The following is a 40,999-nucleotide window of genomic DNA, read 5'->3' on the forward strand; positions in this document are numbered from 1 at the left end:
GCGCCCCGCGCTCCACCCACCGGTACAACTCGTCCAGCCGCACGGCGTGCTCCCCCCAGTCCCCCAGCGGAAACGCCCCCCCGGACAGATCGCCCCGCCGGATCCCCGCCGCGCCCCCCGCCGCTTCCACACCCGGTCCGCGAGATACCAGGACGCCGTCTCCAGCGCCCCGCGCTCCACCCACCGGTACAGCTCGTCCAGCCGCACGGCGGGCTCGCCCCAGTCCCCGAGCGGAAACGCCCGCCCGGTCAGATCGCCCGGCCGCAGCCCGGCCGCGCCCTCGCCCCGGCCGTCCTGAGGCGGACCCTCGGGCTGCATCTCCGGCTGACCCACCCGGCACTCCCTACCCTGATCCCGACCGAACCCTGATCCCGACCGATCACGTTCTGTGACACGGCACGCGTCACACCGTGACGCCTGGTGCTGATGCGCCGCATCCTTCCTACCGCCCAATGGGTGGCGAAGGCGTAGCTTTCGTCTCTTTTCCGCCCGGAAGAGTCCCTTGATCAGGTATAGGATTCCCGGCCCACTCACTCGAAAGAGTGCTGGGGCGATGCCTGCCGGGAGCACGTAGGCTCGTGCTGACGGGAACTCCGTACAGACCAAGGAGCTGATCGTGATCCCCGGTGGTGGCCAGCCCAACATGCAGCAGCTGCTGCAGCAGGCCCAGAAGATGCAACAGGACCTGGCGAACGCGCAGGAGGAACTCGCCAGGACCGAGGTCGACGGCCAGGCAGGCGGCGGCTTGGTACGGGCCACCGTCACCGGCGCCGGCGAGCTCCGCGCGCTGAAGATCGACCCGAAGGCGGTGGACCCGGACGACACCGAGACCCTCGCCGACCTGGTCGTGGCGGCCGTACAGGCGGCCAACGAGAACGCGCAGACCCTCCAGCAGCAGAAGCTCGGCCCGCTGGCCCAGGGCCTCGGAGGCGGCAGTGGCATCCCCGGTCTGCCGTTCTAGCGGCCTCCACCGGCGCCGCCGGTCACACCCGGTAACCCCGGGTTGCACCAAACCGGTGCCCGACCTGCCTTTCTAAGACGGGCACCGGCCAACTACCGTACGTACAGAAGGAACCCAGGAAGGACGGGCAGTCCGTTGTACGAAGGCGTGGTCCAGGACCTCATCGACGAACTGGGGCGGCTGCCCGGCGTCGGTCCCAAGAGCGCGCAGCGGATCGCCTTCCACATCCTCCAGGCGGAACCGACGGACGTACGGCGTCTCGCGCAGTGCCTGATGGAGGTCAAGGCGAAGGTCCGCTTCTGCGCGACCTGCGGCAACGTCGCACAGGAGGAGCTGTGCAACATCTGCCGTGACCCACGCCGCGATCTCTCGGTGATCTGCGTGGTCGAGGAACCGAAGGACGTCGTGGCGATCGAGCGCACGCGCGAGTTCCGGGGCAAGTACCACGTCCTGGGCGGCGCGATCAGCCCGATCGAGGGAGTCGGCCCCGACGACCTGCGCATAAGGGAACTCCTGGCGCGTCTCGCGGACGGCACGGTCACCGAGCTGATCCTCGCCACGGACCCGAATCTCGAAGGCGAGGCGACGGCCACGTACCTCGCCCGCATGATCAAGCCCATGGGCCTCAAGGTCACCCGCCTGGCCAGCGGCCTCCCGGTGGGTGGCGACCTGGAATACGCGGACGAGGTGACCCTCGGCCGTGCCTTCGAGGGGAGACGACTCCTAGATGTCTGACGCCACGCTGCACGCGACAGCCCAGCAACCCGACGACTTCGCGGTCCAGATCGCGGACCAGGTCGAGAGCTTCCTGGTGGCCGTCACGGAGGTCGCGAAGGGCGACGAGCCGGACTCGGCGGTCCCCTTCCTCCTCCTGGAGGTCTCCCAGCTCCTCCTGGCCGGCGGCCGCCTCGGCGCCCACGAGGACATCCTCCCCGACGAGCGCTACGAACCGGACCTGGGCCCGGAAGCCGACGTGGACGACCTGCGCGAGAACCTCGCCCGCCTTCTCGAACCCATCGACGTCTACTCCGAGGTCTTCGACCCCTACGAGCCCCGCAAGGCCCCGGTCCCGGCCCGTATCTCCGACGACCTCACCGACGTCATCACCGACCTCCGTCACGGCATGGCCCACTACAAGGCCGGCCGCACCACGGAGGCCATGTGGTGGTGGCAGTTCTCCTACTTCTCCAACTGGGGCTCCACGGCGTCGGCGACGCTGCGCGCGCTGCAGTCGGTGGTGGCGCATGTGCGGCTCAACCAGCCCCTGGAGGAGCTGGACGGCCTCGACACCGACCAGGCAATGGGCGACGACACGCTGGAGTTCGAGGCGGGCCGCGTGATGGCGGAGGAGATCGGCGGACCGCTGGGCCTGCACCAGCCCCAGTAACCCGCCGTCAGCCCCGCTACCAGCCGTCAGTACCCGCTACCCGCAGTCGCCGCCCGGGTCCGAGGGCGTCGGCTGCGGAACCGGAGTCTCCTCAACGGGTGCGGGATCCACGGGAGTCGGGGTGACGGGATCCGGCTCGGGCGTGGTCTCGGGCAACGGCACCACCGGGGTTTCGGGCTCCGGGGTTTCCGTAACTGGCGCCTCGGGGGCGGGAGTCTCGGTGACGGGAGTCTCCGTTACGGGAGTCTCGGGTTCCGGGGCTTCCGTGTGGGGGGTTTCCGTCTCCGGTGCCTCGGTGGCAGGGGTTTCGGGTTCCGGGGTTTCGGCGGCCGGAGTCTCCGTTACGGGAGTCTCGGTGACGGGAGTTTCAGTGACGGGAGTTTCAGTGACGGGAGTCTCGGGTTCCGGGGCTTCCGTCTGAGGGGTCTCCGTTTCCGGGACCTCGGCGGCCGGGGGCACTACGGCGACCGGGGTTTCGGCTTCCGGGGCCTCGCCGTCCGGAGCCTCTGCCTGCGGGAGCTCGGTCTCAGGGGCCCCGCCCCCGGCCGTCTCGCGCTCCTCCCCTTCCCCTTGCTCTGCCCCCTGTTGGGCCCCTGAAGGCGCCGACTCCGCGTTCTCCGCGTTCCCCGTGCCTCCCGTCGGCTCATCGGCCGCCCGCAGCAGGACCGAGGTGCCACGGGTCGAACCGACGCCGTCGGCCGTTCCGGCGGATGTGCCGCGGTCCTCGGTCGCTTCCGCGGCCGGGCCCTGCGGCGGTTGAGCCACCGGCACCTTCGCCACCGGAGCCTCGGCCACCGGCACCTTCTCCGACGGAACCGGAACCGAAGAGGGGTCGAGTGCGCCGAGCGAGATGAGGATCGCAACGGCAAGACCCGTCACGGTCGCTCCGGCCCCGACCGCGGCCGGCACCTTCGAGCCACCGGTCACGGCATCGCGTACCCCGTGCAGCAGCCCGCCGCCCTGCCCGCCCGCCGTGACCGCGGCACCGGCGGACCCGGCGGCGAACGGCAGGAGGAACTTGCCCGCGCCGCCCAGCACGAACACGAGCAGCGCCGGACCGACGAGCGCGGGCAGCCGGTTGTTGGCGTGGACCAGGACCGCGAGCCGCCCGCGGCAGTCGTCGCACGCGTCCACGTGGCCGAGCAGGCGCTCGGACTGCCGCGACGTCGCGCTACCGCGCACATAGGCGGGCATACGCGCCCAGTGGACCTGACACGCGGGGTCGTCGGGAGCGCCGGTCTGCACCTGTAGGAAGGCCTGCCGCATGCCCTCGCGGGCCCGGTGCAGCAGCACCGCCGTCGCGCCCTGGTTGGACCCGATCTGCGAGCCGACCGCCGCCAGCGGCTGTCCCTCCGCCTCGGCCAGCCACAGCGCCTTCACCCAGCGCTCGGGCAACTGCCCCAGCACGCGCACCAGCAGGTCGACGGAGGACACCTGCTCGGCCGGGTCGGCAGGGTCGTCCCGGTGCGTGCCGCGCTCGACCTGCTCGGGGACCTGCGGATCCCGCGGGGTCTCGCGTACGGCGCTCCCGGCGGCGGTCGCGAGGTGTCGCACCGTCGTCATGAGATACGCGGGGACGTTGTCGATCTCGTGCCCGGCGGACAGCCGCCGCCACACGCGGAAGTGCGCCTCGGCGACGAGATCCTCGGCGGCCCAGGCGTTCTTGGTGAGCGAGCGTGCGTACGCGACGAGGCGGGGTTGCTGTTCCTCGTAGAGCCGGGCGTACGTGGCGGTGGCACCGTCGTTCATGCGAGGAGTTTGTAATCCGCATTCGTAAATGTCTCAACTAATTCCCAAAACGTGCCGCAGCTCACACTGTTCGACTCCGGAAACGGCGTAATCAGGGAGCCCTCCGCACGCTCTCAGAGGCATGAACATCACCCTGGAACAGCCTGTGGGCGCCAGCCTGGTCACCTCCGACGACCAGGAGCGCGCGGTACCGGCCACTCTCCGCTACACCTCCGCCGACCCTCTCGCCGTGCACCTCGACTTCCCGGCCCATGTCACGCTCGACGGCGAGGAAGTGACCTGGACCTTCGCCCGAGCGCTGCTGGAAGAGGGACTCGGCACCGCCGCCGGGATCGGCATCGTGCACATCCGGCCCTCGGGACAGTTCCGCACGGTCGTGGAGTTCCACTCGCCGCAGGGCGTCGCGATGATCCGGTTCGACACGCTCGTCCTGCGCCGCTTCCTGTTGCGCACGTACACCGTGGTCGAGCCGGGCAGCGAGGTCGTGGGCGTGGTCCTCGACCAGGGCCTCACGTCGCTGTTCGGCGCAAACTGATGAGCGCCGCGTGCAGTTGGGCACGGGCAAAAGCCCATGCCCGTCGTGACCGGGAAGCGGAAGCCGGCGGGGTACCGACTGAGCTGGTCACAGCCCCCACACCCCCTTTCCCAACGCCGTGACCCCGCCCGCCAACGCCAGCGACAGCACCAGCAAACGGGCTCGTTCCTCCGGCATCCGTCCCGCGAGCCCCCTGCCGATCACTCCGCCCACGGCCATCGCCGCGACGACGGCCACCCACCTCGGCGTACTCAGCTGCGGCACCCCGTTCGACGCCACGGAGAACGCGTTCACCACCACCCCGTAGAACTGTGCGTTGGGCACGAACTCGCTCACCGTCCAACCGGCGTTGACCGCGTACAGGGAAACCGGTGGCCCGCCCACCCCCGCCGCCGAGTTCATGAAGCCGCCCACGGCACCGGCCGCCAGAGCACCCCGCGTGCCTCGCAGCGCCGGCACGCGAGCGCCGCGCATCACCAACACCACGGCCGCCGTCACCAACCCGCCCATGACCAACAGCAGTACCGGCTCCGGCAGTTGACGTGTCAGCCACGTCCCCGCCGGCACCGTGCACGCCGCCGCCAGGCACAAGGGCACCATCGCGCCCGGCCGTACCCGCCGCCAGCCGCCCGCGAGCCCCACGACACTGATGGCCCCGGCGGCACAGTTGGCGAGGACGACCCCCTCGGCCGGTCCGATCAGCAGCACGAGCGCAGGAACGGCGACCAGGGCGAAGCCCATGCCGGTGAGCCACTGCACGGACGATCCGAGCAGCACGATCGCCGCCAGCAGTACGTCCCCCACCCACCCGCTCGTCGCCATGATCGGCATCATCTCCGGTGCGAAGCACCGGGCCAACCCTCTGCGCCTCGGCCGTCCCGGGCGCCATCATGGCCGTATGACAGGGCAGTTGAAGGCGCTGATGTGGACGGGGATCGGGCTCTGTGCCGCGGGAGCGGCGGGGCTCGTCGTGGGCGGTGTGCTGGACGTCGACGCGGCGGATCCGTGGGCGAGTGTGGCCGGGGGAGCGGCGGGGCTGGTGGGGCTGGCGCTCACCATTTACGCCCTGTTCTCGGGAGCCTCCGGAGCCTCCGGAGCCCCGGGGGCGTCGGTCACCGCGCGTGGTGCGCGGTCCGTCGCCGCGGGCGGGAACATCGGGGCGGTGGCCACGGGCGACGGAGCAGTCCTGCCCGCGCCGCCTGCGACACCCTCCGCCGCCCCCGGCGCTCCGCAGGCCCGGAACGTGACCGCCCCCGGCGAGCGTTCCATCGCCGCAGGCGGTGACATCGGCTCCGCGTCGACCGGCGACGGGCCGCCCATGGTGTAGCCGGCTACACCATCTCTTCGGGAGAGCACTCCCTCGTGGCGGCGGCCGGAAAACGGAATGGTTGAGGGCATAAGGTCAACCGGCCCGCAACGGCCCTCACCCCCAAGGACATCGCCATGAAGTCGCTGCTCTCCTCCAAGCCCGCCCTGTGGTTCCTCTTCCTGTTCAACCTCGCCGTCGCCGCGGTCGCGCCGTTCGCCGTGGACGGGGCGCAGGGTGTCATGACGGCCGTCGGGATGGGCGTAGTGTCCATGGGCGCCGGGGTGAGCCTGCTGCGGAGTCGGCAGAGCGCCGCGTAACCGCACCCCTACGGAACGTCAATTGGCAGAGTCCTGTCTCTGCCCTGTATCTCGGCTGCACGGGCCCTAACCAGCGGAAAGAGAGTCTGGAGTCACTCCACACCGCAGCGAACGCGGAGGGAGAAACCCCACCTCGCACTACCGCTGGAGACCACGATGACCCGTCGTTCCATAACCAAGCGCGCAGCCATCGTCGCCGCCACCGCCGCCGTCGCCGTCGGCACCATCACCGCCGGCGTCAGCCTGGCCGGCTCGGACTCGAAGCCGAGCAAGAAGCAGATCGCCGCCCTGTTCGACGGCTGGAACGCCGCCCTGCAGACCGGTGACTCGGACAAGGTGGCGGACCTGTACGCGAAGAACGCGGTCCTCCTGCCCACCGTCTCCAACCAGGTCCGCACCGACCGTGCCGAGATCGTCGACTACTTCAACCACTTCATGGAGAACAAGCCGGTCGGCAAGAAGATCGACACGATCGTGAACGTCCTCGACAGCAACTCCGCCATCGACACCGGCGTCTACGAGTTCACGCTCACCGACCACGACACCGGCGAGAAGCGCGTCGTCGAGGCGCGGTACACGTACGCGTACGAGAAGATCGACGGCGAGTGGCTGATCGTCAACCACCACTCCTCGGCGATGCCGGAGAGCTGAGCCTCACCGGTCGAGCCCTCACCGGTCGAGCCCTCACCGGTCGAGCCCTCACCGGTTCGCGGCCCGCAGCCGGATCTCCACGCACAGCCCGCCGCCGGGAGCGTCCCGGAGTGTCACGGTCCCGCCGTCGTCCGTCACCAACTGCTTGACGACGGCGAGGCCCAGCCCGGAGCCGGAGCGGCCGGTCAGGCCCTGGCCGCGCCAGAAGCGGTCGAAGGCGCGGGACTTCTCCGGGTCCGACATGCCGGGGCCCCCGTCGAGAACCGACAGCACCACTTCCTCGCCCTGGGACTCCATCCGTACGGTGATCGTGCCGCCGTCGGGTGAGACCTCCAGGGCGTTCGAGAGCACGTTGTCCAGCACCTGGTCCAGATGCCCGGGGCTGGTCAGCACCAGCAGCCGGCCGTCGATACTCCCCCTGAGCGCGACGGTGACTCCGCGCTCGTCGGCGGCCGGCCTCCACACCGCAAGACGCTCGTTCACGAGGTCGGGCAGGGACAGCGGCTCGGCGGCCGTCACCTTCGCCTCGGCCCGCGCCAGCACCAGCAGGCCGTTGACCAGGCGGCTCATCCGGACCACCTCGGCGGTCGCCTGCTCCACGTCCTCCCGTACGAACTCGTCGTCCACGCCGTCCGCGATGTTGTCCAGCGACAGCCTCAAGGCCGTGAGCGGCGTACGGAGTTGGTGGGATGCGTCCGCCACGAAGATGCGCTGCGAGGCGACCAGCGTGTCCAGGCGTTCCGCGCCCTGATTGAGGGTGCGGGCCAGCGTCTGGGTCTCCGGCGGGCCGGTCACCGGCGAACGAGCGGTCAGGTCGCCGTCGCTGAACTTGCTCGCCATGGCGTTGAGTTCGCGCAGCGGGCGGGTCAGTCGGCGGGCCACCACCGCGCCGATCAGTGCCGCCACACCGAGCACCGCCACCGCGAGGCCCGCCCGGAAGCCCCAGATCGTCCACAGCCTGCGGGTGAGGCCCGACGTCGAGTAGACGATCCGTACGGCGCCGACGGCCTGGCCGTCGTTCTTCGCGGGGACCGTGATCACCAGCTCGCGGCCCCAGATGAAGTCCGAGCCCCAGTCGGTGGTCGAGTGTCCCTCCTCCCGGGCCTTCGTCAGCGCCGCGTCCTGCCGGGGGCGGGGTAGGTCCGCCGCGCACCGGTCGGTGGCGGTGACCTGGACCTCGTCCTTCGTCTCGTCGGCGTACGCCTCGGCCATCTTCGTCAGCGCCCGGCACGACGCCTCGTCGCCGTCGCCGAGCAGCAGCGCCATGGTGGTCGCCTCGCGCTGGACGGACAGCTCGGTGTCGTCCCGCAGCTGCTTGGTGAGCGTGAAGGCGACCGGCACCGTGAACAGGAGGATGGCCACCGCGACGAGCAGGATGTAGCTGCGGATGAGCTGCCGGTTCATGAGGCGCCGCTACCGCCGTCTGCCGCGATCTCCAGCCGGAACCCGACCCCGCGCACCGCCTCGATCGTGATCGCGCCCTTCAGCTTCCGCCGCAGCGCCGCCACGTGCACGTCCAGCGTCTTCGTCGGCCCGAACCAGTTCGCGTCCCAGACCGCCTCCATGATCTGCTCGCGCGACATCAGCGCGCCCGGCTCCTCGGTGAGGAAGGCCAGCAGGTCGTACTCCTTGGGGGCCAGCGCGACCTCCTCGCCGTCCAGGCGGACGCGGGCGGCCTTGCGGTCGACGGTGAGGCGCGAGCCGTAGCGGTCCGGTGCGTTCTCGGCCGCGGAGGTACGGGGCTGCATGCGCCGCATCACCGCTCGTATCCGCGCGATGACCTCCCGCACGCCGAACGGCTTGGACACGTAGTCGTCGGCGCCGAGCTCCAGGCCCACCACCCGGTCCGTCTCGTCGCTGCGCGCGCTGATCACGATGATCGGCACGTCGCCGCGTTCCCGGAGGGCCTTGCAGACGTCGAGGCCGTCGGTGTCGGGCAGGCCGAGGTCGAGGAGTACGACGTCGTAGGGCTCGGGGTGGGCCAGGGCGGCGGCGCCCGTGGTGACCCAGTCGACCTCGAAGCCGTAGCGGGTCAGACCACGGCGCAGGGACTGGGCGACCGGCTCATCGTCTTCCACGAGAAGTACGTGCACACCGCGCACCCTAGTGCTTGAAACTTAACTCACAGGCATCTCCTGTGACGCTTGGCACTTTTCCCGAGGGTTCCTTCTGGGCATGCGCTGACCTGGGCGCCCGAATCTCACCATGCGATACCTCAGGGGCGGATTTAGGGCGCTCGATAGACTGAGCCGAGCGCAGTACATATGCGTATGTGTGGACTGCGAATACACAGACTGACTGAGCGAGGAGCGCACGTGGGCCTTGTCGTGCAGAAGTACGGAGGCTCCTCCGTAGCCGATGCCGAGGGCATCAAGCGCGTCGCCAAGCGAATCGTGGAAGCCAAGAAGAACGGCCACCAGGTGGTCGTGGTGGTTTCCGCGATGGGCGACACGACGGACGAGCTGATCGATCTCGCCGAGCAGGTATCCCCGATGCCTGCCGGGCGTGAGTTCGACATGCTGCTGACCGCCGGAGAGCGGATCTCCATGGCACTGCTGGCCATGGCGATCAAAAACCTGGGGCACGAGGCCCAGAGCTTCACCGGCAGCCAGGCAGGCGTGATCACCGACTCGGTCCACAACAAAGCGCGGATCATCGACGTCACGCCCGGCCGGATCCGGACCGCTCTGGACGAGGGCAACATCGCCATCGTCGCCGGGTTCCAGGGCGTCAGCCAGGACAAGAAGGACATCACCACGCTCGGGCGCGGTGGCTCCGACACCACGGCCGTGGCGCTGGCCGCCGCCCTCGACGCCGAGGTGTGCGAGATCTACACCGACGTCGACGGCGTGTTCACCGCCGACCCGCGGGTGGTGAAGAAGGCGAAGAAGATCGACTGGATCTCCTCCGAGGACATGCTGGAGCTCGCCGCCTCCGGTTCCAAGGTGCTGCTGCACCGCTGCGTCGAGTACGCACGCCGTTACAACATCCCGATCCACGTCCGCTCGTCCTTCTCCGGACTGCCGGGCACCTGGGTCAGCAACGAGAAGCCCGAGTCGCAAGGGGACCAGCAGGTGGAGCACGCCATCATCTCCGGAGTCGCCCACGACGTCTCCGAAGCCAAGATCACGGTTGTCGGAGTCCCGGACAAGCCGGGCGAGGCCGCGGTGATCTTCCGCGCCGTCGCGGACGCCGAGATCAACATCGACATGATCGTGCAGAACGTGTCCGCGGCCTCCACCGGTCTGACGGACATCTCCTTCACCCTCCCCAAGACCGAGGGCCGCAAGGCCATCGACGCCCTGGAGAAGGCGAAGGGCACGATCGGCTTCGAGTCGCTGCGCTACGACGACCAGATCGGCAAGATCTCGCTGGTCGGCGCCGGAATGAAGACCAACCCGGGCGTCACCGCCTCCTTCTTCCAGGCGCTGTCCGACGCGGGCGTGAACATCGAGCTGATCTCGACCTCCGAGATCCGCATCTCGGTCGTCACCCGCCAGGACGACGTCCCCGAGGCCGTCCGCGCCGTGCACTCGGCCTTCGGGCTCGACTCCGACAGCGACGAGGCCGTCGTCTACGGAGGCACGGGACGCTGATGGCAGGGACGGGGTCCGTACGACCGACGCTCGCGGTCGTGGGTGCGACCGGAGCCGTCGGCACGGTCATGCTCCAGATCCTGTCCCAGCACGCGGACATCTGGGGCGAGATCCGTCTGATCGCCTCACCGCGCTCGGCCGGCCGCAAGCTGGCCCTGCGCGGTGAGCAGGTCGAGGTGGTGGCCCTGTCGGAGGATGCCTTCGACGGGGTCGACGTCGCGATGTTCGACGTACCCGACGAGGTGGCCGCCGAGTGGGCGCCGATCGCCGCCGCCAAGGGCGCGGTGGTGGTGGACAACTCGGGTGCCTTCCGGATGGACCCGGAGGTGCCCCTCGTCGTCCCCGAGGTCAATCCGCACGCGGCCCGCGTCCGGCCGCGCGGCATCATCGCCAACCCGAACTGCACGACCCTCTCCATGATCGTGGCCCTCGGCGCGCTGCACGCCGAGTTCGGGCTGCGCGAGCTGGTCGTCTCCTCCTACCAGGCGGTGAGCGGGGCCGGGCGCGCCGGGGTCGAGACGCTGCGCCAGCAGCTGTCCCTGGTCGCCGGCACGGAACTGGGGACCAGCCCCGGCGACGTCCGCCGGGCCGTGGGGGACAACACCGGGCCGTTCCCGGAGCCGGTCGCGCTGAACGTCGTACCGTGGGCCGGATCGCTGCGCGAGGACGGCTGGTCCTCGGAGGAGATGAAGGTGCGCGACGAGTCGCGCAAGATCCTAGGACTGCCCCGGCTGCCCGTCGCGGTGACCTGCGTACGGGTGCCGGTCGTCACCACGCACTCGCTGACCGTCCACGCCCGCTTCGAGGGCGAGGTCACCGTCGACAAGGCGCGCGAGATCCTCGCCACAGCACCGGGCGTCGTCCTCTTCGACAACCCGCAGGCGGGGGAGTTCCCCACGCCCGCCGATGTCGTGGGCACCGATCCGACCTGGGTCGGACGGGTACGGCGGGCGCTCGACGACCCGACCGCGCTCGAACTCTTCGTGTGCGGGGACAACCTGCGCAAGGGGGCGGCGCTCAACACCGCGCAGATCGCGGAGTTGGTGGCGGCGGAGTTCCGGTGACGCCTGAGCGGCCTCGTGCGCTTGATCTGGTGTGACGTGTGTTGAGGTAAAGGGTTACCGCCGGAAAAGTCCTGGCTGAAACCGCGTACATTTGTAGGATCTGTATTGAAGTGTGAGCCGGCCGATGGTCCGGACCACTTGAACCGAGCCGCCTCGGCATCCGAAGATTTGGCTCCCCGTCCTCCGCAACCGCGCGGAGGGCGGGGAGCGTCTTTGCGAACGCCCTTTGGGGCACGGGGACGCTTGACAGGGCGTGGGGACGCCCTGGCCATTCAGGACACAGGGGAAGAGCGGGTAGGGCATGAGCACGTTTGACGCACGGTCAGTTGTGCTGCCTGGCAGAAGACGGTCGGCCGCGTACAACCCTGACGGGGGGAAGCGTGTCCAACTGGCGTGGCAGAGGTTCTCGACTTCAGAGCGGCGACGCGCGGTACGGCCCTACGGCCGCCCCGCCCGTCCCTACGACCCCGCATGGCCGGCACGCCCGGTGGCATGCCGGTGATCGCCCCCATGCCCGCAGCGCGGCCCGCCCGCATACCCAGTCAGCGTGACGGCGCCGAAGACGTCGTGGCCGCCGGCACCACCGTCGACCACCTCACCGAGACCTATCAGGCGCACTACAGCTCGCTGCTGCGTCTCGCCGCCCTCCTCCTCGACGACACCGCTTCCTGCGAGGACGTCGTCCAGGAGGCGTTCATCCGCGTCCACTCCGCGCGCAAGCGCGTCCGCGACCGGGACAAGACCCTCGCGTACCTGCGGCAGACGGTCGTCAACCTCTCCCGCTCGGCCCTGCGCCGCCGCATCCTCGGACTGAAACTGCTGTCCAAGCCGATGCCGGACATGGCGAGCGCCGAGGAGGGGGCCTACGACCAGCTGGAGCGCGACTCCCTGATCAAGGCCATGAAGGGCCTGCAGCGCCGCCAGCGCGAGGTCCTGGTGCTGCGCTACTTCGCGGACATGACCGAGGCCCAGGTCGCCGAGACGCTGGGGATATCGCTGGGTTCCGTCAAGGCGTACGGCTCGCGCGGCATCGCCGCTCTGCGGGTCGCCATGGAGGCCCCGGTATGACCGGAGACAAAGACGGGCGGCGTCATCTGCACGTCCCCCATGAGCCCTATGAATGGCGCGAGCCGACAGAGTCGTCGGACAAGCAGGCGCCGAAGCAATCGCACGCTGGGAACGGAACTGTGAACCACGGCCCCGACGACCAGAGCTCCCTGGGGCTCGACTCGGACGAGCTGGCACTGCGCGGCCTGCTGCACCAGGTGGTCCAGGAGATCGAGCCGCGCGACGGCACTCTGGACCATCTGCGCAAGGCGGTACCCGCCCGGCGGGCGCGCAAGCGGCAGGCCGTCGTCGGCATGGCGGCCGCGGCCCTCTTCATCGGCACCGCCATCCCGGCCCTCGTGCACGTCTCCAACTCCACCGGCTCGGACGCCGACCCGTCCATGGCGGGCCACTACTCCCAGGCCCAGGGCGGCGCGGGCGAGGGCAAGGACCCCGACGGCGGCGAGAGCACGTCCGGCGGCTCCGCCGGCAAGGCCGAGGACAAGGGCAAGAGCGAGCAGAAGGAACAGGACAAGGGCAAGGGCACCGGCAGCGGCACGGGGGCGAGCAGCGGCGCCGACCCCTCCGCGACCAGCGCGGCAGGCGTCCCCGCCTGTACGGCCGTCGAGCTCGGCTCCGCCACCCAGAGCGTCGACGCCCCCGACTCCGTCGGCGCCGTCTACGGCACCTTCCACATCACCAACACCTCGACCACCAGCTGTTCCGTCAACGGCCCCGGCTCGATCACGCCGACCCCGCAGGGCGCGGCGGACGCCACCAAGATCACCACGGCCCGGCATGTCGCCGGGGACGCGGCGGCCGCACTGCCCGACCCGTCCCTCGAAGTCACCTCGCTGGTGCTGAAGCCGGGTTCCGCCTACGACGTCAAGTTCGCCTGGGTGCCCTCGGAGACCTGCCCCACGACCGGCGACACCACCACCGGCGGCGACACGGGCGACCCGACGCCCGACCCGACGCCCTCGGAGGACACCAGCGCCGACGGCGGCACCGCCACCGGTGGCGACACCGGCACGTCGACCCAGCTGCTCACGGAGGGCACGGCCGACGGCAGCGTGATCGTCACGAACACGGCGGAGGGCGGGGCGCCGTCCGTCTCGGCGACGGTGTCCAACGCGTGTGCGGGGACGGTGTACTGGACGGGCGTGCTGGCGGCGTCGTAAGGCCGGCGCCGGCTGAGCCCTCAAGGCGTCATGCTGCCGGGCCCGCCCCCGAGCATCAGCCCCGGGTCACTTTGTCCCGGCAGCATCAGCCCCGCGTCACTTGGCCCCGGCGTCCACGGCGACAGGCTCCTCGTCCGGCACCAGCCCCAGCTCCGCGTCCCGCGCGAACTCGAGCTCCCGCCGCAGCAGCCGGAACCACATGAACACCACGAACCCGGCGAACACGAACCACTCCCCGGTGTACCCGAGGTTCTGGAACGCCTTCAGGTCCAGCCCCGTGTCCGCCGGCGCCGCCGCCGGCACGGCCGTCATCCCGGAGTCCGCCTCGGCGAGCGTGATCCACGCGTCGTACACGCCGTAGGGCACGAGGTTCACCAGCGACGCCGCGCTGATCGCCGCGGTCTGCCCGGACGGCAGCCCGCCCTGCGCACTGACGCCGTTGCTCCCCGGTGTCTCGGACGCCTGGAGCGCACCGGTGACGCTGACGTCGCCGGTGGGCGCGGCCGGGGCCTTCGCCGAGTCGGGGGTGCCGGGCAGCCAGCCCCGGACGACGGGCAGGGCCTTGCCGCCGTCGGTGCGCAGCAGCGTCAGGACGTAGTAGCCCTTCTTGCCGTCCACCTCGCGGTCCGGGACGAGCAGCTGCCGGTCGTACCGGCCCGTCGCGGTGACGAGCCTGCCGGAGGTCGTCTTGTCCACGGGCAGCAGCTCGGCCAGCGGCCGGGCGGCCTTCTGCTCACCGGACCCGGCCGCGGAGCTGACACTCTGGTGGTCCTGCATCCGGTCCTCGAAGCGGCTGAGCTGCCACGACCCCATGAAGACGCAGAAGGGGATGGCGAGCAGCACGAAGACGTTGATCCCCCACCAACGGGGCGTCAGCAGAAACCGGTACACGCCTTCAAAGGTACGGGGCTCCCGCGGAGGGCCGGGCCGCGGGGTCGCGCCGGTCAGTACCGCTCGACGAGGTGCTCCCGGCCGGCCGGTGGCTCGTAGGGCTCCGGCCAGAAGTCGGTGACGGCGGATATCCGGCCGCTCTCGTCCCCGGTGAAGAAGGAGATGGCGTACATCTCCTCCAGCCCCACCGTGACGTGGATCCAGGTGACGACCTGCCCCGGCTCGGCGACGATGCGCTCGATACGCAGGTGCCAGTCGCCCGGATACTCCCGGTTGAACTCGACGTACCGGTCCCGACCGCTGATCAGCTCCCGCGTCTGCGGCAGCGTGTACACGACGTCCTCGGCCAGGGTCTCCTCGAACGCACTCCAGTTCCGGGCCTCGGCCGTGGCCCAGAATCTCTCGACTGTCTTGCGCAGATCGGTCATGCCGAAAAGTCTGCACCCCGCCACTGACAACGGGACCGGTCGAAGTTGTCCACAGGCTGGGGACCTGGCCAGCACATTGTCCGCCGGGGCAGGCAGTATGGGGTCATGACTGAGAGCAACGGGCCCGCCGCGGCCGAGCGGAACGAGGAGATGCCGGACTGGGAGCAGCGCTTCCGGGCGCCCCGGGTGTCGCTGCCCGACTGGGCGCAGGACGCACCGGACCGCTCCCTGTTCGTGTCCAACGCGACGGGGACGTACGAGCTGTATGCCTGGGACCGTGCGACGGGCGGACAACGCCAGGTGACCGACCGTCCGAACGGCACGACGGACGGTGTGCTCTCCCCGGACGGCACCTGGGTGTGGTGGTTCGACGACAAGGACGGCGACGAGTTCGGTGTGTGGCGCCGCCAGCCCTTCGGGGGTGGCGAGGACGAGCTCGCCACGCCGGGCCTGGAGGCGTCGTACCCGTCGGGCCTGGCGCTCGGGCGGGACGGTCGTACGGCGGTCGTGGGCCGGTCGACCGACGAGGACGGCACGACGATCTACGTGGCCCGCACCGGCGAGGACCCGGTGGAGATCTACCGGCACCGCGAGTCCGCGGGCGTCGGCGACCTCTCCCACGACGGCTCGCTGATCGCGATCGAGCACACCGAGCACGGCGACGCGATGCACTCGGCGCTGCGCGTCCTGCGCCCCGACGGCACGGCGGTCGCCGAACTCGACGACACCAAGGGCGGCACCGAGGAGCTGGGCCTCGAAGTACTCGGCTTCGCGCCGGTCGACGGGGACACCAGGCTGTTGATCGGGCATCAGCGGCGCGGCCGCTGGGAGCCCCTGGTCTGGGACGTGGCGACCGGGGTGGAGAGCGACCTCGAGCTGGACCTGCCCGGCGACGTGAGCGCCGAGTGGTACCCGGACGGCACCGGACTGCTCATCGCGCACAGCTTCGAGGCCCGCAGCGAGCTCTTCCGCTACGACCTGGCGACCCGCGACCTGGTCAAGGTCCCGACCCCGGCCGGCTCGGTCTCCGGGGCGACGGCCCGCCCCGACGGCAGCGTGGAGTACCTCTGGTCCTCCTCCGCCGAGCCGTCGACGGTCCGCTCGACGACCGGCAAGGTCGTCCTCGACCCGCCCGGCATGAAGTCCCCGGGATCCGTGCCCGTGGCGGACGTGTGGGTGGAGGGCCCGGGCGGCCGCATCCACGCCCTGGTCCAGAAGCCGGCGGGCGCGACCGGCCCGCTCCCCACGGTCTTCGACATCCACGGCGGCCCGACCTGGCACGACAGCGACGCCTTCGCCGCGGGCCCGGCGGCATGGGTGGACCACGGGTACGCGGTGGTCCGCGTCAACTACCGTGGCTCCACGGGCTACGGCCGCGCCTGGACCGACGCCCTGAAGCACCGGGTCGGCCTCATCGAGCTGGAGGACATCGCGGCGGTCCGCGACTGGGCGATCACCTCCGGCCTCGCCGACCCGTCCCGCCTCATCCTCACCGGCGGCTCCTGGGGCGGCTACCTCACCCTCCTCGGCCTCGGCACCCAGCCCGGCGCCTGGACCCTGGGCATCGCGGCGGTCCCGGTCGCCGACTACGTCACGGCGTACCACGACGAGATGGAAGCCCTGAAGGCCATGGACCGCACCCTGCTCGGCGGCACCCCGGAGGAGGTCCCGGAGCGCTTCGAGGCGTCCTCCCCCCTGACGTACGTGGACCAGGTCAAGGCCCCCGTGTACATCTCGGCCGGCGTCAACGACCCCCGCTGCCCCATCCGCCAGATCGACAACTACGTGAAGCGGCTGGAGAAGAGGGGAGCCGTGCACGAGGTGTACCGGTACGACGCGGGACACGGTTCGCTGGTGGTCGAGGAGCGCATCAAGCAGGTGGGGCTGGAACTGGACTTCGCGGCGAGGCATTTGGGCGCCTAGCCGAGGCCGAGGTCGCCAGGCCGCGGGCAGTCGTGCCGCCGGGGCGGCACGGGTGGGCGCGGGCGGCACCCCGTGCCGCCGGGGCTGCGCGACCCACCTCGCCCAGCCCCGGCGCAGGCCGCCTACGCGCCCGCCCGCTCCCGCCGAGCCCGCCGTCCCAGCAACTCCGCCAACCCCCGCCGGGTAGCCGCCAGCACCACCCGGTCCGACCCCCGCAGCACATAGGTGTCGGGCAGATCCCACACCAGCCCGGAAGTCCTGGCCGACCTCGGCTCCTCATAGGCCTCCTCCGCGGCGGGCTCCTCCCGCCCGTCGCCGGAGGCACCCGTGTCCAGCGCCAACACCCGCCAGGCCCCCGCCCGAAACGCCTCTCCGACCGTCTTCCCCTCCAACTGCGGATGCCCGCCCACCTCCACGGCAGCGAACAACAGCACCCGCCGCTCGACGGGAATCGCCCCCAGGATCTGCCGCCCCATCATCGCCCCGGCGAAAGCGGGCGCGGCCAGATGCGACACACTCCGGCTCCGCGTGGACGCCCCCGGGTGCGCGGCCCGGAGCGTGCGGTACACAGCCGTCGCGAAGTCGTCGTCGTACAGCCGGAGCACGACCCGCAGATCGGGCCGTACGGACCGCGCGTACAGCACGGCCTCCAGGTTCGTCGTGTCCGCGCTGGTCACCGCGAGCAGGGCGCTCGAGCGGTGGATCTTGGCGGCCTCCAGGACACCCTCCTGGGTGACGTCGCCGAGCACCACGGGCACCCGCAGCCGCCGTGCCGTGGCGAGTCCGCGCGCGTCGGGGTCGGACTCGACGCACACCACGGGGATGTGCAGTTCGCGCAGCCGGGTCAGCACCCGTGTGCCGATCTTCCCCAGCCCCAGCAGCACGACGTGTCCGCCGAGCCCGCGCGGCGGCTTGCGCAGCGCGGACGCGGTCCGGAAGGTGCCCAGCGCTTCGAGCACCGCGGCGAGCAGCACCGGAAGGAGCAGCAACCCGACCAGCCCGGAGAGGAGTTGGAGGATCTGCCGGCCGGTGGACGCGCCGACGGCGGGGTCGTTGATGGCGAACAGGTCGAGCAGCGTCAGGTAGGTCGCGTGCAGCGGATGATCGCCGGTGACCAGCGCCAACGCGACCGCGAGTGCGAACACGCACCCCACCAGCCCGGCCAGCGACCACCGCAGCCGCCGCGAGAACAGCGAGGCGAACGGCGGCACGATCGAGCGCCCGGAGGGCAGCGACGGCCCGGAGTACGACACCTGCTCCAGTACGACGGTTCCGCGCCCGACGGCGTCCCGCACCGTCGCCGCGTCGGGCAGCAACAGAGGCCCCTGCTCCCCGCTCTCGGGACCGTTCGGGTCGCCGGCCGGGTCGTTGTGCGTCGCGGACAGCAGCGCCAGCGTGGCCAGCCCCGGGTCGGCCGTCTCGCCGGGCCGGGGCACCGGCCGTTCCACCGCGCGCAGCATCAGCCCGTCGGTCTGTACGACCTTGCTGGTGCCGGCGACGGCGCTCGCGGCCAGCGCGGGTGCGGCCGTGTCGGCGTCGGACATCACGGTCGTGGAGGCGTCGAACACCGCGGCGGGCCCCGTCGTGCCACCGGTCGCCAACGCGGCCGCCTGGTCGAGGAGTTCCTCGATGTGCTGCCCCAACCGCCGGTTGTAGAGCCGCAGTACGAGCCGCAGCGTGGGATTGAGACGGCGGGCGGTGAGGGCGGCGCGAATGTTGGTCTCGTCGTCGTCGTACACGAGGGCGAGGGCGGCCGCCCGGTCCACACCCGCCTCGGCGAGCACGCTCTCGGTCGCCTCCGCGGCCTCCACGAGCACCGGCTCGCCCCCGGCGGGGTCACCCGAAGTGCCGGTGCCGGCGCCCCGGTTGACGGCCGCGTTCACCACCCGGTCCAGCAGCGCCGAGGCCGCGCGGGCACGTCCGACGACCGGCGGGCGTACGGTGCGCTCGGCCGACGGCACGACGAGCGTGACCTGCTCGCCGTACACCCCGCGCAGTTCGGCGGCCAGCCGGTGCGCGAGCCCGTCGTCACCGCACACCACCATGTGCGCGGCGGTCACATCATCCGGCCGACTCTGATTCGGAACGCTCACCACAGGGGGAAAGACTGCCGCACCGGGGCGGAGGGTGCTCCTTCGGGGTCGGTCAGCGGCGCTTCTTCTTCTTGCGGCTGGGCTTGGCGCGTTTGCGTTGGGTCGAAAGGATTCGTTGGGCTTCGAAGGGTCGGCCCAGGGCGATCAGGGCCTTGGCGAGGTTCCGGCCGGCCACCGCTGTGAGCTGAGCCTCGTCACCGAGAACTCTTCGCGCGTCCTTGCGGACCTCATCGAGGAGTTCGGCCGCTTCCGCGAACCTCCGAAGATGGAAGAGGCAGAGGGCCAGGCCGTGAGCCGTGGTGAGCGTGTGCGGATTGGTGTTGCCCACGGACTGCCGCGTTCGGCGGAGGATGTCCTCATACAGAACACGGGATTCCTCGTGCTCGCCCAGAACGTCCAGGACATGGGCGAGCTGGCGTGCGGTCGCCAGGGTCTCGCGATGGTTGTCGCCGAGGCTCTGCTGTTGTCGCCGGAGCACGTCCTCGAGCATCTGACGTGCCTGTCGTGGCTCGCCGAGGCCGATCAGGTTGGTGGCCACGCCGTGAGCGGCGTACAGGGTGTCCCGATGGTCGTCGCCGAGAGTGCGTCGCTGATGCTCGAAGATCTCCTCGAACATGATGCGTGACTTCTTGTTCTTGTCGAGTTGCCACAGGGTGGTGGCCAGGTTGCTGGCGGTCTGCAGGGTGTGCGGATGTTTCTCGCCGAGAACGCGTCGACGACGCTGGTAGGCGTCCTCGATGACGACGTGTGCCTCTGAGTATCTCTGCAGTTCGATCAGCGTGGCCGCCATGTCGTTGGCGGACTCGAGGGTGTCGGGATGGTCGTCGCCGAAGGCGCGTCGGCGGCGAGCGAGAGTGTCCTGAATGACGATCAGGGCTTCGTTGACATCGCCGCTCTCACACATCGCCCGGCCCAGATACTGCATGCACCGGAGGGTGTCCGGATGGTCCTCTCCCAACGAGCGGACCCACAACTCGCTGAGAGCGGTGCTCAGTCTCCAGGCACTGCGTGCCTGACCGCTCACGATGAGGAAGAGCGCGGCGTCGAGCAGGGCCGGCCGCAGCTGGGGCGGCTCGGTGCGATCGATGTACGCCGCGACGAGGTGCGAGGCCGACGGGGCCCAGGCGGGCCATGTCTCCGGCGCTTCCGGATCGCCCGGTACCGCCTCGGCGAGCACCGTCGCGGCGTCGTTCCGGATCTCCTCGGCCTCCCGCTCGCCCAGTCGGTCGCGCAGGACGGCCTGGGTGAGCCGATGGATCTGGAAGTTCTCGTGGTCGACTCGGGCGAGCCCGAACCGGCTCAACGGTCTCAGGGCATTGCGCGTCCACATCACGTCGTCCGGATCGCCGGGGATCGTATGGAGACGTCCCTGTGCCTTCTCCAGCCACCGGGTCGGGATCGGGTCCGGTCCGAAGAATGCCGCGAGGCGCAACACCGCGGCCGCATCCGGGTAGTCGTTCTCCAGGCGCCCCGCCGAGATGCCCACTGCGGCCGCCAGCGACGCCGGATAGTCCGGGGCGCGGTCCACCTGCAGAATCTGTTCCGCATTCGTGGCCAGGAGCTCGCGATACCGCTCGATCGTCATCCCGCTGCCGACGACCCCGGCCGTCTGTGCCATGGCCAGAGGCAGGTCACCGAGGGCTGTGGCGAGCAACTCCGCGTCCTCGACCGTGAGGGAGGGGATCTGGCTCCTGAGGTACGACACGGAGTCGGGGCGGTCGAAGACGCTCAGTTCAGTCTGCCGAGCCACCCCGCGCCAGTCCGGATTGCGCGAGGTGATCAGTACATGCCCCGCCCCTTCCGGCAGCCAGGGTTTGATCTGCTCCGGATCCTCCGCATTGTCGAGAACGATCAACCACCGCCGTCGCGTTCGCAGATCCGCCAACAGCGCGAGCGCGTTGTGCTTGGAGCCCGCGTCCGGCTTCGCGAGCCCCAGCCGATCGGCCAACTCCGTGTAGTGGACGGGAATCTGGTCGGCCTGCTCCGCGTCGATCCACCACACGAGGTCGTACTGCCCGGCGAACCGGTGCGCGTACTCCAGCGCGATCTGCGTCTTGCCGATCCCGCCGAGCCCGTGCAACGCCCGCACCACGGCCTGTCGCCCGCTGAGCAGGTCGTCACGGATCCGGGCCAGATCGGCCTCGCGACCGGAGAAGTCGGGGTTGCGGCGGCCGATGTTCGAGACCAGCTCCTCCGGGGCCGTGTCGCGGGGCAGCCGGGGCTTCGTGTCGTCCTCGGGGGGCAGCTGACCTGTCGCGCCGGAGTTGCCCGGAAAAGCAGGCGGGGTGTCAGGAAGACCCCCGCCGTCGATCGCCTCCCTCAGCGCCTTGAGCGCCGCCGCCTCCTCCAGCCCGTGGATCTCCTTGCGGATCAACGGGGCGAGGAGCGGAGGCACATCGGCAGGTGAAAGAGGTTCCACGACGAGCGGAATCAGCCGCCCGCCACGCGCGAGCGTCGCGTTCTTCTCCGCCTTGGTCCAGCGCTCGGGATCGAAGTACGACCGGGAGAGCAGCGCCACCACGGCCTCCGCCCCGGCCAGCGCCTGCTCCATACGCTCGACGAAGTCGTCCCCGGTGCGCCAGTCCCACACGTCGAGGACGACCTCGTGCCCGGCCTCCTTCAGATACCAGCCGATCCATTCCGCCCAGGGCCGGTCCACCCCCGCGTAGCTGATGAAGAACCGCTGTGTGGCGCCGTCGGTCATCCCCGCCCCCCGAGCCCGAATCTCCCCGTGCCTGTCGTACCGTTCCCGCACATGATCCCGCGCGGAGTTGAGCAACGGCGGCAGAATCCTCGTATAGGAGAAAAGGGATCGACCCCGAAGCCCGGAGGTACCTCGCCCGTGGCCATCACCAAAGCCGCCCCGCAGCGGGCGGGCGAGGGCGCGAGCCCGCCGGTGCGCGAGGAAGAGCGGCGGGGGCTCAGCTCTCCTCTCACCCTGACCCTGTTGCTGGTCATGATGGTGCTTGCCCAGGGCCCCATCCGGCGTGCGCTCGCCGCACCCGTCATGCAGAGCTGGACGACCGTCTTCGTCGCCGTGATCGTGCAGGCGCTGCCCTTCCTGGTGCTGGGTGTGCTGCTGTCGGCGGCGATCGCGGTGTTCGTGCCGGCGTCGTTCTTCGCGCGGGCGCTGCCCAAGAGGCCTGCCCTGGCGGTTCCGGTGGCCGGGGCGGCGGGGGCGGTGCTGCCGGGGTGCGAGTGTGCGTCGGTGCCCGTGGCGGGGGCGCTGGTGCGGCGGGGGGTCACGCCGGCGGCGGCGCTGGCGTTCCTGCTGTCCGCGCCGGCGATCAACCCGATCGTGCTGACGGCGACGGCCGTCGCGTTTCCCGACGCCCCGGAGATGGTCCTCGCCAGGCTTGTCGCGAGCCTGCTGGTGGCGTGCGCGATGGGCTGGTTGTGGCTGCGGCTCGGCCGCGCCGACTGGCTGCGTCCGCCTGCCCGGGAGGCGTACGACGGTCAGGGCAGGGGCGCCGCGTTCTGGGGCTCCGTCCGGCACGACGTGATGCACGCGGGCGGGTTCCTGGTCATCGGCGCGATCGCTGCCGCCACGCTCAAGGCGGTGGTGCCGGAGGGCTGGCTGCGGGTCGCGGCCGACCATCCGGTCGTCTCGGTGCTGGCGCTGGCGATTCTCGCCGTGCTGCTGTCGATCTGCTCGGAGGCGGACGCGTTCGTGGCGGCGTCGCTGACGCAGTTCTCGCTCACCGCGCGGCTGGCGTTCCTGGTCGTCGGGCCGATGATCGACCTGAAGCTGTTCGCGATGCAGGCGGGTACGTTCGGGCGTGGTTTCGCGCTGCGGTTCGCGCCCGCCACCTTCGTCCTCGCCGTCACGGTGTCGGTGCTGACCGGGGCGGTGCTGCTGTGAACCGCCAGGCGCAGGCCGCCGTTCTGTTCCTGCTCGGCGCGGCCTTGCTGCACGCGGGCTTCACCGACCTCTACCTGCGGTACGTCAAGGCCGGGCTGCGCCCGATGCTGCTGGCCTCCGGCGTCGTACTCGTCGCGGCGGCGGTGGCGACGGTCTGGTACGAGTGGCGGGCGAAAAAGGGCGAGCAGGGCGAGCAGGGCCAGTGCGGAGACCAGGGCGAGCAGGGTGAGGGCGGCGGGCACGCGCACCGCGAACCCCGCGTCTCCTGGCTCCTCGTCCTCCCCCTCCTCGCCCTGATCCTGGTCGCCCCGCCCGCCCTCGGCTCGTACAGCGCCCTGCGTACCGGTACGGCCCTGCAACAGCCCTACGGATACGCCGCGTTGCCCGCCGACGGACCCCTCCGCCTCAGCCTCGTCGACTACGCGGGCCGCGCGGCCTACGACCACGGACGTTCCCTCGGCGACCGGCAGGTCAAGGTCACCGGGTTCGTGGCGCTGGACGGCACCGGGACGCCGTACCTGGTCCGTATGGCCCTCAACTGCTGTGCCGCGGACGCCCAGCCGGTCAAGGTCGGACTGACCGGCCGGATCCCGCCGGTGCTGCAACCGGACGCCTGGCTGGAGGTCACCGGCACGTACACGGCCAAGCGGACCCGGGATGCGGTCAACGGCGGGCCGATCCCGTACATCGAGGTCAGCGGTGCCGTACCGGTCAAGGCGCCCAAGGACCCGTACGACGAGACCTGGAACAACTGACCCTCAGACCAGGGCGGTTGTCAGACGTGCGAGGGCCGCGGCCTCCGCCGTGCCCTCCCCGGCGCTGAACACATGCATGATCAGGCCCGCTTCCCCGGGCGCGGCCGGCACGTGCAGGGTCTCGTAGTCGAGGTCCAGCAGCCCGGCGGCGGGGTGTCGCAGCCGCTTGCGTCCCGCCGCGCACATCACCACCTCGCCGGAGTCCCAGATCCGCCGGAAGTCGGCGCTGCCCGCGGACAACTCGGCGATGAGCGCACCCAGTTCGGTGTCGTCGGGGTAGCGTCCCGCGGCCACCCGCAGCTGTCCCACCGCCTCCGCGGCCCGCAGCTCCCACTCGGGGTGCAGGTCCCGGGCGGCCGGGTCCAGGAAGAGGAAACGGGCGTTGTTGCGGTCCCGGCGGCCCGGGTCGGCCGGCCCGCCCATCAGCTCGGCGCCCAGGTCGTTCCAGGCGACGACGTCGAGGCGGTGGTCCGTCACGAAGGCGGGCAGGGGAGCCATGGCCTCCAGGGCCCGCAGCAGTACGGGGCCGACGCGGAGCCTCGGCGTGGACTCGGGCCTGCCGGTGGCCAGGGTGTCGAGGTGCCGGCGTTCCGCCGTGTCGAGGCCGAGGACCCGGGCGAGCGCGTCCAGGACCTCGGCGGACGGCTGGGTGGCCCGGCCCTGTTCGAGACGGACGTAGTAGTCCACGCTGATCCCGGCGAGCTGGGCCAACTCCTCCCGGCGCAGCCCCCGCACCCGCCGCCGGCCGCCGCCGGCGAGCCCGACGCGCTCCGGTGCGACCCGGCCCCGCCGGGCCCGCAGGAAGCCGCCGAGTGCCTTGCCTTCCCCCAACCCGTGCACGCCGTCCATGCGTTCCAGTATGCGCGGCGCGAACGTGGCCCCGGCAGTACCAGGATTCCGGGTCCGCCGGTTCCACAGGGTTCTGGCTGCCCGTCCGCGCCCGGGAGAACGTGACGGCATGACGGAAACCACCGACCGGGGCAAGAAGATCCTCGTCGTCAGCGCCCACCCCGACCCCCGTTCCCTCAACGCCTCCCTCGCCGCCTTCGCGGTCGGCCACCTCCGTGCGGCGGGGCACGAGGTACGGCTCTCCGACCTGTACGCGATGAAGTGGAAGGCGACGGTGGACGCCGACGACTTCCCGGAGCACGGCACCGACCGCCGCCTGCACGTCATGGACGTCTCCGAGGAGGCCACCCTGGCCGGCCGCCTCTCCCCGGACATCGCCGCCGAGCAGGAGAAGATCCGCCGCTCGGACGCGGTGATCCTGCACTTCCCGATGTGGTGGTTCTCCGCCCCGGCCATCCTGAAGGGCTGGATCGACCGCGTCTTCACCAGCGGTTTCGCGTACGGCCACCAGGTCGCCCCGCCCTACGGCGAGGACGCGCCGCTGGCGGGCCGCCGGGCCCTGCTGTCGGTGACGTACGGCGCCCGCGAGCGGTCCTTCTCCGACCGGGGCATCCACGGCCGTCTCACGGACGTCCTCCACCCGCTCCAGCACGGCCTGTTCCGCTTCACCGGCATGACCCCGCTGGAGCCGTTCACGGTGCCCGAGGCGAACTCCCTCCCGGCGGAACGCTTCGCCGAGGCCCGGGAGGAGTACGCGCACCGCCTGGACACCCTGTTCACGGCCGACCCGGTCCCGTTCGAGGCGCCTGCGCGGAGCTGACCGGCGCGAAGGCCGGCCCGCAGGGTCTCAGCCCTCCTCGTCCCGCTCCTCCTCGTCCTCGTCCCTGCCCTTGTCCTGACCGTCCTTGCCCTTCTTCCCGTCCTCCGTACTGGAGGGGCCGGAGGGTCCGGGGGTGTCGGACAGGTTGGTTCCGGAGTCCCCGGACGTGCCGGGCGCCGGGGGAGGGGTGGCGCCGCCGCTGGTGGCCGGTGCACCGCTCCCGGGGGTACCCGCCGAGCTGTCGCCCGGTGCGAACCAGAGCATGCCGGCGAGCATCGCGGCCAGGAAGACCAGGACTCCGGCGACGGTTGCGACCAGGCCACGGACTCCGGGCCGACGGGCCGGTGTCGTGCGGGCCCGGGAGGGCCGTACGACGGCGGACGGCAGCGTGTACGTGGCCGCCGCGACCGGCGCGGGTTCCGGTTCCGGCAACGGCTCCGACCGCCCCTGCCACGCCCTGCCGCCGAACCACTCGGCGATCTGCGGCGCGGTGGGGCGGTCCTCGGGCCGCTTGGCGAGGAGCCCGAGGAGGAAGCTCTCGAAGGCGGGCGGGAGCTCGGGGCGGTCCTGCCTCGGCGGTACGGGGGACGCGTCGAGGTGCTGGTGGAGGATCGCGACCGCGGTGCCGGCCTGGAACGGCGGGCGCCCGGTGAGGAGTTGGTAGAGCAGACAGCCCAGCGCGTACACGTCCGAGGCCGGACCGGCGGGCTGCCCCAGCGCGCGTTCGGGGGCGAGGTAGAGGCTGGTGCCGACGATCTGGCCGGTGGTGGTGAGCGCGCCGGACGGGTCGTCCACGAAGCGGGCGATGCCGAAGTCGCCGATCTTCAGGGTGCCGTCGGCGTCCAGCAGCAGGTTGGCGGGCTTGATGTCGCGGTGCACGATGCCCTGCTGGTGGGCGGCGGCGAGTCCGGCGGCGGCCTGTGCGGCGATCCGGGCCACCTGCTCGACGGGGAGCGGCCCCGCGGTGCCGAGCCGCCGGGCGAGGCTGTCGCCCGCGACCAGTTCCATCACCAGGAAGAGGCGGCCGTCGTACTCGCCGAAGTCGTAAACACCCACCACGTGAGGGTGGTTGAGTCGCCCGGCGGTCTGGGCCTCCAGCCGGAAGCGGGAGGTCGCCGTCGGGTCGGAGTCGTGGGGTAGGAGGAGCTTGACGGCCACCGTCCTGCCGAGCGTCTCGTCCAACGCCCGCCAGACCTCCCCCATCGCGCCGCGTCCGATGGGGTCCTGCAGCCGGTACCGGCCCGCTATCAGCACCTGTGGTTCATCCTCATGCCGTAATGAATCTCGACCGCCGCAGGGCTCAACACGCCACGGTGACGCGGGTGTTGGTGGGGGGGTGCCGCAGCCGACCCAGCCTACCGGCGGACGGCTGCCCGGTGTTCACGCACGGGCATCCCCACGGTTCAGTCCGGCCACGGCAGAACGGTCAGCTCCGGCCATTCCCCCTTCCAGCGCCGCGCCTTGGTCTCGTAGACCTCGCGCGGGGCGAGGACCGGGTTGGGGCGGAGCACGAGGTTGTAGATGTCGGAGAGGCCGTGCGGGGCGTAGACGCGCCACTCCCCGTCGGGTTCCAGCCGTACGCCCAGGCAGCACGTCGTCGCCGCGAAGGAGTCGATCGCGGCCTCGGTGGAGTCGTACGGCGGACAGGGCACCCCGAACTTCTCCTCGTACCAGAGGTGCACGCGGGCCTCGTTGCGGATCTCCACCTCGGCCGGCAGCCCGGCGAACACCTCCCGGCCCGCCCTGATGACGGCGTCCTCCGCCGCCCAGGACAGGTCGGAGTCGTCGAAGTAGAAGAGGTCGTAGTCCTTGATGCCGCCTGCGGGGGGCCTGCCGGTGGCCACGTTCCACACGGTCTGGAAGAGGCAGCCCGACGTCACGTACCAGCCGGGCAGCTCCAGTGCCGAGGCCCTGGCGAGCACGGCGGTCAGGACCTCGTTCCGGGAGAGCGCTGAGCGCAGGGCGGCGAGTTGGTCGGGGAGAGGGAGTCGGCCTGGCATCCGTCCTCCCTACCACGATCAAGGTGGCGTGTATTGCTGCCGCAGGAGCCTCCCCCTACGCTGAATCTGATGGATCGTCAGATTCGTGCCGGGGCATCGGCAGGCAGTAGGGGGCAAGCAGTGGTCAGCGCCGACAGCAGTACCAGGGAACTGCCCAAGGTCATCAGCGTGGACGATCACGTGATCGAACCCGCGCACCTCTTCGAGACATGGCTCCCGGCGAAGTACCGGGACAGGGGGCCGAAGCCGTTCACCGCGGGTATCGGTGACCTTCAGTACGTCGGGGGGAAGTACCGGTTCACGACCGACCCCGAGGGTCAGATCACCGACTGGTGGGAGTACGAGGGCGAACTCTTCCCGTACAAGCGCATCATCGCGGCCGTCGGCTTCTCGCGGGACGAGATGACGCTCGACGGGATCACGCGGGAGCAGATGCGGCGGGGCTGCTGGGATCCGAAGGCCCGGCTGGAGGACATGGAGATGAACCATGTCGAGGCCTCGCTCTGCTTCCCGACGTTCCCGCGGTTCTGCGGGCAGACCTTCGCCGAGGCCAAGGACAAGGAGGTCGGGCTCGCGTGCGTGCGGGCGTACAACGACTGGATGGTCGAGGAGTGGTGCGGCGACAGCGGTGGCCGGCTCATCCCGCTGTGCCTCATCCCGCTGTGGGACATCGACCTGGCCGTCGCGGAGATCCGGCGCAACGCCGAACGGGGCGTACGGGCCGTGACGTTCAGCGAGATCCCGACGTATCTCGGGCTGCCGTCGATCCACTCCGGCTACTGGGACCCCTTCTTCGCGGCCTGCGAGGAGACCGGGACCGTGGTGAACATGCACATCGGGTCCTCGTCGCAGATGCCGGCGGCGTCCCCCGACGCTCCCCCCGCCGTCCAGGCCGCGCTGAGCTTCAACAACGCCATGGCGTCGATGATGGACTTCCTCTTCTCCGGGGTCCTGGTGAAGTTCCCGCGGCTGAAACTGGCCTACAGCGAGGGCCAGATGGGCTGGATTCCGTACGCCCTGGAGCGCGCCGACGACGTCTGGGAGGAACACCGGGCGTGGGGCGGGGTCAAGGACCTGATCCCGGAGCCGCCGTCGACGTACTACTACCGGCAGATCTTCTGCTGCTTCTTCCGCGACAAGCACGGCATCGAGGCGATCAAGACGGTCGGCGAGGACAACGCGACCTTCGAGACGGACTATCCGCACGTCGACTCGACCTGGCCGCACACCAAACAGGTCGCCGCGGAGCACGTGGCCGGCCTCTCCGACGAGGTGACGTACAAGTTGCTGCGGGGGAACGCGATCCGGATGCTGGGACTGTCCTTCGACCAGTGAGACCACCGGGTCAACGCGGCGAAGGCCGTGCAGGGCGGCGGTCAGGGCTTGGTCGCCGCGGTGATCCGGTGCAGGGTGGCGAGCGCGCGGTCAGAACCAGTGCAGGCAGTGCGGGGAGCGCTCGGCGCGGAAGAGGGCGTCAGCGAGGGTGGCCGCGCCCGGGCGGTGGGCCAGGATGTGTCCGGCACGCACGAGCGTGCTCGGGGCGGTGCCGCCGAGGTAGACCGAGCCCAGGTCGCGCACGTCCAGGGACAGGTCGGGCTCCCGGTCCGTCGGGACGCAGTCGGCCTTGCCGTCCTGGACGGTCAGCAGGTAGCGGCCGTGCTCGCCGAGGAACGGGTCCTCGACGTCGAGGACGAGCTCGCCGTCCATGAACCAGCCGCGCGCGGTCAGAGCACGCGGGACGTCCAGCAGCCGCACCCAGAGCCAGTCCATGTCGCCGCTCACCTCGCCGGCGCGGCGGTCCGCGAGCTGCCAGCGCAGCGGGTGCTCGGGCGGGACGTGCTGGAACACGATCTGAGAGACCAGGTCGTGTCCGAGTACGAACCGGGCCAGGGCCGTGAAGACGGCGTCGTCGGTGGCGATGGTCTCGTCGACCGTCAAGGCGTTGGGCTCGCCGATCGAGTAGCTGGCGTACCCGTCCGGGACGCCGTCGGAGTCCCGGTGGACGGCGACGTAGCGCGGCGCCGGCGAGATCGGGGGCTGCCCCGCGCGCAAGGCCCACCAGCGGTGCGGCCGGGACAGCGCACCGGGCTGGGCGCGGCGATACCGGTCGTAGACCTCTTCCAGGATCTCGCCGCACTCGGCACGACGCAGCACCTCGACCGAGCCGTTGTCCGAGCCGGTCGCCGGGCCGTCGGCCACTTCGCGCGCCCGGGGAACGGCGAGGGCGGCCTGGTGGCGCGGCACCGTCAGCCGCGCCGTGTAGGTCGCCGGTCCGTAGCCGAACCTGCCGTAGATCGGGGCCTCGGAGGCCAGCAGCACGGAGAGGAACTCCCCGCGGGCCCGCACCTCGGCGAGCTGATGACGCATCATCGCGCTGAGCACGCCCTGGCGCCGGTGGGAGGGCAGGACGCCGACGGCGGTCACCCCGGAGGCCGGGACGAGGGTCTCACCGGGCAGGGTGAGCTCGAAGGAGTGCGCGGCGGCGGTGCCGACGGGCCGCCCGTCCGCCGTCAGGGCGAGCAGGCAGCGGTCCGTTTCGAGCGCCGACCACCAGAGCCCGCCGCCCTCGATCGGGGTTTCCGGGAAGCGCCCGAACGCGGCATGGACGGTGTCGACGAAGACGTCGAGATCCTCATCGGTCGTGGAACGAATCTCCATCGGTGCCGCTGCCTCCTCGAAATACCGGCACCACGACTCGTGGTGTCCGGCCACAGTGCAGCGTCGACCCGTGGCCGGGGCAAGCGAATTACGGCCGGGCCCGCGGCCGGTCACAGCACAGCCTGGTCCCGGCCCGGCCCGGGGCGAGTCGACATGGCCGGGCTCGGCAGCGCCGATCTCCGCCGCCGGCGCCCCGTCGTGGACGCCGGCACACGACGGACCGTTCCCGTCCTCGAACAGGAAGTCGCGACACCCTCCATGCCGGCCGCCAACCCCACACCCGTTCAACGGAGTTGAGGTCAAGCTCGGAAAGGGCGCCTAGAAGGCGCGTTCCACGGGCAGGCAACGCACATGAAGGTCTCCGTGGATCCCAACCTCTGCTACGGCTCCGGCGAATGCATCTACCGCGTTCCGTCCGTCTTCACGGTGGCGGACGGATTCGGCGCCGTCATACCCGGCCGCGAGGACACCGGCGACGATCCGGACGTGCGGGAGGCGGCCGAGCTCTGCCCCTCGCAGGCGATCAGCCTCACCGACGTTCCCGAACAGCACACCTAGGGCGCCGGCCAGCTCCACCCCGACCCCGCGAGCGCCCGTGCCCGCGCCTCCACCACGGCCATCCGCGCCCCCCGCTCGGCGGTGTCCACGTGCGCCGCCTGCCCGGTCGCCTGCCCCTCCCACTTGCGGTACAGCAGCCCGACCTCCGCCGAGAACCACCCCCGGCTCACGGAGTTCAGCGCCAGCAGCAGCCCCGTGTCCTCGGAGGCGGGCAGCGCCATCCAGCCGCCGAGGGCCAGCAGCAGATCCCGTCGTACGAAGAGGGTCGCCGGGTGGACCTGGGCCCGGAAGCCGTTGGTCCGCCAGAAGTCGAGCACGACGCCGCGCTCGATCGGACCGTTCGCCGGGTCGCCGGGGAAGCCCACCGTCGAGCCGTCCGGCAACCGGTCCAGGGCGCGGGAGGTCGCCCAGCCGATCGTGGGGTCGGCTTCGAGGGCGGTCAGATCGCGGGCCAGGGCGCCGGGGGTGAGCTGGTCGTCGGCGTCCAGGATCTTCACGTACGCGCCCTCGGCGTGCGCGAGCGCGATCGTGCGGGCGACGCCGGGGCCGCCGGGCCGCCCCTGCCGGAAGGTCACCCGGGCGTCGTCGGGGACATACGGGGCGACGGCGTCCGTCCGCCCGTCCTCCTGGATCACCCAGTGCCACTCCCAGCCGTCCGGCAACTCCTGTTCGCACAGCGATTTGTGGGCCTCGGGGAGAAAGGGGGCCGAGGGGGCGTGGACGGCGGTGACGATGACGATGCGCCGGGTCACGGCGGCACTCACCACCTTTCCAGGGGAGTGGTGAAGAGGAGCTCCGTACGGTCGCCGGGGAGCGTGACGCGGCAGAGGTCCACCACGCGGTCGTGGATGTCGTACGACGTCTTGCGCAGCAGGATCACCGGGGCCCCGGCGGCGAGCTCCAGCGCGCACGCCTCCTCCGGGGTCGGCGGACGTGCGGTGACCCGCTCCTCGACGCGGCAGAGCTCGATGCCGACGGTGTGCAGCTGGTGCTGGGTGCCGCCGGGCCAGGGCTCGTTGGACTCGTCCAGGAGGGCCGGGTTCGCCGCGATCATGTGACGGACGAGGTAGGAGGTCACGAGGCTGAGCGGGGCGCTCTCGGCGGCGTACCTCGTCCGGTAGCTGCGCTCGAGGAGCGGGGTGCCCGGTGGGACACGGAAGGCGTCGGCCAGGTCCGCGGGCGCCTCGGTCTCGCGGTACTCCGCGTGGAAGACGAGGTCCCGGCGCTCGAAGCCGGTGTCGTGCTCCGTGACCCCGGTCCGGGCCCGCTCGGCCCGGGGCGCGTGCACCCGGTTCTTCTCCCACTGGTGCCGCAGGTTGTCACGGACCACTTCGTACGCCTTCGGCACCTGGTCAGCCTACGACTCCCGGCCCGGTCGGCCGGGCACGGAAACGCCCGACCGCTGGCGACGGGGGATGCACCAGCGATCGGGCTATGGCCAACACTAACAAGGCTGCTTGCCCGGCGGGAGACGACTGCTGAGCCGTAGCAGGAAGTTGTGAGCGGGATCACTGGCCGCACGGAGGCTCGTACGACAGACGCGGCAGGTACTCGTGCCACTTCTCCGGTGTCAGAACGCCCCTGGTGGTCGAGCAGATGTGGCTGACGGCGTCGTCGACGTCGAGGTTCCACAGCCTTACCGTGTCGGTGCCGCTGGACACCCCGATCATGTGGCTCTTGGGGCTGAAGGACAGGAAGTTGCCCGTCTTGGCGTTGGGGCTCATCGACTGGCCGATGGGGGAGGCGTGTGCGGGGTTGCCGGAGTCCCAGAGCCGGACCGTGTTGTCGTTGCCGCCGCTGGCCAGGATGTCGCCGTCGTCGCCGAAGGTCAGCGACACGACCGCTTCGGTGTGGCCGGTGAGGGGGGAGCCCAGGAGGGTCGCCTCGGAGGGGTCGCCGACGTTCCACAGCCGCACGGTGTCGTCGTCGCTGCCGCTGGCCAGAGTGTGCCCGTCCGGGCTGAAGGCGACCACGTTGACGGGGCCGAGGTGACCCTTGAGCGCGGTGCCGAGGGCCTTCGTGCGACCGGGGTCGGTGACGTTCCACAGCCGGACGCTGCCGTCCGCGCTGCCGCTGGCCAGCGTGTGGCCGTCCGGGCTGAAGGCGAGGGCGTTGACATAGCCCTTGTGGCCGGTGAGGGGCGCGCCGGCCGGAACGACGTGGGACGGGTCGCTGACGTTCCACAACCGGATGGTGCGGTCGTCGTAGGCGGTCGCCAGGGTGCGCCCGTCCGGGCTGAAGGCCAGTGCGTCGGGGCCCATGAACCGGGTCCGCAGGGTGAGGTGCGGTCCGTAGGGGACCGGTCGGGTCGGGTCGGTGACGTTCACCAGATACACCTCCCGGCTTCCCGTCAGCACCGCGAGGGTGTGGCCGTCGGGAGTGAACGCCAGCGAACGCTGGCCTTCGTCGCCGGGCATGAACGGCTCGCTCAGGGACACGGGCCGGTCCGGCCTGTCCACGTTCCACAGCCGGATCCGTCCGTCGCGCGCGGCCGTGGCCAGCACCCGCCCGTCCGGCCGGAACGCGCCGGTCCGGCCGATCATGTCGGACGTGGGGATCGACCACAGGCGGACCTTGCTGTCGCCGCTTCCGGTGGCGAGGGTGCGGCCGTCCGGGCTGAAGCCCAGCGCGTACATCTCGCCGCTGCTCCCCGCGAGCGGCTCGCCGACCTGCGCCGGATAGGCCGGATCGCTGACGTTCCACAGGCTCGCCGTGCTGTCCGCGCTGGCGGCGGCGAGCGTCGTACCGTCGGGGCTGAAGGCCACGGACCACACGGCGCCGGTGTGGCCGGTGAGCGGCCCGCCGAGAGCCTGGGCATGACCGGGATCGGCCACGTCCCACAGCCGTACGGTGTCGTCCGCGCTGCCACTGGCGAGCGTACGGCCGTCGGGGCTGAAGGCCACGGAGTGCACGAGGTCGGTGTGGCCCTTCAGCACCGGGCCGACCCGCTTCGGGCGACGAGGATCGGCCGTGTTCCACAGCCGGATCGTGTCGTCGTCGCCGGCGGCGGCCAGCGTCCGTCCGTCGGGGCTGAAGGCCACGGCACGGACCGCGGCCGTGTGCCCGGTGAGGGCGCCGAGCGCCTTCGGCCGGCTCGGGTCGCCCATGTCCCACAGGCGTACGGTCCGGTCCTCGCCGGCGGAGGCCAGCGTGTGTCCGTCCGGGCTGAAGGCGAGCAGGTAGATCGTGCCTTCGTGACCGGTCAGGGGCTTGCCGATCGGGGTCGGGTGACGGGGATCCCGTACGTCCCACAGGCGAATGGTGCCGTCGTCCCCGGCGCTGGCGAGGGTGCTGCCGTCGGGGCTGAAGACGGCGCTGCTCACCCAGCTGGTGTGCCCGGTGAGGGGCTTGCCCAGCGGCTTCGGGTGCGTCGGGTCCCGCACGTCCCACAGGCGTACGGTCCGGTCGTAGCTGGCGGTGGCCAGGGTGTGGCCGTTCGGGCTGAACGAGGTGAGGTAGACGGCGCCGGTGTGGCCGAGCAGCGGGGTGGCCAGCGGGGCGTTCACGATCGAGATCAGCCGGTTGTTCGTCCCCTCGTCGCCCGGCCGCAGGTCATGGGCCACCAGGTCGAGCTGGGCGGACAGCGAGGGGTCCGTGTACTGGACGCGGTCCGCCTCGGCGACCACCTGCTCGAACACCGCGTCGTTGCGCTGCTGCCACGCGATCACCGCCGCGCCGACGGCCACCATGGCCAGGACGACCAGCGCCGACACCGCGCCGCGGCTGATCCAGACGGTGCGCCTGTGCAGCCTGACCGAGGCGGCGAGGAAGTCCACCGCGCTGCGGGTCAGGAAGGTCTCGCCCGCGGACTTCGCCCAGCTGTGGGCCTGTTCCAGCCGCGAACCCCGGTAGAGCAGGGACGCGTCGCGGTGGGAACCCTCCCAGGCGCGGCCGTCCTCCTCGAGGCGCTGGCGCAGCAGGTGGTCGCCCCGGCCCTCGTCTATCCAGTCGCGCAGCCGGGGCCAGGCGGTCAGCAGCGCCTCGTGGGTGATCTCCACGGTCTCCGCGTCGAGCGTCACCAACCGGGCCTGTACGAGAGCTTCGAGCGACTCCTCCGTCTTGCCGGGGTCCCTCGACTCCTCCGCCAGCTGCCGTCGCGTCCCCCGCCGACGGGTCGCTTGGGTGTCCTCGCCCAGCCGGACCAGCCGGAGCAGCAGCAGGCGCGCGGCCGTGCGTGCCGCCGGGTCGAGCCCGGACCAGGCCCGTTCGGCGGTCGCCGCCACCGCCCCCTGGATGCCGCCCGCCGCGCGGTAGCCGGCCAGCGTCAGCCGGCCGCCCTTGCGGCGCTGCCAGGTGGCGAGCAGGGCGTGGGACAGCAGCGGCAGCACCCCCGCGTCGTGCGCCCCGCGCGGCCCGTCCGCGCTCACCTCCCGCACGATCAGCTCGGCGAGGCCCGGTTCCATCTCCAGCCCGACGGCCTTGGCGGGCCCGGTCACCGCCTCGCGCAACTCCGCGGTGGTCAGCGGCCCGAGCACCATGTGCCGGTGCTGGAGCGCGTCGGCCAGTTCGGGATACCCGAGGCACTGCTCGTAGAAGTCGGCCCGGATGCCGAGGACCACGAGCACGGGGGCCTGCCCGCCCGGGCCGACGGGCGTGCACGCGGCGTGCAGGAACTGGATGAACGTACGCCGGTCCGCCTCGTCGGAGCAGAGGGTGAACGCCTCCTCGAACTGGTCGACGATGACGACCGGAGGAGCGGGGTTCTCGCAGCGCGCCGCCCACGCGGTGACGGCGTCCCGGACGGCCTCGGGCTCGTCGGCGCCGGCCGCGACGTCCGCGAGCTCCGGTATCCGGCCGGTCAGTTCCGCGAGCGGATCGGCGCCCGGCACGAGCTGGAGCACCTCCCGCGCCGGCGCGTCGCTCTCCTCGCCCGGCCCGCCCCGCTGCAGGGCGGGCACCAGGCCGGCGTTGAGCAGGGAGGACTTTCCGGCCCCCGAGGCACCGACGAGCATCACCAGGCCGCCCGTCTTCTCCGCCGCGCGCAGCTGGGTGACGAGAGCCTCGGTACTGCGCTCCCGGCCGAAGAACCACCGGGCGTCCTGCTGACGGTAGGAGGCGAGCCCGCGGTAGGGGCAGACACCGGCCCGCTGCTCCTCTTCCTCCGGGGAGGAGGCGGGCCGCTCCCCGGCCGGATCGGCCACCGCCCGCTCCCACAGCCGCTGCCACTGGCCCAGGTCGTACAGCCCGGGTGCCACCGGCGCGGGCCGCGCGCGGCGGGCCTGGGGAATCAGGACATGCAGTACGGCGGACAGGGCGGCGAACTGCGCGGGCACGTTCTTGGCCCGCCGCCAGTCGCTGATCCGCTGGGCGGACACCCGGACGGCCCGCCCGCGTTCGTCGACCCGCTGAAGCCGTACGACCGCTTCGGACACGCTCTTGAGGGGAGGGTTGCCGGCTTCCCTGTACAGAAGCGCCAGGCGTTCCGCGAAGGCCGTGCGTGCCCCTGAGTCGGAACTCAAGGCGTCCACCCCTTACTTCCTCCGCGCTTGGACATCCGGACCACCGGACCACCGGACCACCGGACCGTCCGGACCACCGCCCCCTTGGACCATCCGGACCGGAAAACCCACTTTATACGGCTGACCTGCGGTTAAGGTTCCGGACCGGCACCGGAACCTCCTCATCCGGCCCCCCTGCTGGCAGGATCACGACGCAACAGCGCAGCAACCGGACGTCGTCCGGACAGGCCACCAGCTCAGCGCTCGGAGAGACCACCCATGACGCCGTATGTTCTCGGTCAACTTCCGCCGGAAACCCGACACGGCGCGCCGGTCTCCTTCCCTGAGCACCAGAGCCCCGTGGAGCCGGTCCCACCCGGACCGGGCACACGCCGACCACGGGCCCCGGCCTCGCCACGATCCACGCCGCCACGGCACGGATCGACGCCGCCCGCATGGTTCGGCACCGGTCCCCACGAGGGGAGGGACCGGTGCCGGACGACGCGTGGTACGTGCTGTTGTGGTGCTCGGCAGGTTCGCGCCGTGGTGGTGCTCAGCCCAGTTGCAGGCGGTCGGCCAGTCCGGCCGTCGTGAACGCCTTCACGACGTCGTCGCGGCCTTCGGTGAAGTGGGCCCAGCTGTCGCAGTGCACGGGAACCACCCGGCGCGCGCCGAGAATCCGAGCCGCCTCGGCGGCCCCGGCGCTGTCCAGGACGAGCGGTTCGCCCTCGAAGAGCACCGGGAAGCGGGGGGCTCCGGCGAACAGGACGGCAGTGTCGACCGGGCCGAAGCGCTCGGCGATCCGCCGGACCGCGTCGAGCGAGGCGTTGTCACCGCTGACGTAGACGGTGGGCAGGCCCTCCCCGGTCAGGACGAAGCCGACCACCTGGCCGGTGATCGGCACGACCTCCTCGTGCGTCCCGGGTCCGTGGATCGCGGGCACGCCGGTCACGGTGACCGTGCCGCCGCCCGGGCGGTCCAGCCCCACCGACTCCCAGTCCTCCAGCCCCTTGGCGTCGCCGCCCAGGCGCTTGGCGCCCGTGGGCGTGGTGAGGGTGAGCGGGATTTCGGCGAGCAGGGCCCGGCCGGACCGGTCGAGGTTGTCGGCGTGCTCGTCGTGTGAGAGCAGGACCACGTCGACACGGCCGAGATCGCCGGAGGCGGCGGCCGAGGGCGCGGTCTTGGTCAGGGTCGGACGGCCGGGATTCGGGTAGTCGCCGGGCGCGTCGAAGGTGGGGTCGGTCAGGAAGCGCAGACCGCCGTACTCGAAAAGGGCGGTCGGGCCGCCGAGGACGCGGACGGGGATCTGCTCGTCCGTCTGCTCGTCGGTCGTGCGGGTAGCAGTCATGAAGGGACACACCTCACGGATGGGAGTTGGTCTATCCGTGAGAGACTGTAGTCCTTTCTCACGGATGGCCGCAAGCCGTACCATGAGATCCATGAAGGAGACCGTGACCGCCGAGCCCGCACCACCGCCCGCGCCGGGCGCGGAGCAGTACCTCGCCCTCGACTTCGCCAACACCGCCATCGCCCTGCCCGGCGGCCAGTTCCTCGACCTCCTCGGCACCCCCGCCGCCGCCAACCGGTGGCTGGCCGAACGTGACCTCGCCCCGACGGACGCCGGAATGCGGGAGATGTGCGCGGCACAGCTGCGCTCACTGCGCGAGAACGTCAGGGCCCTGCTCGCGTCCCGGGTCGCCGGGCTGCCCGCACTGCCCGCGGCCCTCTCCGCCGTCAACGACGCGCTGACCAGGGTCCCCACGGCGGCCCTGCTGCACTGGGACGAGAAGAACGGCCCCTACCGCGCAGCCCCGCACCCCACCACGCAGATCGTCGACCACGCCCTGGCGACCCTCGCCGCCAACACGGCCGACCTGCTCACCGGCCCCGACGCCGAACGCCTCACCGCGTGCGGCTCCCCTCCCTGCGGCCGCTATCTCCTCAGACACGGTCGCCGCCACTGGTGCTCCACCCGCTGTGGCGACCGCGCCCGCGCGGCCCGCGCCTACGCCCGGCGCACGGGGCGCGAGACGGACTGAACAGCGGGCGGTACGGGGTCAGCTCACGAGCCGCAGCACGTCCGCCAGGCCCCGCTCACCGGTGCGGTGTTCCGCCGGCAGGATGTAGGTGCGCAGACCGCAGGCGGTCGCGCCGCCGTCGCGGACCGGGTTGTCGCCGACCATGAGCGCGGCACGGGGGTCGACGCCCAGGCCGGCGCAGGCCTTGAGGAACAACTCGGGGTCGGGCTTCTCGCGGCCCTGCTCGTAGGAGATGACGCAGGTGTCGATCAACGCGTCCATCCCGTGGTGGGCGAGGTGGATGCGCAGGTCCCAGGCGAAGTCGCTGACGATGCCGACGCGCAGTCCGCGCCCGCGCAGGGCACGCAGGACCGGTTCGGTGTCGGGGTAGGGAACCCAGGCGTCCGGGGCGGTGAGTTCCCGGTAGGCCGCCTCCTCCGCGCCGCGCAGGAAGTCCACCTGCTCCCACCATCCCCACATGGCACGCCGGTGCTGTGCGGAGGAGAGGTCCCGGCCCTGCTGGGCGGCGACCACGGAAGGCAGCCGGAAGGCGGCGCGCAACTGGTCGGAGATCTCGGCCACCGCGCCGGGCCGGTCGAGCACGGCGAGGCGGTCGCAGGCTGCGCCGACCCGGCGCAGCCAGGTCTCCAGGTCGATCATCTGGAAGAGGGTGTTGCTGAAGTCGAACACAACGGCCTGGACCGGCGGCACGGGCGCGGCCATCTCGGCGTCGCCGGGGCGGTAGGCGCTCGGTGTTTCGAACAGGGTGTGAATCACGGGGAGGGCTCTTCGGGTTCGACCGTCTCGACGGGGACTCCGAGGGCGCGTATGGCCGCGAGTTCCGCGTCGGGGGTGGCGGTGTCGGTGATGACGCCGTGGTAGTCGGCCACGGTGCCGTACGTGTACGTGGCGGTCTTGCCGAACTTCGAGTGGTCCGCCAGGAGCAGCGCCTGTTCGGCGGAGGCGAGCATGGCCAGCTTCACCTCGACGTAGTCGTTCAGGGGGTGGAAGAGCCGGCCTTCGAGGACCGCGGTGGCGGACATCAGGGCGAGGTCGGCCCGGATCCGGGACAGGGCTCGGGTGACGGTGGGACCGGTGCAGGAGTTGAAGTCGCCGCGGTAGTGGCCGCCCAGCAGCGTGACGCTCACGCCGGGCGCGGACCCGAGGCGCTGCGCGAGGCCGACGGAGTTGGTGACGACGTGCAGCTGGTCCAGCAGGGCCAGCGCGGGGACCAGCGGGAACAGACTGGTCGAGTCGTCCATGAGTACCGTGCTGCCCGGCCTGATCCGGCCGGCGACGGCCGCGCACAGCGCGTTCTTGGCCGCGAGCGCGCTGTTCTCACGGAAGCGGGTGGCCGTCTCCATGGTGAGGGCGGGGAAGGCGACGGCCCGGCCGCGCTCCTTGCGCAGCAGGTGGCGCCCGGCGAGGTCGTCGAGGTCCCGGTGCATCGTCATCAGGCTGACGTCGAAGTGCCGGGCGAGGTCGTCGATGCGGGTCTCGCCGTGGTCGGCGACGTACCGCAGCACGGCCTGGCGCCGTTCCTCGACGGCGGCCTGCGACAGTCGCGCTCGGGCGGTCACAAGGCCCCTCCTTCCCGGTCGCTCCGGTTTCGAAGTCTCGCACACGGGCCGGTGCGGGCCGTGCCTGTCCCGTCCGCTCCTCCTACGGACCGTCGATCGCGACCAGCACCTTGACCTGCTCGGGGTCGACGGATGCGGCGAAGGCCTTGGCGGCGTCCTCCAGCGGGTAGGTGGCGGTGACGATCTCGGTGGTGTCGACGGCGCCCGAGGCGATCAGGGACATGGCGGTGCGGTAGTCATCGCCGGTGTACATCAGCGTGCCCTCGACGCGGATCTCCCGGTCCTGGATCAGATCCAGCCGGATCGGGGTCGTACCGGCGGCGCCCACGCCCACCACGACGACATGACCGCCCTTGGCGACCAGGTCGGTGGCCTGGGCCATCGACTGCTCCCGGCTCACGCAGTCGAAGACGACGTCGACCGGGCCGCCGAGCGCCGCCTGGACCTGCTCGACCAGGTCGGGGGCGTCGGCGGGCAGCGCCGCGTCGGCGCCGAGGCGCAGCGCCCGGGCCCGCTTGCCGTCGAGCAGGTCGGTGACGGCCACCCGGGCGGCGCCCGCGTGCCGGGCGGCGACGAGGGTGAGCAGGCCGATGGGGCCGGCACCGAGCACGGCGACCGTACGGCCGGTGAGGTCACCGGCCTTCGCCACCGCGTGCACCGGGGTGGCCAGGGGCTCCACGAGGGCGGCCTCGATGTCGGTCACGCCGTCGGGGACGCGGTGGACGCGGTCGGCCGGGATGGTGAACAGGTCGGTCATGGCGCCGGGCGTCTGGCAGCCGAAGACCTTCAGTTCCTGGCAGATGTTGTAGCGGCCGGAGCGGCACTGGGGGCACCGCCCGCAGTACAGGTTGGGCTCGATGAGCACCCGGTCGCCGGGCGCGAAGTCCTCGGCACCCCTGCCCGCCGCGGCGACGACGCCGACCGCCTCGTGACCGGGGCGGTAGGGCAGGTCGATGAAGGGATGGTGGCCGGCCGCGGCATGGGTGTCGGAGCCGCACACGCCGACGACGGTGGTACGCACCAGGAGTTCGTCGTCCCCGGGGACGGGGGCGGGCACGTGCTCGATGGTGATGTCGTCGAGGGAGCGGACGAGAACGCGGCGAATCTGCTCGGTCATGGTGGAGGGTTCCGTTCGGTTTCGGGCGTTCACGCGGGCGCGTCGGCGGGGCGGGGCTGTACCTGGAGTGCCGTTGTCACTTCACGGCTCCCAGGGACAGGCCGCGGACGAGCTTGTCCTGGGCGGCGAAACCGGCGATGAGGACGGGCAGGGAGACCAGGGTGGCGGCGGCGCAGAGCCGGGCGAGGAAGAGGCCTTCGTTGGTGATGAAG

General features: G+C 71.4%; 37 protein-coding genes and 2 pseudogenes. 18 read left to right on the forward strand and 21 right to left on the reverse strand.

The genetic code is table 11. The features are described from left to right. Window positions 1-333: pseudogene (locus ADK57_RS42530) on the reverse strand (SLATT domain-containing protein); the annotation flags it as partial. 283 nt (window positions 334-616) lie between these two features. Between ADK57_RS42530 and ADK57_RS42535 the strand changes: the two are divergent. The 3 genes from ADK57_RS42535 to ADK57_RS42545 all read left to right on the forward strand — a co-directional run bounded on the left by ADK57_RS42535 (window position 617) and on the right by ADK57_RS42545 (window position 2,348). Beyond that, window positions 617-961 carry a YbaB/EbfC family nucleoid-associated protein gene (locus ADK57_RS42535; protein ID WP_078973651.1) on the forward strand — a complete coding sequence of 115 codons (345 nt, stop codon included), beginning with the start codon at window positions 617-619 and terminating at the stop codon, window positions 959-961. Window positions 962-1,096: 135 nt separating this feature from the next. Then, window positions 1,097-1,696, forward strand: a complete 600-nt coding sequence (gene recR / locus ADK57_RS42540) for a recombination mediator RecR (RefSeq protein ID WP_007383602.1) — start codon at window positions 1,097-1,099, stop codon at window positions 1,694-1,696. Next, window positions 1,689-2,348, forward strand: a complete 660-nt coding sequence (locus ADK57_RS42545; protein WP_053755124.1) for a DUF5063 domain-containing protein — start codon at window positions 1,689-1,691, stop codon at window positions 2,346-2,348. Before recR ends, ADK57_RS42545 begins: the two co-directional genes overlap by 8 nt. 36 nt (window positions 2,349-2,384) lie before the next feature. Here the strand turns inward: ADK57_RS42545 and ADK57_RS42550 are convergent, their stop codons facing one another. Continuing rightward, complete coding sequence (locus ADK57_RS42550) at window positions 2,385-4,097, reverse strand: sigma-70 family RNA polymerase sigma factor (protein ID WP_053755125.1); 1,713 nt, start codon at window positions 4,095-4,097, stop codon at window positions 2,385-2,387. A 121-nt stretch (window positions 4,098-4,218) separates the two neighbouring features. Here ADK57_RS42550 and ADK57_RS42555 point away from each other — a divergent pair, with 121 nt between their 5' ends. Beyond that, the gene (locus ADK57_RS42555; RefSeq protein WP_053755126.1) at window positions 4,219-4,632 is read left to right on the forward strand and encodes an SsgA family sporulation/cell division regulator; all 414 of its coding nucleotides are present in this window, start codon (window positions 4,219-4,221) and stop codon (window positions 4,630-4,632) included. Window positions 4,633-4,719: 87 nt separating this feature from the next. On the opposite strand, the gene ADK57_RS42560 is transcribed toward ADK57_RS42555, so the two are convergent. Further along, on the reverse strand, window positions 4,720-5,454 hold the full coding sequence (locus ADK57_RS42560; RefSeq protein WP_107091786.1) for a sulfite exporter TauE/SafE family protein: 735 nt from the start codon (window positions 5,452-5,454) through the stop codon (window positions 4,720-4,722). Between the two features lie 76 nt (window positions 5,455-5,530). Here ADK57_RS42560 and ADK57_RS42565 point away from each other — a divergent pair, with 76 nt between their 5' ends. From ADK57_RS42565 to ADK57_RS42575, 3 genes are all read left to right on the forward strand, one after another. Next, window positions 5,531-5,959, forward strand: coding sequence for a hypothetical protein (locus tag ADK57_RS42565; protein WP_234390584.1), 429 nt, complete (start codon window positions 5,531-5,533; stop codon window positions 5,957-5,959). A 116-nt stretch (window positions 5,960-6,075) separates the two neighbouring features. Next, window positions 6,076-6,258, forward strand: a complete 183-nt coding sequence (locus ADK57_RS42570) for a hypothetical protein (protein WP_053755128.1) — start codon at window positions 6,076-6,078, stop codon at window positions 6,256-6,258. Window positions 6,259-6,414: 156 nt separating this feature from the next. Next, window positions 6,415-6,909: an SgcJ/EcaC family oxidoreductase gene (locus ADK57_RS42575; RefSeq protein ID WP_053755129.1), complete on the forward strand. Its 495-nt coding sequence runs from the start codon at window positions 6,415-6,417 to the stop codon at window positions 6,907-6,909. 48 nt (window positions 6,910-6,957) lie between these two features. On the opposite strand, the gene ADK57_RS42580 is transcribed toward ADK57_RS42575, so the two are convergent. Together ADK57_RS42580 and ADK57_RS42585 are read right to left on the reverse strand one after the other, a co-directional pair. Beyond that, the gene (locus ADK57_RS42580; protein ID WP_053755130.1) at window positions 6,958-8,313 is read right to left on the reverse strand and encodes a sensor histidine kinase; all 1,356 of its coding nucleotides are present in this window, start codon (window positions 8,311-8,313) and stop codon (window positions 6,958-6,960) included. Further along, window positions 8,310-9,002, reverse strand: a complete 693-nt coding sequence (locus tag ADK57_RS42585; RefSeq protein ID WP_053755153.1) for a response regulator transcription factor — start codon at window positions 9,000-9,002, stop codon at window positions 8,310-8,312. The genes ADK57_RS42580 and ADK57_RS42585 overlap by 4 nt, the downstream gene beginning before the upstream one ends. Window positions 9,003-9,224: 222 nt before the next feature. Between ADK57_RS42585 and ADK57_RS42590 the strand changes: the two genes are divergently transcribed. The 4 genes from ADK57_RS42590 (at window position 9,225) to ADK57_RS42605 (ending at window position 13,797) form a co-directional block, all read left to right on the forward strand. Next, the gene (locus ADK57_RS42590) at window positions 9,225-10,505 is read left to right on the forward strand and encodes an aspartate kinase (protein ID WP_053755131.1); all 1,281 of its coding nucleotides are present in this window, start codon (window positions 9,225-9,227) and stop codon (window positions 10,503-10,505) included. Continuing rightward, the gene (locus ADK57_RS42595) at window positions 10,505-11,569 is read left to right on the forward strand and encodes an aspartate-semialdehyde dehydrogenase (protein WP_053755132.1); all 1,065 of its coding nucleotides are present in this window, start codon (window positions 10,505-10,507) and stop codon (window positions 11,567-11,569) included. Before ADK57_RS42590 ends, ADK57_RS42595 begins: the two co-directional genes overlap by 1 nt. A gap of 492 nt (window positions 11,570-12,061) precedes the next feature. Then, window positions 12,062-12,637, forward strand: a complete 576-nt coding sequence (locus ADK57_RS42600) for a SigE family RNA polymerase sigma factor (RefSeq protein WP_053755154.1) — start codon at window positions 12,062-12,064, stop codon at window positions 12,635-12,637. Between the two features lie 119 nt (window positions 12,638-12,756). Next, window positions 12,757-13,797 carry a hypothetical protein gene (locus ADK57_RS42605; protein WP_053755133.1) on the forward strand — a complete coding sequence of 347 codons (1,041 nt, stop codon included), beginning with the start codon at window positions 12,757-12,759 and terminating at the stop codon, window positions 13,795-13,797. Between the two features lie 96 nt (window positions 13,798-13,893). Here the strand turns inward: ADK57_RS42605 and ADK57_RS42610 are convergent, their stop codons facing one another. Both ADK57_RS42610 and ADK57_RS42615 read right to left on the reverse strand, forming a co-directional pair. After that, the gene (locus tag ADK57_RS42610; protein WP_053755134.1) at window positions 13,894-14,688 is read right to left on the reverse strand and encodes an SURF1 family protein; all 795 of its coding nucleotides are present in this window, start codon (window positions 14,686-14,688) and stop codon (window positions 13,894-13,896) included. A gap of 53 nt (window positions 14,689-14,741) precedes the next feature. Then, window positions 14,742-15,116: a nuclear transport factor 2 family protein gene (locus ADK57_RS42615; RefSeq protein ID WP_053755135.1), complete on the reverse strand. Its 375-nt coding sequence runs from the start codon at window positions 15,114-15,116 to the stop codon at window positions 14,742-14,744. A gap of 105 nt (window positions 15,117-15,221) precedes the next feature. Here ADK57_RS42615 and ADK57_RS42620 point away from each other — a divergent pair, with 105 nt between their 5' ends. Next, entirely contained in the window at window positions 15,222-17,039 is a 1,818-nt protein-coding gene (locus tag ADK57_RS42620; protein ID WP_053755136.1) for a prolyl oligopeptidase family serine peptidase, read from the forward strand. A 122-nt stretch (window positions 17,040-17,161) separates the two neighbouring features. Here the strand turns inward: ADK57_RS42620 and ADK57_RS42625 are convergent, their stop codons facing one another. Both ADK57_RS42625 and fxsT read right to left on the reverse strand, forming a co-directional pair. After that, window positions 17,162-19,084 carry an NAD-binding protein gene (locus tag ADK57_RS42625; protein WP_053755155.1) on the reverse strand — a complete coding sequence of 641 codons (1,923 nt, stop codon included), beginning with the start codon at window positions 19,082-19,084 and terminating at the stop codon, window positions 17,162-17,164. Between the two features lie 100 nt (window positions 19,085-19,184). Then, window positions 19,185-21,836, reverse strand: coding sequence for an FxSxx-COOH system tetratricopeptide repeat protein (fxsT, locus tag ADK57_RS42630; RefSeq protein WP_053755137.1), 2,652 nt, complete (start codon window positions 21,834-21,836; stop codon window positions 19,185-19,187). Between the two features lie 138 nt (window positions 21,837-21,974). On the opposite strand from fxsT, the gene ADK57_RS42635 reads away from it, so the two are divergent. Both ADK57_RS42635 and ADK57_RS42640 read left to right on the forward strand, forming a co-directional pair. Beyond that, on the forward strand, window positions 21,975-22,994 hold the full coding sequence (locus ADK57_RS42635) for a permease (protein ID WP_053755138.1): 1,020 nt from the start codon (window positions 21,975-21,977) through the stop codon (window positions 22,992-22,994). After that, the gene (locus ADK57_RS42640; protein WP_053755139.1) at window positions 22,991-23,749 is read left to right on the forward strand and encodes a TIGR03943 family putative permease subunit; all 759 of its coding nucleotides are present in this window, start codon (window positions 22,991-22,993) and stop codon (window positions 23,747-23,749) included. The genes ADK57_RS42635 and ADK57_RS42640 overlap by 4 nt, the downstream gene beginning before the upstream one ends. Window positions 23,750-23,752: 3 nt before the next feature. Here the strand turns inward: ADK57_RS42640 and ADK57_RS42645 are convergent, their stop codons facing one another. Then, on the reverse strand, window positions 23,753-24,598 hold the full coding sequence (locus tag ADK57_RS42645) for a helix-turn-helix domain-containing protein (RefSeq protein ID WP_053755140.1): 846 nt from the start codon (window positions 24,596-24,598) through the stop codon (window positions 23,753-23,755). 109 nt (window positions 24,599-24,707) lie between these two features. Here ADK57_RS42645 and ADK57_RS42650 point away from each other — a divergent pair, with 109 nt between their 5' ends. Further along, window positions 24,708-25,418: an NAD(P)H-dependent oxidoreductase gene (locus ADK57_RS42650; RefSeq protein ID WP_078973653.1), complete on the forward strand. Its 711-nt coding sequence runs from the start codon at window positions 24,708-24,710 to the stop codon at window positions 25,416-25,418. Window positions 25,419-25,445: 27 nt separating this feature from the next. Here ADK57_RS42650 and ADK57_RS42655 read toward each other — a convergent pair whose 3' ends face one another. Continuing rightward, a complete protein-coding gene (locus ADK57_RS42655) occupies window positions 25,446-26,672 on the reverse strand; it encodes a serine/threonine-protein kinase (RefSeq protein WP_078973654.1) in 1,227 nt (408 codons plus the stop codon). A gap of 149 nt (window positions 26,673-26,821) precedes the next feature. Continuing rightward, entirely contained in the window at window positions 26,822-27,418 is a 597-nt protein-coding gene (locus ADK57_RS42660; RefSeq protein WP_053755141.1) for a nucleotidyltransferase family protein, read from the reverse strand. 120 nt (window positions 27,419-27,538) lie between these two features. Here ADK57_RS42660 and ADK57_RS42665 point away from each other — a divergent pair, with 120 nt between their 5' ends. Further along, complete coding sequence (locus tag ADK57_RS42665) at window positions 27,539-28,753, forward strand: amidohydrolase family protein (protein WP_053755142.1); 1,215 nt, start codon at window positions 27,539-27,541, stop codon at window positions 28,751-28,753. Window positions 28,754-28,843: 90 nt separating this feature from the next. On the opposite strand, the gene ADK57_RS42670 is transcribed toward ADK57_RS42665, so the two are convergent. Further along, window positions 28,844-30,076: a GNAT family N-acetyltransferase gene (locus ADK57_RS42670; protein WP_053755143.1), complete on the reverse strand. Its 1,233-nt coding sequence runs from the start codon at window positions 30,074-30,076 to the stop codon at window positions 28,844-28,846. A gap of 351 nt (window positions 30,077-30,427) precedes the next feature. Between ADK57_RS42670 and ADK57_RS42675 the strand changes: the two genes are divergently transcribed. Further along, window positions 30,428-30,634, forward strand: coding sequence for a ferredoxin (locus tag ADK57_RS42675; RefSeq protein ID WP_053755144.1), 207 nt, complete (start codon window positions 30,428-30,430; stop codon window positions 30,632-30,634). Here ADK57_RS42675 and ADK57_RS42680 read toward each other — a convergent pair. The 4 genes from ADK57_RS42680 to ADK57_RS42695 form a co-directional block, all read right to left on the reverse strand. Beyond that, complete coding sequence (locus tag ADK57_RS42680) at window positions 30,631-31,386, reverse strand: glycosyltransferase family 2 protein (RefSeq protein ID WP_053755156.1); 756 nt, start codon at window positions 31,384-31,386, stop codon at window positions 30,631-30,633. The two genes, ADK57_RS42675 and ADK57_RS42680, sit on opposite strands and share 4 nt — an antisense overlap. 8 nt (window positions 31,387-31,394) lie before the next feature. Then, window positions 31,395-31,982 (reverse strand): UTRA domain-containing protein, encoded by a 588-nt coding sequence (locus ADK57_RS42685; RefSeq protein WP_053755145.1) that lies wholly within the window; start codon window positions 31,980-31,982, stop codon window positions 31,395-31,397. 160 nt (window positions 31,983-32,142) lie between these two features. Further along, a complete protein-coding gene (locus tag ADK57_RS42690) occupies window positions 32,143-36,102 on the reverse strand; it encodes a WD40 repeat domain-containing protein (protein ID WP_053755146.1) in 3,960 nt (1,319 codons plus the stop codon). Between the two features lie 523 nt (window positions 36,103-36,625). After that, window positions 36,626-37,420 (reverse strand): MBL fold metallo-hydrolase, encoded by a 795-nt coding sequence (locus ADK57_RS42695; protein ID WP_053755147.1) that lies wholly within the window; start codon window positions 37,418-37,420, stop codon window positions 36,626-36,628. Window positions 37,421-37,511: 91 nt separating this feature from the next. Here ADK57_RS42695 and ADK57_RS42700 point away from each other — a divergent pair, with 91 nt between their 5' ends. Beyond that, a complete protein-coding gene (locus ADK57_RS42700) occupies window positions 37,512-38,111 on the forward strand; it encodes a CGNR zinc finger domain-containing protein (protein ID WP_053755148.1) in 600 nt (199 codons plus the stop codon). Between the two features lie 18 nt (window positions 38,112-38,129). Here ADK57_RS42700 and ADK57_RS42705 read toward each other — a convergent pair whose 3' ends face one another. From ADK57_RS42705 to ADK57_RS49610, 4 genes and pseudogenes are all read right to left on the reverse strand, one after another. After that, window positions 38,130-38,867 (reverse strand): HAD family hydrolase, encoded by a 738-nt coding sequence (locus tag ADK57_RS42705; protein WP_053755149.1) that lies wholly within the window; start codon window positions 38,865-38,867, stop codon window positions 38,130-38,132. Next, a complete protein-coding gene (locus tag ADK57_RS42710; RefSeq protein ID WP_053755150.1) occupies window positions 38,864-39,670 on the reverse strand; it encodes a DeoR/GlpR family DNA-binding transcription regulator in 807 nt (268 codons plus the stop codon). The genes ADK57_RS42705 and ADK57_RS42710 overlap by 4 nt, the downstream gene beginning before the upstream one ends. 82 nt (window positions 39,671-39,752) lie before the next feature. Beyond that, on the reverse strand, window positions 39,753-40,787 hold the full coding sequence (locus ADK57_RS42715; RefSeq protein WP_053755151.1) for a zinc-dependent alcohol dehydrogenase: 1,035 nt from the start codon (window positions 40,785-40,787) through the stop codon (window positions 39,753-39,755). A gap of 76 nt (window positions 40,788-40,863) precedes the next feature. After that, window positions 40,864-40,999 (reverse strand): annotated as a pseudogene (locus tag ADK57_RS49610) (carbohydrate ABC transporter permease); the annotation flags it as partial.

Source organism: Streptomyces sp. MMG1533, from assembly GCF_001279775.1.
GTDB lineage: Bacteria > Actinomycetota > Actinomycetes > Streptomycetales > Streptomycetaceae > Streptomyces.

Bases quoted from the DNA above. Each gene is read 5' to 3' on its own strand.
- ADK57_RS42545 (WP_053755124.1), top strand. From the start codon at position 1,689: ATGTCTGACGCCACGCTGCACGCGACAGCCCAGCAACCCGACGACTTC.
- ADK57_RS42550 (WP_053755125.1), bottom strand. From the start codon at position 4,097: ATGAACGACGGTGCCACCGCCACGTACGCCCGGCTCTACGAGGAACAG.
- ADK57_RS42555 (WP_053755126.1), top strand. From the start codon at position 4,219: ATGAACATCACCCTGGAACAGCCTGTGGGCGCCAGCCTGGTCACCTCC.
- ADK57_RS42560 (WP_107091786.1), bottom strand. From the start codon at position 5,454: ATGGCGACGAGCGGGTGGGTGGGGGACGTACTGCTGGCGGCGATCGTG.
- ADK57_RS42565 (WP_234390584.1), top strand. From the start codon at position 5,531: ATGACAGGGCAGTTGAAGGCGCTGATGTGGACGGGGATCGGGCTCTGT.
- ADK57_RS42570 (WP_053755128.1), top strand. From the start codon at position 6,076: ATGAAGTCGCTGCTCTCCTCCAAGCCCGCCCTGTGGTTCCTCTTCCTG.
- ADK57_RS42575 (WP_053755129.1), top strand. From the start codon at position 6,415: ATGACCCGTCGTTCCATAACCAAGCGCGCAGCCATCGTCGCCGCCACC.
- ADK57_RS42580 (WP_053755130.1), bottom strand. From the start codon at position 8,313: ATGAACCGGCAGCTCATCCGCAGCTACATCCTGCTCGTCGCGGTGGCC.
- ADK57_RS42595 (WP_053755132.1), top strand. From the start codon at position 10,505: ATGGCAGGGACGGGGTCCGTACGACCGACGCTCGCGGTCGTGGGTGCG.
- ADK57_RS42600 (WP_053755154.1), top strand. From the start codon at position 12,062: ATGCCGGTGATCGCCCCCATGCCCGCAGCGCGGCCCGCCCGCATACCC.
- ADK57_RS42615 (WP_053755135.1), bottom strand. From the start codon at position 15,116: ATGACCGATCTGCGCAAGACAGTCGAGAGATTCTGGGCCACGGCCGAG.
- ADK57_RS42620 (WP_053755136.1), top strand. From the start codon at position 15,222: ATGACTGAGAGCAACGGGCCCGCCGCGGCCGAGCGGAACGAGGAGATG.
- ADK57_RS42625 (WP_053755155.1), bottom strand. From the start codon at position 19,084: ATGGTGGTGTGCGGTGACGACGGGCTCGCGCACCGGCTGGCCGCCGAA.
- fxsT (WP_053755137.1), bottom strand. From the start codon at position 21,836: ATGACCGACGGCGCCACACAGCGGTTCTTCATCAGCTACGCGGGGGTG.
- ADK57_RS42645 (WP_053755140.1), bottom strand. From the start codon at position 24,598: ATGGACGGCGTGCACGGGTTGGGGGAAGGCAAGGCACTCGGCGGCTTC.
- ADK57_RS42650 (WP_078973653.1), top strand. From the start codon at position 24,708: ATGACGGAAACCACCGACCGGGGCAAGAAGATCCTCGTCGTCAGCGCC.
- ADK57_RS42660 (WP_053755141.1), bottom strand. From the start codon at position 27,418: ATGCCAGGCCGACTCCCTCTCCCCGACCAACTCGCCGCCCTGCGCTCA.
- ADK57_RS42670 (WP_053755143.1), bottom strand. From the start codon at position 30,076: ATGGAGATTCGTTCCACGACCGATGAGGATCTCGACGTCTTCGTCGAC.
- ADK57_RS42675 (WP_053755144.1), top strand. From the start codon at position 30,428: ATGAAGGTCTCCGTGGATCCCAACCTCTGCTACGGCTCCGGCGAATGC.
- ADK57_RS42695 (WP_053755147.1), bottom strand. From the start codon at position 37,420: ATGACTGCTACCCGCACGACCGACGAGCAGACGGACGAGCAGATCCCC.
- ADK57_RS42700 (WP_053755148.1), top strand. From the start codon at position 37,512: ATGAAGGAGACCGTGACCGCCGAGCCCGCACCACCGCCCGCGCCGGGC.
- ADK57_RS42715 (WP_053755151.1), bottom strand. From the start codon at position 40,787: ATGACCGAGCAGATTCGCCGCGTTCTCGTCCGCTCCCTCGACGACATC.